The sequence below is a fragment of the Arthrobacter sp. NicSoilC5 genome (assembly GCF_019977395.1).
GTDB lineage: Bacteria > Actinomycetota > Actinomycetes > Actinomycetales > Micrococcaceae > Arthrobacter.
Genome location: NZ_AP024660.1, coordinates 1715202 through 1771501 on the forward strand (window position 1 = coordinate 1715202; position 56300 = coordinate 1771501).

56 protein-coding genes and 2 tRNA genes (2 of these 58 cut by a window edge) are annotated in these 56300 nt (G+C 67.3%); 26 read left to right on the top strand and 32 right to left on the bottom strand.

Going from position 1 to position 56300, the window contains the following annotated elements; genetic code table 11:
• On the bottom strand, positions 1-1042 hold the 5' portion of the coding sequence (locus LDO22_RS08000; RefSeq protein WP_224026673.1) for an ATP-binding protein. It extends 296 nt beyond the left edge of the window; the window shows 1042 of its 1338 coding nt (coding positions 1-1042); its start codon is at positions 1040-1042; its stop codon lies beyond the left edge, outside the window.
• A gap of 125 nt (positions 1043-1167) precedes the next feature.
• Here LDO22_RS08000 and LDO22_RS08005 point away from each other — a divergent pair, with 125 nt between their 5' ends.
• The 5 genes from LDO22_RS08005 to LDO22_RS08025 all read left to right on the top strand — a co-directional run bounded on the left by LDO22_RS08005 (position 1168) and on the right by LDO22_RS08025 (position 5242).
• Entirely contained in the window at positions 1168-2760 is a 1593-nt protein-coding gene (locus tag LDO22_RS08005) for a PspC domain-containing protein (RefSeq protein ID WP_224026674.1), read from the top strand.
• Position 2761: 1 nt separating this feature from the next.
• Positions 2762-3019 (top strand): hypothetical protein, encoded by a 258-nt coding sequence (locus tag LDO22_RS08010; RefSeq protein ID WP_224026675.1) that lies wholly within the window; start codon positions 2762-2764, stop codon positions 3017-3019.
• A 3-nt stretch (positions 3020-3022) separates the two neighbouring features.
• Positions 3023-3280 (top strand): PspC domain-containing protein, encoded by a 258-nt coding sequence (locus LDO22_RS08015; protein WP_159631346.1) that lies wholly within the window; start codon positions 3023-3025, stop codon positions 3278-3280.
• 192 nt (positions 3281-3472) lie between these two features.
• Positions 3473-4498, top strand: a complete 1026-nt coding sequence (locus tag LDO22_RS08020; RefSeq protein WP_159631345.1) for an ATP-dependent 6-phosphofructokinase — start codon at positions 3473-3475, stop codon at positions 4496-4498.
• Between the two features lie 27 nt (positions 4499-4525).
• Positions 4526-5242: a GNAT family N-acetyltransferase gene (locus LDO22_RS08025; protein ID WP_159631344.1), complete on the top strand. Its 717-nt coding sequence runs from the start codon at positions 4526-4528 to the stop codon at positions 5240-5242.
• Here LDO22_RS08025 and LDO22_RS08030 read toward each other — a convergent pair.
• The 6 genes from LDO22_RS08030 to LDO22_RS08055 form a co-directional block, all read right to left on the bottom strand.
• Positions 5204-6727 carry a DHA2 family efflux MFS transporter permease subunit gene (locus LDO22_RS08030; protein ID WP_224026676.1) on the bottom strand — a complete coding sequence of 508 codons (1524 nt, stop codon included), beginning with the start codon at positions 6725-6727 and terminating at the stop codon, positions 5204-5206. The two genes, LDO22_RS08025 and LDO22_RS08030, sit on opposite strands and share 39 nt — an antisense overlap.
• A gap of 51 nt (positions 6728-6778) precedes the next feature.
• A complete protein-coding gene (locus tag LDO22_RS08035) occupies positions 6779-7204 on the bottom strand; it encodes an ankyrin repeat domain-containing protein (protein WP_224026677.1) in 426 nt (141 codons plus the stop codon).
• Complete coding sequence (locus LDO22_RS08040; protein ID WP_224026678.1) at positions 7204-8286, bottom strand: glycine cleavage T C-terminal barrel domain-containing protein; 1083 nt, start codon at positions 8284-8286, stop codon at positions 7204-7206. The genes LDO22_RS08035 and LDO22_RS08040 overlap by 1 nt, the downstream gene beginning before the upstream one ends.
• Positions 8287-8308: 22 nt before the next feature.
• The gene (locus LDO22_RS08045; RefSeq protein WP_159631341.1) at positions 8309-9046 is read right to left on the bottom strand and encodes a flavodoxin family protein; all 738 of its coding nucleotides are present in this window, start codon (positions 9044-9046) and stop codon (positions 8309-8311) included.
• A 61-nt stretch (positions 9047-9107) separates the two neighbouring features.
• Complete coding sequence (locus tag LDO22_RS08050; protein WP_159631340.1) at positions 9108-9716, bottom strand: FABP family protein; 609 nt, start codon at positions 9714-9716, stop codon at positions 9108-9110.
• A 173-nt stretch (positions 9717-9889) separates the two neighbouring features.
• The gene (locus LDO22_RS08055) at positions 9890-10657 is read right to left on the bottom strand and encodes a permease (protein ID WP_224027194.1); all 768 of its coding nucleotides are present in this window, start codon (positions 10655-10657) and stop codon (positions 9890-9892) included.
• 340 nt (positions 10658-10997) lie between these two features.
• Between LDO22_RS08055 and LDO22_RS08060 the strand changes: the two genes are divergently transcribed.
• The 12 genes from LDO22_RS08060 to asd all read left to right on the top strand — a co-directional run bounded on the left by LDO22_RS08060 (position 10998) and on the right by asd (position 22999).
• Complete coding sequence (locus tag LDO22_RS08060) at positions 10998-11696, top strand: response regulator transcription factor (RefSeq protein ID WP_159631339.1); 699 nt, start codon at positions 10998-11000, stop codon at positions 11694-11696.
• A 33-nt stretch (positions 11697-11729) separates the two neighbouring features.
• Positions 11730-12698 (top strand): mycothiol synthase, encoded by a 969-nt coding sequence (gene mshD / locus LDO22_RS08065; RefSeq protein ID WP_224026679.1) that lies wholly within the window; start codon positions 11730-11732, stop codon positions 12696-12698.
• Between the two features lie 129 nt (positions 12699-12827).
• Positions 12828-15077, top strand: coding sequence for an RNA degradosome polyphosphate kinase (locus LDO22_RS08070; RefSeq protein ID WP_159631337.1), 2250 nt, complete (start codon positions 12828-12830; stop codon positions 15075-15077).
• A gap of 11 nt (positions 15078-15088) precedes the next feature.
• Complete coding sequence (locus LDO22_RS08075; protein WP_159631336.1) at positions 15089-16057, top strand: NUDIX hydrolase; 969 nt, start codon at positions 15089-15091, stop codon at positions 16055-16057.
• Positions 16058-16145: 88 nt separating this feature from the next.
• Entirely contained in the window at positions 16146-17777 is a 1632-nt protein-coding gene (locus LDO22_RS08080) for a hypothetical protein (protein WP_224026680.1), read from the top strand.
• Entirely contained in the window at positions 17755-18558 is an 804-nt protein-coding gene (locus LDO22_RS08085) for a thymidylate synthase (RefSeq protein WP_224026681.1), read from the top strand. The genes LDO22_RS08080 and LDO22_RS08085 overlap by 23 nt, the downstream gene beginning before the upstream one ends.
• Complete coding sequence (locus LDO22_RS08090; protein ID WP_224026682.1) at positions 18555-19139, top strand: dihydrofolate reductase; 585 nt, start codon at positions 18555-18557, stop codon at positions 19137-19139. The genes LDO22_RS08085 and LDO22_RS08090 overlap by 4 nt, the downstream gene beginning before the upstream one ends.
• 4 nt (positions 19140-19143) lie before the next feature.
• Positions 19144-19362 carry an NF038396 family protein gene (locus LDO22_RS08095; protein ID WP_141159734.1) on the top strand — a complete coding sequence of 73 codons (219 nt, stop codon included), beginning with the start codon at positions 19144-19146 and terminating at the stop codon, positions 19360-19362.
• A 113-nt stretch (positions 19363-19475) separates the two neighbouring features.
• On the top strand, positions 19476-20501 hold the full coding sequence (locus LDO22_RS08100; protein WP_224026683.1) for a hypothetical protein: 1026 nt from the start codon (positions 19476-19478) through the stop codon (positions 20499-20501).
• 20 nt (positions 20502-20521) lie between these two features.
• Positions 20522-21163, top strand: a complete 642-nt coding sequence (locus LDO22_RS08105) for a hypothetical protein (protein WP_224026684.1) — start codon at positions 20522-20524, stop codon at positions 21161-21163.
• Positions 21160-21570 (top strand): hypothetical protein, encoded by a 411-nt coding sequence (locus LDO22_RS08110; protein WP_159631328.1) that lies wholly within the window; start codon positions 21160-21162, stop codon positions 21568-21570. Before LDO22_RS08105 ends, LDO22_RS08110 begins: the two co-directional genes overlap by 4 nt.
• Positions 21571-21868: 298 nt before the next feature.
• A complete protein-coding gene (asd, locus tag LDO22_RS08115; protein WP_224026685.1) occupies positions 21869-22999 on the top strand; it encodes an aspartate-semialdehyde dehydrogenase in 1131 nt (376 codons plus the stop codon).
• A 57-nt stretch (positions 23000-23056) separates the two neighbouring features.
• Here the strand turns inward: asd and LDO22_RS08120 are convergent, their stop codons facing one another.
• The 6 genes from LDO22_RS08120 to LDO22_RS08145 all read right to left on the bottom strand — a co-directional run bounded on the left by LDO22_RS08120 (position 23057) and on the right by LDO22_RS08145 (position 28656).
• Complete coding sequence (locus LDO22_RS08120; RefSeq protein ID WP_224026686.1) at positions 23057-24034, bottom strand: type IV toxin-antitoxin system AbiEi family antitoxin domain-containing protein; 978 nt, start codon at positions 24032-24034, stop codon at positions 23057-23059.
• Positions 24035-24205: 171 nt separating this feature from the next.
• Entirely contained in the window at positions 24206-25309 is a 1104-nt protein-coding gene (locus LDO22_RS08125) for a winged helix DNA-binding domain-containing protein (protein WP_224026687.1), read from the bottom strand.
• Positions 25310-25347: 38 nt separating this feature from the next.
• On the bottom strand, positions 25348-26415 hold the full coding sequence (locus LDO22_RS08130; protein ID WP_224026688.1) for a UDP-N-acetylmuramate dehydrogenase: 1068 nt from the start codon (positions 26413-26415) through the stop codon (positions 25348-25350).
• 51 nt (positions 26416-26466) lie between these two features.
• On the bottom strand, positions 26467-27744 hold the full coding sequence (locus LDO22_RS08135; protein WP_224026689.1) for an MFS transporter: 1278 nt from the start codon (positions 27742-27744) through the stop codon (positions 26467-26469).
• A gap of 10 nt (positions 27745-27754) precedes the next feature.
• A complete protein-coding gene (locus tag LDO22_RS08140) occupies positions 27755-28192 on the bottom strand; it encodes a MaoC family dehydratase (protein ID WP_224026690.1) in 438 nt (145 codons plus the stop codon).
• A 2-nt stretch (positions 28193-28194) separates the two neighbouring features.
• Complete coding sequence (locus LDO22_RS08145; RefSeq protein ID WP_224026691.1) at positions 28195-28656, bottom strand: MaoC family dehydratase N-terminal domain-containing protein; 462 nt, start codon at positions 28654-28656, stop codon at positions 28195-28197.
• A 129-nt stretch (positions 28657-28785) separates the two neighbouring features.
• Here LDO22_RS08145 and LDO22_RS08150 point away from each other — a divergent pair, with 129 nt between their 5' ends.
• Both LDO22_RS08150 and LDO22_RS08155 read left to right on the top strand, forming a co-directional pair.
• Complete coding sequence (locus LDO22_RS08150; protein ID WP_159631312.1) at positions 28786-29166, top strand: metalloregulator ArsR/SmtB family transcription factor; 381 nt, start codon at positions 28786-28788, stop codon at positions 29164-29166.
• Complete coding sequence (locus LDO22_RS08155; RefSeq protein ID WP_224026692.1) at positions 29163-30851, top strand: SulP family inorganic anion transporter; 1689 nt, start codon at positions 29163-29165, stop codon at positions 30849-30851. The genes LDO22_RS08150 and LDO22_RS08155 overlap by 4 nt, the downstream gene beginning before the upstream one ends.
• Here LDO22_RS08155 and LDO22_RS08160 read toward each other — a convergent pair.
• The 5 genes from LDO22_RS08160 to LDO22_RS08180 all read right to left on the bottom strand — a co-directional run bounded on the left by LDO22_RS08160 (position 30841) and on the right by LDO22_RS08180 (position 35838).
• The gene (locus LDO22_RS08160) at positions 30841-31065 is read right to left on the bottom strand and encodes a DUF3188 domain-containing protein (protein ID WP_224026693.1); all 225 of its coding nucleotides are present in this window, start codon (positions 31063-31065) and stop codon (positions 30841-30843) included. The genes LDO22_RS08155 and LDO22_RS08160 overlap by 11 nt on opposite strands.
• A gap of 54 nt (positions 31066-31119) precedes the next feature.
• On the bottom strand, positions 31120-32061 hold the full coding sequence (locus LDO22_RS08165; RefSeq protein ID WP_224026694.1) for a DUF2797 domain-containing protein: 942 nt from the start codon (positions 32059-32061) through the stop codon (positions 31120-31122).
• Positions 32062-32087: 26 nt separating this feature from the next.
• Positions 32088-32951, bottom strand: coding sequence for a CoA ester lyase (locus LDO22_RS08170; protein WP_141942759.1), 864 nt, complete (start codon positions 32949-32951; stop codon positions 32088-32090).
• 168 nt (positions 32952-33119) lie between these two features.
• Positions 33120-34061 carry an aldo/keto reductase gene (locus tag LDO22_RS08175; RefSeq protein ID WP_224026695.1) on the bottom strand — a complete coding sequence of 314 codons (942 nt, stop codon included), beginning with the start codon at positions 34059-34061 and terminating at the stop codon, positions 33120-33122.
• 64 nt (positions 34062-34125) lie between these two features.
• Positions 34126-35838 carry a glycoside hydrolase family 13 protein gene (locus LDO22_RS08180; RefSeq protein ID WP_224026696.1) on the bottom strand — a complete coding sequence of 571 codons (1713 nt, stop codon included), beginning with the start codon at positions 35836-35838 and terminating at the stop codon, positions 34126-34128.
• Positions 35839-35934: 96 nt separating this feature from the next.
• On the opposite strand from LDO22_RS08180, the gene LDO22_RS08185 reads away from it, so the two are divergent.
• Entirely contained in the window at positions 35935-37146 is a 1212-nt protein-coding gene (locus LDO22_RS08185; RefSeq protein ID WP_224026697.1) for an ROK family protein, read from the top strand.
• On the opposite strand, the gene LDO22_RS08190 is transcribed toward LDO22_RS08185, so the two are convergent.
• The 4 genes from LDO22_RS08190 to LDO22_RS08205 form a co-directional block, all read right to left on the bottom strand.
• Positions 37133-38704: a Na+/H+ antiporter gene (locus LDO22_RS08190; RefSeq protein WP_224026698.1), complete on the bottom strand. Its 1572-nt coding sequence runs from the start codon at positions 38702-38704 to the stop codon at positions 37133-37135. The genes LDO22_RS08185 and LDO22_RS08190 overlap by 14 nt on opposite strands.
• Before the next feature lie 18 nt (positions 38705-38722).
• Positions 38723-39379: an SDR family oxidoreductase gene (locus LDO22_RS08195; protein WP_224026699.1), complete on the bottom strand. Its 657-nt coding sequence runs from the start codon at positions 39377-39379 to the stop codon at positions 38723-38725.
• A gap of 201 nt (positions 39380-39580) precedes the next feature.
• Complete coding sequence (locus LDO22_RS08200) at positions 39581-40135, bottom strand: dihydrofolate reductase family protein (protein WP_224026700.1); 555 nt, start codon at positions 40133-40135, stop codon at positions 39581-39583.
• 77 nt (positions 40136-40212) lie between these two features.
• Positions 40213-40872 carry a TetR/AcrR family transcriptional regulator gene (locus LDO22_RS08205; protein ID WP_159631292.1) on the bottom strand — a complete coding sequence of 220 codons (660 nt, stop codon included), beginning with the start codon at positions 40870-40872 and terminating at the stop codon, positions 40213-40215.
• Positions 40873-40964: 92 nt separating this feature from the next.
• Here LDO22_RS08205 and LDO22_RS08210 point away from each other — a divergent pair, with 92 nt between their 5' ends.
• On the top strand, positions 40965-41417 hold the full coding sequence (locus LDO22_RS08210; RefSeq protein WP_224026701.1) for a nuclear transport factor 2 family protein: 453 nt from the start codon (positions 40965-40967) through the stop codon (positions 41415-41417).
• Positions 41414-42313, top strand: coding sequence for an NAD(P)H-binding protein (locus LDO22_RS08215; protein ID WP_159631288.1), 900 nt, complete (start codon positions 41414-41416; stop codon positions 42311-42313). The genes LDO22_RS08210 and LDO22_RS08215 overlap by 4 nt, the downstream gene beginning before the upstream one ends.
• Positions 42314-42321: 8 nt before the next feature.
• On the opposite strand, the gene yidC is transcribed toward LDO22_RS08215, so the two are convergent.
• The 5 genes from yidC to LDO22_RS08240 form a co-directional block, all read right to left on the bottom strand.
• Positions 42322-43110 carry a membrane protein insertase YidC gene (gene yidC, locus LDO22_RS08220; protein ID WP_224026702.1) on the bottom strand — a complete coding sequence of 263 codons (789 nt, stop codon included), beginning with the start codon at positions 43108-43110 and terminating at the stop codon, positions 42322-42324.
• 91 nt (positions 43111-43201) lie between these two features.
• Positions 43202-43275: transfer RNA gene (locus LDO22_RS08225), tRNA-Met, on the bottom strand.
• A 60-nt stretch (positions 43276-43335) separates the two neighbouring features.
• Positions 43336-43407 (bottom strand) — tRNA-Thr (locus LDO22_RS08230).
• Between the two features lie 300 nt (positions 43408-43707).
• Positions 43708-45753 carry a DEAD/DEAH box helicase gene (locus tag LDO22_RS08235; RefSeq protein ID WP_224026703.1) on the bottom strand — a complete coding sequence of 682 codons (2046 nt, stop codon included), beginning with the start codon at positions 45751-45753 and terminating at the stop codon, positions 43708-43710.
• A gap of 407 nt (positions 45754-46160) precedes the next feature.
• Positions 46161-46814, bottom strand: a complete 654-nt coding sequence (locus tag LDO22_RS08240) for an MOSC domain-containing protein (RefSeq protein WP_224026704.1) — start codon at positions 46812-46814, stop codon at positions 46161-46163.
• Between the two features lie 180 nt (positions 46815-46994).
• On the opposite strand from LDO22_RS08240, the gene LDO22_RS08245 reads away from it, so the two are divergent.
• The 4 genes from LDO22_RS08245 to LDO22_RS08260 are packed head-to-tail and all read left to right on the top strand — an operon-like array spanning position 46995 to position 51548.
• Positions 46995-47603 (top strand): Tat pathway signal protein, encoded by a 609-nt coding sequence (locus LDO22_RS08245; RefSeq protein ID WP_224026705.1) that lies wholly within the window; start codon positions 46995-46997, stop codon positions 47601-47603.
• Between the two features lie 3 nt (positions 47604-47606).
• Positions 47607-48818 (top strand): glutathionylspermidine synthase family protein, encoded by a 1212-nt coding sequence (locus LDO22_RS08250; RefSeq protein ID WP_224026706.1) that lies wholly within the window; start codon positions 47607-47609, stop codon positions 48816-48818.
• Positions 48815-50308: an APC family permease gene (locus LDO22_RS08255; protein ID WP_224026707.1), complete on the top strand. Its 1494-nt coding sequence runs from the start codon at positions 48815-48817 to the stop codon at positions 50306-50308. The genes LDO22_RS08250 and LDO22_RS08255 overlap by 4 nt, the downstream gene beginning before the upstream one ends.
• A 40-nt stretch (positions 50309-50348) precedes the next feature.
• Positions 50349-51548, top strand: coding sequence for an acyl-CoA dehydrogenase family protein (locus LDO22_RS08260; RefSeq protein ID WP_224027195.1), 1200 nt, complete (start codon positions 50349-50351; stop codon positions 51546-51548).
• A gap of 77 nt (positions 51549-51625) precedes the next feature.
• Here LDO22_RS08260 and LDO22_RS08265 read toward each other — a convergent pair whose 3' ends face one another.
• The 5 genes in view from LDO22_RS08265 to LDO22_RS08285 are tightly spaced (at most 50 nt apart) and all read right to left on the bottom strand, a layout consistent with a single transcriptional unit that may run on beyond the window.
• Positions 51626-52396, bottom strand: a complete 771-nt coding sequence (locus LDO22_RS08265; RefSeq protein ID WP_224026708.1) for an SDR family oxidoreductase — start codon at positions 52394-52396, stop codon at positions 51626-51628.
• 25 nt (positions 52397-52421) lie between these two features.
• Positions 52422-53726 (bottom strand): MFS transporter, encoded by a 1305-nt coding sequence (locus LDO22_RS08270; RefSeq protein WP_224027196.1) that lies wholly within the window; start codon positions 53724-53726, stop codon positions 52422-52424.
• A 35-nt stretch (positions 53727-53761) separates the two neighbouring features.
• Positions 53762-54268 (bottom strand): helix-turn-helix domain-containing protein, encoded by a 507-nt coding sequence (locus LDO22_RS08275; RefSeq protein WP_159631269.1) that lies wholly within the window; start codon positions 54266-54268, stop codon positions 53762-53764.
• A 50-nt stretch (positions 54269-54318) separates the two neighbouring features.
• Positions 54319-55482 carry a cystathionine gamma-synthase gene (locus LDO22_RS08280; protein WP_159631267.1) on the bottom strand — a complete coding sequence of 388 codons (1164 nt, stop codon included), beginning with the start codon at positions 55480-55482 and terminating at the stop codon, positions 54319-54321.
• Between the two features lie 24 nt (positions 55483-55506).
• Positions 55507-56300: the 3' portion of a cystathionine beta-synthase gene (locus tag LDO22_RS08285; RefSeq protein WP_159631265.1), read on the bottom strand. The gene runs 592 nt beyond the window's last position; the window shows 794 of its 1386 coding nt (coding positions 593-1386); its start codon lies off the right edge, out of view; its stop codon occupies positions 55507-55509.

Genomic DNA, 56300 nt, shown 5'->3' on the forward strand with positions numbered 1-56300 from the left:
GCGCCTCGGTCATGACGGCGTCACCAACGGTGACCACTTCCACGGCATTGCCGAGCAGGTCCTCGACCTCGCCGGCAACAGCCTTGATCCGGTCCGAGAGCTGGCCGCTTTCGCGGCCTGGATCCTGGAACAGCCAGCCCCGCAACTCGCGTTCCTGGGCACGGGCCAGGCGGACGACGTCGTGCTCGTTGCCCGCCCGCCGCTGGATCAAGGCGAGGGTCTGCAGCACCGAATCATGGAGGTGGGCGGCAATCTCGGCACGTTCCGTTTCCCGGATCCGGCCCGCGCGCTCCGCTTCCAGGTCACGCCAGAACTTCAGGGCCCAGGGCAGCAGGACCAGCACCACGCCGCCCAGGACGGCCACCGAAGCGAGCAAGGCGAGCCAGGTCTGTTCCCAGGAACCCGAGCCGGACACCATCACCAGAACCCCGGCCACCACCAGCGCCAGACCGGCGGCGAGCCGGCCCCAGCCGCCGGCCTGGTCCGCCTTGGTCTTGTCCACCAGGCCTGCACGCCGGGTCTCGTCCAGCTGCATCCACGCGATCGAGGCACCGCCCAGGACCGCGGCAGCCGGGATCAGCGTTCCCAGGGACACGTCCACACCCAGCAGCTGGGCGATCATGATGCCGGCGACGAGCAGCAGTCCGCAGCCCAGCAGGATTTCCTTGCCGTACCGCATTCCGCGCGCCCGGAACCACGGGGGAACCGGAGCCCCGCCCTGGTCCTCCGGGACGGGACCTGGGGCACCCGCCGGGGATCCGGCGTCGGCAGCGGCCCCCTGGGCGGGCTGGCTCACCGCCGGGGCAATGGGCGACGCCGGGCGGCGGGCGTTGCGGCGGGCGGCCTCGTCCGCAGTGGGCACCATGATCCAGAGCCAGGCATAGAAGACCAGCCCCGCCCCTCCAGCGAAGGACGCCAGGACCATGCCCAGGCGGACGTTCTTCACCGGCCAGCCCAGGTGCGCGGCAAGGCCGGAGCACACCCCCGCGATCACACGGTCGCTGCTCCGTGCCAAGGGCGGCCGCGCCGGAAGGGTTGTCATGGGTCAATCCAAACACGGATCAGGGTTGCCCGGACCGCATTCGGCCGCTTCCCGGGGACAGCTCAGGGACGGTTCAGGGTTTCCCCCAGTAGAGCGCCAACCGGCCTGGACGGGAGGATCGAGGTATGAACCCGCACACCCCCTCCCCCGACGACGAACACCCTGCCGAACCCCTCCCCGACGGGCAGCCCGGCACGAACAGCGAGCGGCCCACCGAGCCCCTGCCGTCCTCCGTCTCCACGCCTCCGGAGCCCGCCCCGGTCCCGCCTGCGGACGACTCCCAGCGCTACGCGTTCCAGGGCACCCCCGCCCCGGCGCCGTCCACCGACTTCTTCGGCTGGATCCGCAGCAACGGCATCTACCGGGGCAACGACCGCTGGGTCGGCGGCGTCTGCAGCGGCATCGCCCACCGGCTGGGCGTTGATCCGATCATCATCCGCGGCGTTTTCATTGTCCTGACCCTCCTGGCCGGCATTGGGGTACTGCTGTACGGCCTGGCCTGGGCCTTCCTTCCGGAACCGGACGGCAGGATCCACGTCCAGGAAGCAGGGGCCGGCCGCTGGTCCAGCGGCATGACAGGTTCCCTGATCGCCACGGTCCTGGGCCTCACCGGCCTGGGGGGAGGCTTCTGGGGCTGGAGCCATAATGGCCTGAGCGGCCTCCTCTGGACCCTCTTCTGGGTGGGTGGCGCAATCTACCTGATCTACTACCTCTCCCAACGCAACAAGGCCCACCCCACCATGGCCGGGCACGGCACGGCGGCCCCGGGCGGGACCTACCCGATGGGCAGCACCGCCCACACCTCAACGTTCACCGCCGGCACGGCTCCCGGGCCTGCCCCGGCCGCAGCACCCACCTACGGCAGCGGCACCACCGGTTCAGCGCCCACCGGCTCCTACGGCAGCAGCGGCTACAGCCCCGCCGGGAGCGTCCCGGCCGCTGGCGGCGTTGGCGGCGCCGGAGTTGGGGCCGGCGGCGTTGGAACCGGCGGCGTTGGCAGCGCAGGCACCTCCCCGGGCGGCCCCGGCAGCGGCATACCCGGTGAAGCCGGATACCCCACCCCGTGGGTCCCGCCGCGGCCGCCAAAGCCCCGCCCATCCGGTCCCGGCGCCCCCGCAGTCGCCATCGCCACGGGATCTGCCCTGCTGGTGGGCGGCGGACTCAAGGCCCTGGACGCCGCGAACATCATCAACCTGGGCGGCTCCGGCAACGCCGTCGTGTGGGCCAGCGCGGCGGCCGTCCTCGGCCTGGGCATCCTGGTGGCGGGCTTCCGCGGCCGGACGTCCGGCATCCTGAGCCTCTTCGCGGTGATCGCGCTGGTCACCGGCGGCATCTACAACACCCTGGACGACGGCCGGATGCGGTTCCAGCAAGTTGACTGGAACCCGGCCAGCATCGAGGAAGCGCGCGGCGGCATCGACATCACCGCCGGCCGGGGAACCGTGGACCTCACGGGACTCTCCCCAACCGCCCCCCTGACGTCCGACGTCGTGGTTCCCCTGGACATCACCGCCAGCAACGTGACCGTGGTGATCCCGCAGAACCTGCCCGTTGACATCAAGGCGGACATGACCATGGGCAACCTGAACGAAGGAAGCGGCCAGCGCGGCGGCACCACCACCCGCGAAAGCAGCTACAACACGGACCGGCCAGGCAACCACCTGGTGGTGCAGATCGACGGCACCTTCAGCAACGTCACGATCCAGGAAGGCAACTGACATGGACAACAGCAACATTCCGACGACGGCGGGCCAGGAGACTGCCGGACCGGCACCGGCCAGGGTGGGAACGGTGGTGTGGGGGCTGATCGTCCTGGCACTGGCCGCGCTGATCATCGTGGCCCAGCTTGGCATCGTGACGCTCAACGGCACCTACGTCCTGATCGGCCTCATGATCGGCGCGGGCGTGGCCCTGGTGGTGGGTGGCCTGCTCTCAGCCCGGAAACGTGACAACGAACCAACTACAGGGAAGTCTTGAACCATGGATAAGTTCTTCAGCATTGTCAGGGGCTTCGGCCTGAAGCGCGGCCCCGAGCGGTGGCTTGGCGGGGTTTGTGGCGGCATCGCTGCCAAACTCAACGTGGACGTGGCGTACGTCCGCATCGCGTTCCTGCTCTTCGCCCTGCTTCCGGGCCCGGCATTCGTCTTCTACGTCCTGGCGTGGATCACCCTTCCGGACCAGCGCAACGAGATTCCGCTCCAGGCGTTCCTGGACCGCCGGTCGCTGAACCGGCCCTGACCGCCCAGGACCACGGCCCCGGCCCCGTGAATGATCACGGGGCCGGGGCCTTTTCCGTGTCCCCCGCGTGCGGGGCCGAGCCGGCCCCCATGTAACCGGTTTGTGTCGTACCCCACACACCCCACTACACTTCTAGGTGAGCTCAGCGTGGCGCTCTGCCTGTAAACCTTCTCCCCAGGATTTGAGCCGAACATGAAAATTGGAATCCTCACCAGCGGTGGCGACTGCCCCGGATTGAACGCAGTGATCCGAGGTGCAGTGCTCAAAGGCATTGCGGTCCACGGCCAGGAGTTCGTCGGATTCCGTGATGGCTGGCGGGGCGTGGTGGAAGGGGACATCATCGATATCCCCCGCACCATGGTCCGCGGCATCGCCAAACAGGGTGGCACCATTTTGGGCACCTCCCGCACCAACCCGTTCGAAAACGGCGGCGGCCCGGAGGCCATCAAGGCCCACATGGACCGGCTGGGCATCGACGCCATCATCGCCATCGGCGGTGAGGGAACCCTGGCCGCGGCCAAGCGGCTGACCGACGCCGGGCTCAAGATCGTAGGCGTCCCCAAGACCGTGGACAACGACCTCGACGCCACCGACTACACCTTCGGTTTCGATACCGCCGTCCAGATCGCCACCGAGGCCATCGACCGGCTCCGCACTACGGGTGAGTCCCACCACCGGTGCATGATCGCGGAAGTGATGGGCCGGCACGTGGGCTGGATTGCGCTGCACGCCGGAATGGCTGCCGGGGCGCACGCCATCCTGATCCCGGAGCAGAAGGTCAGCATCGAGCAGATCACCGAATGGGTCAATGAAGCCCACGCCCGCGGCCGTGCGCCCCTGGTGGTGGTGGCTGAAGGGTTCGTTCCGGAGCACATGGAGAGCCCGCACTCCGAGCGCGGCCTGGACACCTTCGGCCGTCCCCGCCTGGGCGGCATCGCGGACCAGCTCGCCCCCGAACTCGAAGCCCGGACCGGCATCGAAACCCGTGCCACCATCCTGGGGCACATCCAGCGCGGCGGCGTCCCCTCGGCCTTTGACCGGGTCCTGGCCACCCGGCTGGGCATGGCCGCCATCGACTCCGTGGTCGAAGGCTACTGGGGCACCATGGTGGCACTGAAGGGCACCGACATCCAGCATGTCGCCTTCGAGGAAGCCCTGGGCCAGCTCAAGACCGTCCCGCAAAACCGCTACGACGAAGCCGCGGTCCTGTTCGGCTAAGCCTGCAGGCCCCCCTAGGCTGGGACCATGACACTCGATCCCGGCTCAGCGGCCATCATCCAGTTGGCATGGGCACGCCGGCTGGGCCTTGACGACGACGCGTTCGGTGACGCCCTGGCATCGGGGGAACGGATTGTCCGGGCCGACGAATCGGCCCGGACTGTCGACTTTGTGCGGCTGTTCGGAAGTTCCGCCCTGGTGGGACCACGGAGCGTCATCGACGCCGCGGCGGACATTCCCGATGAGGAAATGGCCCAGCACGTCACCCTCCTGAAACTGACCAGGGAGCAGGGCGGCCACGGACTCGGTGCCGCAGCCCTGTTCTTCGCCGACGACCTGCCCCTCCAGCAGCCCTCCGAGGAACTGACCGTCTCGCACGGTAATCCGGAAGCGATCGAGCTGGAGGGAAGGTGCCCGCCGGACGACGTCAACGAGGTGGGTCTTTCCGACCTCGAGAACCGGTACACCATCGTCCATGAAATCGATGGCAGGCGCGTGCCCCTTGCCTGCGGCGCTTATGGCGAGTGGGAAGGCCTGCTGGCCAACATGGGGGTCCTGGTGGATCCTGAGTGGCGGCGGCATGGTCTTGGGGCCCTGGCCGGATCCATCGCCGCCCACGAGGCCCTTGCCGCAGGGCTGACGCTGCAGTGGCGTGCAGACGTCAGCAACACCGGCTGCCTTGCCCTCGCCCGGAAACTGGGCCTCTCAGCCGGCGGAATCCAGACCAGCGTCCACCTTCGCTGACGCAGGGCTCCCCGCGGCGCCCCAGTCCTGGGCCGGCTTCGGCTTGGCAAAGAACAGGGCAACGGCTGCGGCAACCAGCACCACTGCGGCGGGGAGGAGGATCGACTGGGCCATTGCCGTCGAAAACCCTGCGTGCAGGAACCCGGGAAGCGTACCGCCGCCCATGCCCATGCCCTCACCGGATGGGGCGCCGGGGCCGCGGGACGGGAGTTCGGCCGCCAGCCGGGACTGGATGAGGACGGCGATCGCAGCGCTGCCCAGCACGGCCCCGAACTGCCGGGTGGTGTTGTACACCCCGGAGCCTGCGCCGGCCTGGCGCGGCGGCAGGTTCCGGGTTGCGGTTGTGCTCAACGGTGCCCAGATGCCGGCGTTGGCAAAGCCCAGGACTGCGCTGGGAAGCAGGAACAGCAGGATGGGCGTGTCCGGCTGCATGAGCAGGCCATTCCAGACCAGGGCGACAGCCATCAGCGTCAGGCCGCCGGCGGCCAGATATTTCGGGTTGACCCGGTCCACGATCTTGCCCACCACCGGCGCCATGCCGCCTGAGATCAGCGCCATGGGCACCATCAGGAGTGCCGACTGGGTGGGCGTCAGACCGCGGACCAGCTGGTAGTAGAAGATCAGCGGCAGGCTGAAGGACGTGACGGTGAACCCCACCATCGTGATTCCAAGGTTGGCGAGGGAGAAGTTCCGGTCCCGGAACAGACCCAGCGGCAGGAGCGGCTCGCCTTTATTGAACCGCTGCCACGCCACGAACGCGGCCAGGACAACAAGGCCGGCAATAATGAGTCCCCAGACGCTGATGGGTCCGGTGATGGTGCCCCAGTTGTACGTCTCGCCTTCCTGGATGCCGAAGACCAGCAGGAAGAGCCCGACGGCGCTCAGCAGGACGCCGGGGATGTCGAACCGGTGCGGGTGCGTGCTCAGCGCCGGGACGTTGCGCATTGCCAGGATGAAGCCCACGACGCCGATGGGCACGTTGATGAAGAAGATCCACTCCCAGCCCAGGCCGTCCACCAGGACACCGCCCAGGATGGGCCCCACCAGGGTGGCCATGCCGGCCGTGGCACCCCAGATGGCCATGGCGGAACCGCGGCGGTCCGGCGGAAAGATGCGGGTGATGACCGCCATGGTCTGAGGCGTCATGACCGCTGCGCCTAGCCCCTGCACCACGCGGGCGGCGATAAGGGTTTCCACGTTTTGGGCCAGGCCGCACCAGAGGGAGGCCAGGGTGAACACCACCAGGCCGAGCAGGTACAGCTTCCGGGGGCCGAACCTGTCACCCAGCCGGCCCGTGATGAGCAGGGGAACGGCGTAGGCCAGCAGGTAGGCACTGGTCACCCAGATCACCGAGTTAATGTCGGCGTTCAGGCCCTCCATGATCCGGGGATTGGCCACCGAGACGATGGTGCTGTCGATCAGGATCATGAAGAACCCGATCACCAGGGACCACAGCGCCGGCCACGGCTTTTCTACGTTTTCCACTCTGTCATCCTTCTGGAGTTTTGTTTGGTGCCGGGCGGAAACCCGGAAAAGTCAGCCCAGCAGGTCCAGGATCTCCGAGCGGGCAAACATCTGCGCCGCTGCCCGTGCCGACGGCGCACCGGCGTCCGGATCCGCTCCGGCGCCCAGCAGAACCCGGGCCACGTCCGTGTAGCCCTTGAACGCCGCTCCTGCGAGCGGGGTTTGGCCCCTGTCGTTGGCGGTGTTGGCTTCCGCACCGTGCTGCAGGAGCAGCTCAACGGTGCCGGCGTGCCCGTGGTAGGCCGCGAGCATCAGAAGGGAATCGCCGGCGGAGTTCGTCATGGTGGCGGGCACCCCGGCGTCCAGGTAGGCACCCAGCAGCTCGTCGCTGCCGTCACGGGCAGCTTGGAAGAGCGTGTGCGCCAAAGCCAGCGCGTCGTCGTCGTGCCCCTCCGTTGCCTCCGCCCCGGCGTGGACGGGCGCGGTGTTCTCGGTCATCAGCGTGGCCCCCTCAGGAATCCGGTCTGGCGCCCCACGACCTGGCCGGCGTCGGGGGCGACGATGAGTTCCTGGACGGCCGGATACGGCTCGTCGCCGTCCAGGACCGTCAGTATTTCATCCGGGGCCACGGAACGCTTGATGACTGCCAGGGCGACGGGACCCATTTCGTAGTGCTGCGCCACCGAGGTCACGGTCCCCACTTTCCGCTCCCCGGCCATGACGGGACTCCCGGCAGCGGGCAGGGTGTGCTGCGAACCGTCCAGCTGCAGGAACACCAGCCTGCGCGGCGGGTGGCCAAGATTGTGGACGCGGGCGATGGTTTCCTGCCCCTTGTAGCAGCCCTTGGCCAGGTGCACGGCGGTGCGCAGCAGGTCCAGTTCGTGCGGGATGGTCTTGTCGTCCGTCTCGGCCCCGATCCTGGGGCGCCACGCTGCGACCCGGAGGGCCTCGGCGGCGAGCACGCCGGCCAACGCCCGCCCGGCGACGGCGTCCTCCAGCCCGGCGGCGGGGATAAGGTACTCGAACCAAGGGCGCTCAAGCCCGGGATGGTTCTCCTCTGAGACGGTGGCGTAGGAGTATCCGCCGGCGGAGACGTGCGGCCACGGATCCTGCCAGGCGAGGTGGCCGGACCATTCGGGCACGGCACGTGTGCTGCCCACAACGGCCCAGTCCGCCGAAACGTCGGCGATCTCCACCCGCAGCATGAACTTCATGCGGTTGAGGTACTCGGCAAGCGGGGCGGCTTCGGCTGCCTCCACGATCAGCCAGGTGCTCTCCCCGTCGTCGACCACCCTGGCGTCGAAGTCGATGCGGCCCTGGACGCTAAGGAGCAGCAGTTCGCTGGACTCGCCGGGTTTCAGGGCTGCCACCTGCTGTGAGGACAGGGTATTCAGCCAGCTGAGCCGGTCCGGCCCGGTGACGGTGACCACGCCGCGGTGGGAAAGGTCGACGACGGCGGTTCCGGCAGCAAGGGCGCGCTGCTCGCGCAGCGGCTCGCCGTAGTGGGCGGCGACCCCGGCGTCAGGGCCGGCGGCCACGACGGCCCCGGTGCGCGACAACAAAGGGCTGGGCGTAGTCATATGAAGTAGAAGTCCTTGGAGGTCAGCGGTATTCCGGGTTTTCGAAATCGAATCTTGTACCGGCAGCCCATTCGCCCGGCAGGTTTCCGTACGCGGGATAGCCCCCGGCGTCCTTCAGGATCCTGGCCAGGTGCAGGAGGTTCCACGTCATGAATGTGGTGTTCCGGTTGGTGAAGTCCGTCTCCGGGCCACCCGAGCCTTCATCCAGGTAGCTGGGCCCGGGGCCCACCGGCCCGATCCAACCGGCATCGGCCTGCGGCGGGATGCTGAAGCCGATGTGCTGAAGGCTGTACAGGACGTTCATGGCGCAGTGCTTGATGCCGTCTTCGTTTCCGGTGATCAGGCAGCCGCCGACTTTCGGGTAGAACGCCCATTGGCCCTTGCCGTTGAGCTCCCCGGAGTGGGCGTAGAGGCGTTCGATCAGCTTCTTGGTCTGGGAGGAGTTGTCCCCCAGCCAGATGGGTCCGGCCACCACAACAATGTCGGCTTCCTGGACCGCGGGGTAAAGCTCGGGCCATTCGTCGGTGGCCCAGCCGTACTGGGTCATGTCCGGGTAGACGCCGGTGGCGATATCGTGGTCCACCGTGCGGATCACCGTGGTGCTGACGCCCTGCTTTTCCATGATCCGGCGGCTGATGCGGATCAGTCCATCCGTGTTGGAGGTCTGGGGCGACTTCTTGAGCGTGCCGTTGAAAAAGACAGCCTTGAGGTCGCCGTAACCGGCCGGCGCTCCTGCTGCTTTCCTGGTGCCTTCTTCCACGGTGCCGCTCCCTTTTTCGCGGGTCAGGAGACCCTCTTTTTGGTCAGGAAACCCTCGTTGGTCAGGAAACCTTGTGCAGGAACGCGGAAGCGTGTGCCTCCAGGCCCTTCCCTGCCTCGCCGCCCGCGGCAACGTCCCACCGCCACAACAGGTTGCCGTCCACCAGCCCGAAAATGCGGGTGGCCGCACTGTAGTCCTTCGAGTGGCTGCCGCGCATCACCATGTCGGTGGTCAGCTGGATCTGGGGACCCTTGATCTGGCCGTAGTACAGCTCCGAGATTCCGCCGGGATGCGAGATGGACACGGAGATGTCGAAGCCGCCGTCCTTGTTGCGCAGTGCCTCAACCTCGTCGGCACTCTTCAGCACCGGCACGATGTCGGCGGGCACCAGGCCGGGACCGCCGTCGGCATCAAGCTGCTTGCGCTCCAGCGCCCAGAAACCCGTCTCGACGGTGAGCGGCCGCAGGCGCGTGCCTTCGTCGTCGGTCAACCAGCTTTCGGCACGGTACTGCAGGTACGGCAGGCCGTTGTGGGTGAAGGAAACGTGCTGCAGGAAGTGTTCGGAATCCTCGTCGCCGCTGCCCAGCCGGCCCCGGCCCTCCCACTCACCGATGAGCCAGGAAAGGGGGACGAGTTCGGGGGTCAGGTCTGTAGGAATCTCAATGGGCATTGGTCTTACCTCCAGATACGGCCGGTCCTTGAAAAGGGGTGGCTACTTCTGGCCCTTGAAGAGGCGGTAGACCACGAAGCCGGCGAACCAGGCCATGGACAGGCTCGCAATGCCGAGCAGGACAAGGAAGAAGATTTCAAAAGCAAGTACGGACATGGTGCCATCCTAACCCGTTAGTAGATGAGTAGTTTGTCTATGAAGTACGCGAGGGATCCGACGGCCGAAACAGGGGCAAGGCCCATGCCCAGCGCGGCCGGGATGTTCAGCGGGGCACCGCGGAGCGTTGCCAGCCGCCGGAAGCTGGCCAAGACCGCACCGACCACCACGCCGAAGACGGCGGCCGGCAGGACGGCGATGTCCGACAGGACCAGCCCGGCAAGCGGTCCGGCCAGTCCGGCAAGCACCACTCCCAGCGGGGCGACGATGCTGTCCGGCCAGCGGATAAGCCCTGCCAGCAGGGCCACTGCGGCGCTGATCGCCGCCACCAGCAGCATTTCCCGGACACCGTTGAACCGGGAGCCGGCAATCCAGCCCGCGCCGAGGCAGGACAAGAGGACACCTGCGCAGCATCCAAGGGTGGACTCCAGCCGCTGCGCCTGCCCGGTGCCGCGGATCAACTGCACCACGAAAACGGCCATCATTCCCAGGGCAACGAAGGCGGGTGTCCAGTCCAGGTACCCGGGGGCGGGCGCCAGGCCCGCCGCTACTGCGGCGCCTGCGCCCGGCAGGGCGATGACGGCGGCGAGGGTCTTTTTGGCGGGAATGCGCAGGAAGTGCGGCCAGCCGATGCCCACGGCCGCGGCGATCAGGATACCCACCACCACGAGCGCTTCCGGCGAGGCGTAGACCCCGGCGATAATCGCAATAAGGCCGGCTATCCCGACGACGCCAACGGTCCAGGAGCCAAGCGAACGGACGGGCGCCTGCAGTTCCGCCGTCATGCGGGGCCCGGCCTGTGCTTCGTCGGTGCACTCACTGCGCTGTTTTCCCATCCTGGCGATCGGCCGGAAGGCTGGTCAGCCCCCTCACGGCAGGGCGGGTCCGCCCTGGTCCAATCCTGCCTTATGTGAACTGGATATGTCGCAAAACGTGCTGGTCCACGTCGCGGATCTGTGGTCTGGAAGGGGCTGACGGGTATACTCAAGGTTCAGCTACGCTCCCTGCTGAGGTGGCTGGCCGGCGGCATGCTGACGGACCAAAACCTCCTGCAGGAAGCCAGTACCGGCCGGTGAGAATCCGGTTCAGTCGCCCAACGATGCGCGGACGGCCCTTGGAGGAACAATGTCGCACATCCTGTTACTGACCAACAGCACCGGTTCTTCGGTGGACATCCTGCCTGCCCTCGAGCTGCTGAACCACAGGGTCCATATCCTCCCCGCCGAGCCGACGGCCCTCCTCGAAACAGACCCCTGCGACATTGTCCTGCTGGACGCCCGCAAGGACCTGGTGGGCGCCCGCTCCCTCACCCAGCTCCTGAAAGCCACTGGCCTCAGCGCCCCGCTCGTGCTGATCCTCACTGAGGGTGGCATGGCTGCGGTGTCCTCCGCGTGGGCCGTTGACGACATCGTCCTCGATTCCGCCGGCCCCGCCGAGGTGGAGGCCCGCATCCGGCTGTCCGTTGCCCGGGCCGTACCCGAGCAGGAAGACACCCCGAGCGAAATCCGTGCCGCGGGCGTCGTCATCGATGAGGCAAGCTACACGGCCCGGGTCAACGGGGCGCCCCTGAACCTGACCTTCAAGGAGTTCGAACTCCTGAAGTACCTGGCCCAGCACCCCGGCCGCGTCTTCACCCGGCAGCAGCTGCTTACCGAGGTCTGGGGTTACGACTACTACGGCGGCACGCGCACCGTGGATGTCCACGTCCGGCGGCTGCGGGCCAAGCTCGGCGCAGACCACGAGAACCTGATCAGCACCGTCAGGAACGTGGGCTACCGCCTCACCCTGGTCCGGCAGCAGGAAGATGAACTCACCGAGGCTTGAGCCTGGACCGCCGCCGGCGTATAGCCTTGGCTCATGACTCCAGCGCATCCGCAGAAGTGGCCCGTCCATGTCGTCCGGGGCGGAGCTGACCAGCAACTGCTGAAAGACTGCCGCGACCTTTTGGCTGCGGCTGAGGAATCGGACGGCAACCCCTCCATTTCCGAGCAAACCCTGGTGACCATGCGGGCCGGGGATTCGGCCGAGCACACGCTGCTGACGCTGGCCCTCTACGCCCCGGACGAGGACTCCGACCCGGTGACCGGCCAGGATCTAGCGGGCTTCGCCGTCGTGGTTGAAGAGCAGGACGGAACCGGCATCCTGGAAATCGCCGTCCATCCCTCGTACCGGAACCAGGGTGTGGCGGACCGGCTGGTGGGTGCGCTGAAGGAGGTCCGGGGCTTTGACGGGCTTAAGGCGTGGTCCCACGGCAACCACGAGGCCGCTGCCGACCTTGCCGCCCGCTATGGGTACGCGCCGGTGCGCGAGTTGTGGAAGATGCGGATGACGACGGCGGGCGCGGACCTGCCCGACGCCGGCCTTCCGGACGGGGTGGCCATCCGCGCCTTCGTCCCCGGCAAGGATGAGGAGGCGTGGCTGGCCGCCAACCGGGCGGCGTTCGCCCACCACCCCGAGCAGGGCGGCCTCACCAGGGCCGACCTCGACGCGCGCATGGCCGAGGACTGGTTCGACCCGTCCGGCTTCCTCCTGGCGGAAGACCGGGACGGGCGCCTGCTGGGATACCACTGGACCAAGGTCCACCCCCGCCACGGTGAGCATCCTGCGATCGGCGAGGTTTACGTGGTGGGCGTGACGCCGGAGGCGCAGGGCATGGGCCTGGGCAAGGCGTTGACCATTGCCGGCATCAAACACCTCCGCGACGCAGGATTAAATGGCGTGATGCTTTACGTGGATGCTGACAACGCCCCGGCCGTTGCCCTGTACCGCCGGCTCGGCTTCACCCGCTGGGACATGGACGTCATGTACGGCCCGGCCGGCGGGTAGGCAGGCCGCAAACCAATCCCCGGCGCCGCGTAAAACAAAGGCCGTGGGACCGGTGAATGCTTGTAAGGTTGAAATGGAGCCGCGCGGGGCGGAAGCGCCGGCACTGGAGCGCCAGCTAAAGGAGAAGCCATGAACCCGGAACCGTCCGGAACAGCCACGTCCCAGGATGTTGCGGTGCCTGTCCGGGCCCGCTTCGGCTCCTCCGAGGTACCGGCATCACGGGCCACCCAGGACCGGATCGACATCCCTGAGTTCGCACCGAACCTGCAGCCGGAAGGCGACATCCGCCCTGACCGGTTCCTGGACCGCGAGCTGAGCTGGCTTGCCTTCAATTCCCGCGTGCTGGAACTGGCGGAAGACCCCACCCTCCACCTGCTGGAACGGGTGAGCTTCCTGTCCATCTTCGCCTCCAACCTGGACGAGTTCTTCATGGTCCGCGTGGCAGGCCTCAAGCGCCGCATCGCCACCGGACTCGCCGTCCCCTCCCCTGCCGGCCTGAGCCCGGTTGAGGTGCTGGAGCGGATCAGCGAGGAAGCCCACCGGCTCCAGCAGCGGCATTCGCAGGTCTTCGCGGAGCAGATCCGCCCCGCCCTGGCCTACGAGCACATCCACGTCATGCAGTGGGGGGAACTGGACGACGCCGCCCAGCAGCAGCTCAGCGTCATGTTCGCGGAAAAGGTCTTCCCCATCCTCACGCCCCTTGCCGTGGATCCGGCGCATCCGTTCCCCTATATCTCGGGCCTTTCACTGAACCTTGCCGTGGTGGTCCGGAACCCGGTCAGCGACAAGGAGCTCTTCGCCCGCGTCAAGGTCCCCGACCAGCTGCCGCGGCTGATCTCCATCGACGGCCCGCGCGCCGGTGCCGTGCCGGGCCGGGTGGCACGGTTCATCGCGCTTGAAGAAGTCATCGCCGTGCACCTGGACAAGCTGTTCCCCGGCATGGAGGTCCTGGAGCACCACACCTTCCGCGTGACGCGCAACGAGGACGTGGAGGTGGAGGAGGACGATGCCGAAAACCTCCTGCAGGCACTGGAGAAGGAACTCCTCCGCCGCCGGTTCGGCCCGCCCGTCCGGCTGGAAGTCACCAACGACATCAACCCCAATATCCGGGCACTGCTGATCCGTGAACTGGGGGTCGAAGAGTCCGAGGTGTACTCGGTGCCCGCACCGCTGGACATGCGGGGCCTGTCCGTCATTGCCGGGATCGACCGTGCGGACCTGCACTACCCCAAGCATGTCCCGCACACGTCGCGGTACCTGAACGAGTCCGAGACATCCAAGGCTGCCAACGTGTTCGCCGCCATGCGGCGCCGGGACATCCTGCTGCACCACCCGTACGATTCGTTCTCCACGTCAGTACAGGCGTTCCTGGAACAGGCCGCGGCGGACCCGAAGGTCCAGGCCATCAAGCAGACCCTGTACCGCACCTCCGGCGACTCCCCCATCGTGGACGCCCTGATCGACGCTGCCGAGGCCGGCAAGCAGGTCCTGGCCCTGGTGGAGATCAAGGCCAGGTTCGATGAGCAGGCCAACATCTCCTGGGCCCGCAAACTGGAACAGGCCGGCGTGCACGTGGTGTACGGCATCGTGGGCCTGAAAACCCACTGCAAGCTTTCGCTGGTGGTACGGCAGGAGGTGGACGGCCTTCGCCGCTACTGCCACATCGGCACCGGCAACTACCATCCGCGCACTGCACGGTACTACGAGGACCTGGGCCTGCTGACTGCCAACGACCAGGTGGGCGAGGACCTTTCCAAGCTGTTCAACCAGCTTTCCGGCTACGCGCCCAAGTCAACCTTCAAGCGCCTGCTGGTGGCACCCCGCTCCGTGCGCTCCGGGCTCATCGACCGGATTGAGACGGAGATCCGCAATGCCCGGGCAGGTGTGCCGGGCCATGTGCAGATCAAGGTGAACTCAATGGTGGACGAGGCCATCATCGACTCCCTGTACCGTGCATCCCAGGCGGGTGTGAAGGTGGACGTGGTGGTCCGCGGCATCTGCTCCCTGCGCCCCGGCGTTCCCGGCCTGAGCGACAACATCACGGTGCGTTCCATCCTGGGCCGGTTCCTTGAACACTCGCGGGTGTTCGCCTTTGCCAACGGCGGGGACCCCGTGGTGTACATCGGCTCCGCGGACATGATGCACCGTAACCTGGACCGACGGGTGGAGGCGCTGGTGCAGCTCAGCAGCCCGGACGACATCACCTACGTCCTTGACCTCCTGCGCCGCTACATGGACCCGGAAACCTCCAGCTGGCACCTCGACAACGAGGGCCGCTGGATCCGGCACCACCTCTCCGAGGACGGGAAGCCGCTTGAAGACGTCCAGTCCTGGCTGCTGGCGTCCCGTCCGCGGCAACGCAGCCTGAGCCGGCGATAAGGGCCGCCGCGTTGTCGAGCGATGCACTCGTAGCTGACCAGACTGACCACCCGGGGGAACCCATAGCTGTAACTGCTGCGGGCGCCATTCCCTGGCGCGCCGGCAGGGACGGCCTGGAGGTCCTGCTGATCCACCGGCCCCGCTATGACGACTGGTCATGGCCCAAGGGAAAGATCGACGCCGGCGAGACAATCCCCGAATGCGCCGTCCGTGAGGTGTGGGAGGAGATCGGCCTCAAGGCGCCCCTGGGGATACCGCTGCCGCCCATCCACTACCACGTGGCGTCCGGGCTCAAGGTGGTCCACTACTGGGCGGTCAGGGTCAACGGTGACAGCCTGGTTCCGGACGGCAAGGAAGTGGACAGCGTCATGTGGTGCGCCCCCGAAAAGGCCGCCCGCCTGCTGTCCAACCCGTCCGACGTCGGCCCGCTTGAATACCTGCGCGACGCGCATGAACGCGGGGAGCTGGACACCTGGCCCTTACTGGTGCTCCGCCATGCCAAGGCCAAGCCGCGCTCGTCCTGGAGCAAGGCCGAGGGCGAACGCCCGTTGGCGGCCACCGGATCCCGGCAGGCCCAGGCCGTGGGCCGGCTCCTGGAGGTATGGAAGCCCATGCGGGTGGTGACCAGCCCCTGGCTGCGCTGCGTCGCAACCGTGGCCCCGTATGCCCGGGCCACGGGCGCGAAAGTGAAGCTCGCGGAGGGCTTGACCGAGCACAAGCACCAGCGGAGTCCGAAGAAAACCGCCGCCGTCATCGAGTCCCTGGTCGATAAGCAACGGGCCGTGGTGGTCTGTACCCACCGGCCTGCCCTGCCCACAGTGCTCAAGCAGCTTGCCACCCACATGCCATCACACCTGGCGAAGCTGCTGCCCGCCCATGAGCCGTTCCTGTCACCGGGCGAGGTGGTGGTCTGCCATGTGGCCAACAGCGGTAAAAAACGGGTTGTAGCGGTGGAACAGTTCAAGCCCTTTGACGACTAAGGAAACCCGCGCCGCTTGACCCGGGGCCGGTATCCCCCTTGACTTGGGTGAACGATGCACAGTTCTGGGGGATAACGTGCCGGCTGCCATGACCGCTGTTCTTTCTGATGCTCCACCCGTTGCCGTCCTCTGGCCGTTCCTGCTCGCCGGCGGCGCGTACCTCCTGCTCCGATCCCTGATCCGTGGCGCCCGGGGCCCGGATTTCACCGCAGCAGCATCCCGGCACGCGTTTTGCATCGGAGTGATCGGCTGGCTGGGAAGTTCGCTGCTGCCGGCTGCCAACGCAGGCATCCTGCCATTACCTGGATCATCGACGGTTCCCGTGGACATTGCCCCGGCCCTCGCGTGGCCGGTTCTCGGCTGCCTGGCCGCACACGTGCTGGGGCAGCTCAGCTACCCCAAGGCCCGCGTCCAGCCGGGGAAGCTGACCGGAAAGGTGTCCCGCGTCCGCGATCTCCTTCCCCGTCCCCTCGCCTGGACGGTCACGGTGATCTTCGGCCTCTCCGTTGCCCAGGTCGTGTGGACGTCCACTCTGCCCGGTTTCGCACCACGCCCTTACTGGTCACGCCCGGATGGTGGGGGCGGCTACGCCACCTTTGGCGGAGAAGGCCGGATCCCTGGCGTGCAGCTGGCGATGTACCTGGGCGGCGCGTTGTTCGCCCTGGTTTTGGGAACCCTCGCCGTACTGCTGCTGATCAGCCGCCGCAGGCCGGTGGACGGGCTTGCCTTCGGACTCGACGCCCTGCTGCGGACCATCACCATGAACCGTCTCCTTCGTACGGTTGCGACCGTTGCGTCCGGGTTGGCGGCCATCGCGGGAAACCACGCAGCCCGGACGGATCCGGCCACCGGACCCGCGAACTGGTTCAACCCGGCCGGGGCACTGAATCTGGGCGTCCTGCTGCTGATGTTGTTCTGGTCTCCACCCAGGCTGACGGGCGCACAGCCAAGGCGCGGGCGCGCCGCCAACCGGGAAGAACCGGTCATGCGGTTATCGGTGTCGATCGGCGCCGTGATGGGACTTGCGGCGTTTGTTCCTGTACCCGCGGCAATCTTGGTCCCGGGCGCGGTTACCGGGCATCCGGCGCTATTGGTGGCCGTATCCGCCGCGGCTGTCCTGGCCGTTGTTTCACTCGGCGAACTGCTGGTGCACCGGAATTACGGGGCCACGGACGAGCCTCGGCACTGGCCCCGCCAACCGGTTCCACCCGGCCTGGCCTGCACGCTGGTTGCGGCTGCAACTGTTCTCATGGCTGCCGTCTTCCTTGTTGCGTGGCGGCAGGTTGAGCTGGGAGTGGAGCAGTCATGGCCGGTGACTGCTTGGGCCAGTGCCGGGGTTCTGCCCGTCTCGGGCCTTCCCCTGCTGCTGGCCCGCCGGCGCAGCAGCGTTCGAGGCACTGTCCCCGGACTCGACGCCGCCCTCCGCGCCATCACCGTGCACCGGGTGGTCCGGACGCTGGCCGCGTTCTTCGCGGTTCAAGCCGGTGTTTTGCTGATAGGCGCCGGCCCGAAGCTGCACAGCGCATCGCCCCTGGGCCCGGAGCCCTGGGACTTCGCCTGGCAGGCCGCGCCCGGCGTCGGGGCTGTCCTGGCAGCGGCGGGCGTGGTGGTCGCCGTGATTCCTGTCGGCGGAACAGCCCAGCGCGGTACCTCCGGACCACCGCCGGCCCAAGATCTTCAGCCAGTAGACTTGAGGCGTGAGCATCCCAACGCCTTATGAAGACCTCCTGCGCGATGTCCTGGCCACCGGCACCCATAAATCGGACCGCACGGGCACCGGAACCACCAGCGTTTTCGGGCGGCAGATCCGCTTTGACCTCTCCGAAAGCTTTCCGCTGATCACGACCAAGCGGGTCCATTTCAAGTCAGTGGCGGTGGAGCTCCTGTGGTTCCTGCGCGGCGAGACCAACATCAAGTGGATGACGGACCAGGGCGTCACCATCTGGAACGAGTGGGCGGATGAGGACGGCGACCTGGGCCCGGTCTACGGCGTGCAGTGGCGAAGCTGGCCCACCCCGGACGGCGGCCACATCGACCAGATCGCCGAACTGATCGAGAACCTGAAATCGAATCCGGACTCCCGCCGGCACATCGTGTCAGCGTGGAACGTTTCCGAACTCAACGACATGGCGCTCCCGCCCTGCCACGCGTTCTTCCAGTTCTACGTGGCCAACGGCAAGCTCTCGTGCCAGCTCTACCAGCGCTCCGCTGACATGTTCCTGGGCGTCCCCTTCAACATCGCCTCCTATGCGCTGCTCACCTGCATGGTCGCCCAGCAGGTGGGCCTCGAGCCCGGCGAATTCGTGTGGACCGGCGGTGACGTGCACATCTACGAGAACCACATGGACCAGGTCCTCAAGCAGCTGGAACGCGAGCCCTACGAGTACCCGCAGCTGAAGATCACCCGCAAGCCGGCCTCGATCTTCGACTACACCTTGGAGGACTTCGACGTGGTGGGCTACCAGCACCACCCCACGATCAAGGCGCCGATCGCCGTATGAGCACCGAAAACTTCACTGATCCCCAGTCCTTCACGGAGGAGCTGGCTGCCTCGATCACCGGCGTCGGCCTGGTCTGGGCGCAGACCTCCGACGGCGTCATCGGCAAGGACGGGGACATGCCCTGGCACCTGCCCGAGGACCTCAAACACTTCACCCGCCTCACCAACGGGCATCCGGTCATCATGGGCCGGAAAACCTGGCTGTCCTTCCCGGACAAGTACCGCCCGCTGCCCGGGCGCACGAACATTGTCATCACCCGGCAGAAAAGCTGGGCCAACACGCCCGAGGCGGAGGGCGCCGTCGTGGTTCCCTCCCTTGATGACGCACTCCTTGAGTCGCAGTTTGTCGACGGCGGCGAGACCGTCTGGATCCTGGGCGGCGGTGAGGTCTTCCGCCAGTCCACCGAGCTCGCCAACGTCGCGGTGGTTACCACCATCGATGTGGAGGCCGACGGCGACACATTCGCCCCGGAGCTCGGCGCCAGCTGGGAGGCCACCGCCTCCGTCCCGCCGGACGGCTGGCTGACGGCCGCCAACGGCACACGCTACCGATTCACCAAATGGTCACGGACCGAGGGCTAGGAACATGCTGAAGAAACCGGAAACCCTGTTCGTCCTGGGCTACATGCTGCTGCCCCTGCTGGCGCTGCTGTCCGCGATCGTGGGACTGACCATGATCCTGGGAGGCAACAAGATCGCCGGAGCCATCGTGCTGGTGGTGGTCACACAGGTGTTCACCTTCGGGGCGTTCTTCGCGCTGCGCGCGCGGAAGGCAGCCGTACTGGAGCAGTCAGACCAGGGCTAACGCTCACTGCAGCGGCATGGGGAGGACACCCCATCGCGGGCGGCCCGGGCGCGGCCTAGGCTGGGGCATGCAGCACTCTGGGGGCTGTTGAATGATATTGGGGGGAAATCCTGGTGGCAGGAACTTTATGGGGCGCCGACGTCGAGCAACTGCGGGCCCTCGCGCAGCAGTTCAACAAGACGGCGGATCTGCTGCAGCAGCAGTCGACGCAGCTGAGCAGTCAGATCAACAACAACCCGGCCTGGAAGGGCGCGGATGCCCAGCGGTTCCGCTCGGACTGGAACACCAGCCACCGGACCCTTCTCCAGCAGACCGTCTCGCGGCTGCAGCAGGAATCGAAAGTACTGCTCAAGAACGCTGATGAGCAGGAGAAGGCGAGCGGCGGGGCACCCGGCTCCGCGGGCGGCCCGGGCTTCGGCGGATCTGTCGGGCCAGGTTCCGGATCTCCCGCGGATCCTTGGGGGCCCGATTGGCTGGCCAAGGGTTCGCCATTCCGGGACGGGTGGGGTCTTCGCGGCCAGATCAAGGCGGGCTTGGATCTGCCGAAAAGCGTTTTTGGTTTGGGCACGATGGCCGCCAAAGGCCTGGACAGCTTTACTGATGCTGAACTCTGGGCCAAGCTTCCGGGCAGGAGCATCACTTACAATTTGCTGGATTCCGGGACAGATATCCTCGGACTCAAGAATCTTCAGAAATATATCCCGGCACTCAACCAATTCGGCGGTGTCTTTAAAGAGAGTCCATGGTTGTTCAAGGGTCAGGGTGCAATTCTCGAAGGCCTTGGAAAAGGCGGGCTCGGCCGGGGCCTGGGGTGGGCCGGCGTGGGCCTGAACGCTTTCGACACGGCGGGGTATATCGCGGCAGGCAAACCGGAGGAGGCCTTGTGGTCGGGCGCCAAGACGGCACTCGGCGTGGCCTGCTTCCTTCCGCCGCCTGCTGGAACCATCTGCACGGTGGTCAGTGCCGGAATCGCGATTTACGAGATCCCTGCCGTCAAGGAGTTCGTGAACAACGCGGCCAGCAACGTCGCGGATACTATGGCCAGCGCCGTGAAGGATCCTGGCCGGTTCGTCGAAGACACCGGCAAGAATCTGGCCGACCTCGGCAAGAGCGCCGCCAGCTTCCTCGGCTTCGGATAACTCAACTAAAGGACAAATTCGTGACAGCCAGCACTGAATCCATCAACCCGCCGGACACGGCGGTTGGCTTCGGCTTTGCCGAAATCGCATACCTGATCAGGAGGTTCGATACCGACGCCGCGAGGAAGTCCGCCCAGGTACTCCGACTGGAAGAGGAAGTCCAGTCGGACCCCATCTGCGTCGCGGGAGGATCTTCGCTTCTGGCCCGTGGCTTTGCCAGCGTCGATGACGACCTTGAATTGGAAGGGCCCGCGGTACCCACCGCGTACGCCTTGTCCAGGGCGGGCCGCTGGACGGAAATCAGCCTGGTCGACGGCGAGAAAACGGACACTGTGGTACACGTGGATTCCGACAAAGTATCTGTGCTGATGCAGCCCAGGACCCTGGGCACCTGGTTCGTCTTTGCCCAGGACCCCTCTATCGACGGCGCAGACGCCCAACTCTCCCTCATCAAGGAACATCGGCGGACTCATCCCGAAGGGACCGCCTTTGTCCGGGTCAAGTCGATCTCTGGGGAAGACCACCTGCTCATTCGACCGGAAGGCCTCGGCTGGGCGGTTGGCAAGGTTATCGATCCCACCCGGGATGTCGAGGAAATCACGGGCCTGGACACATACGGCCTGCTTACCCGTATTCGGGAAACCCGCGGAGAAACCACATGAGCAGCGAAGACCCACGACCGGTTCCTCCGGTCAAGCGCAAAGGCTACTACAAGCGCCAAATCCAACTGGAGGCCGAGAGGCAGGGACTCACGCCCGAGGAATACGGGGTCTATAAAGGCTCAACGGGCAGCGTGATCAAACCCGTCAATTCAGCAGGCGGACTGCTCTTTCTTGCCATCTTGATCTCCCTGTTCTCTGGCATTGTGGTGGGTGCGGCAATCATCGTCCTTACCGGTGACGGGGTCACCAACTGGGTGCAATTCGTCATCGCCTGTGTGATTGTGCTTTTCCTGGTGCCCACCTCATGGGCTTACTACTTCAAGGAACGCAAAGCGGCACGGCTGCGGAAGGCGGCTGGAAAAACACTTGAACCTCCCACCCGACGCTCAAGCAGGCCGGACTGGTAGCAGAATTGGGTCTCCGACGGTGCCGGTGAAGCACCGCCTGGCCGGGAACGGTGAGATCGTCAGCTACACGGACGAAGAGTACGGGGTCAGGAAGGATGACGGCCCTGTTCGGCCTGATGGTTTACGGCACGGTCCGGATACTTCCGGGAGCGCAAGGCGGAGAGGCTCCGCAAAGCCAGGAACCTCCCGCGGCCCGTTGGATAGCGCCTTACCCAGCCGGCCGACGTCGTAGGCTGATGGCGGCACGCAGTGACGTAACCGACTGCGCCCTTCCGGATGCGAAGTCTAAACTGGACCAATGACTACAGCAGCTACCCCTTCCGTCGGCCTGGTCGGATGGCGCGGCATGGTCGGTTCCGTCCTCATGCAGCGCATGCAGGACGAGGGCGACTTCGCCAACATCAACCCGGTGTTCTTCTCCACCTCCAACGCGGGAGGTGCCGCCCCGTCGTTCGCCGACGGTGCCGGCAAGCTCGAGAACGCGTTCGACCTCGACACCCTGGCCAAGCTGCCCATTATCGTCACCGCCCAGGGCGGGGACTACACCAAGCAGGTCCACGGGGACCTGCGCAGCCGCGGCTGGGACGGCCTCTGGATCGACGCCGCCTCCACCCTGCGCATGAACGACGACTCGATCATCGTGCTGGACCCCATCAACCGCGATGTCATCGACAAGGGCCTGGTCAACGGCACCAAGGACTTCATCGGCGGCAACTGCACCGTGTCCTGCATGCTCATGGGCCTCGGCGGCCTGTTCAAGAACGGCCTGGTGGAGTGGGGAACCTCCATGACCTACCAGGCAGCGTCCGGCGGCGGTGCCCGGCACATGCGTGAGCTGCTCAGCCAGTTCGGCACGCTCAACGCCGAGGTCAGCACGGAACTGGACGACCCGGCGTCGGCCATCCTGGATATTGACCGCAAGGTCCTGGCCCACCAGCGCACCGACATCGACGCGACCCAGTTCGGCGTTCCCTTGGCCGGCTCCCTGATCCCCTGGATCGACGCAGACCTCGGCAACGGCCAGTCCAAGGAAGAGTGGAAGGCCGGGGTGGAAACCAACAAGATCCTGGGCACCTCCGAGGAAAACCACGTGATCATGGACGGGCTCTGCGTTCGCATCGGCGCCATGCGCTCCCACTCCCAGGCCCTGACTTTGAAGCTCCGCGAGGACCTGTCCGTGGCCGAGATCGAAAAGCTCCTGGACGAGGACAACCAGTGGGCCAAGGTGGTTCCCAACACCAAGGAGGCCTCCATGGCCGAGCTGACCCCCGTGGCCGCCTCCGGCACCCTGGACATCCCGGTGGGCCGCGTCCGCAAGATGGAAATGGGCCCGCAGTACATCAGCGCCTTCACCGTGGGCGACCAGCTCCTCTGGGGCGCCGCCGAGCCGCTGCGCCGCATGCTCAACATCGCCACCGGCAACCTGTAGCTTCCAGCTGCCTCACTAGCGGCCCTCGCCCGCATAACCGTTGCTGCCCGGCACCGGTTATGCGGGAAAGGGCCGCTTTTGCGTTCCGGAATGGCGCGCCAGGAATGCGTACAGCCGTTGCCGCAGCTCTCCTGGCCGGTTCAGCTGCTGCCAATTGATCCGGAAGACTGCCCAACCCAGCTCCTGCAATGCGTTCTCCCGGCGCCGCTCCGCGATCAGCACATCCGCCGCCGGCTTGTAGTCCGTGTACTTGGCGACGCCGTCGAACTCGATAATCACCCGGGCGTCGGGGTCCGCGAAATCCGCCCGGAAAATGCCCTCGCGGGTGGTGATCCCAACCTGCGGTTCGAACATGCGCAGGCCAAGAGAATGCAGCATCAGCCTGGTCCGGGTCTCCCCCGGGGACTCGGACCGGGCATCCAGAACAGCCAGCAGGTCCCAGGCGCGCCTGCCGCCGCGGACCACTGGACTGTCGTTCAGCAGCTGCCGCATGGCCTCGATGGACGCACCCTTGCGCAGCGCGTGGTCACCGATCACAGCGGCCTTTTCCAAGGGCAGGATACGTGCGCAGTCCAGCACGGTCCGCTCGGCACTGGTGGTAAGGACTTCCCGCCCGTCGGGCGTCCACAGTGAAGCTTTCTCAGCTTCCGCGAGCGGCAGCCTGTGAGTCCGGACGTCCCTTCCTGCGCTGGCCTTCGAGTTGGCGTACTGGGTTGTCACGTGCACGGCGGGCCCGCCTTCCCAGACAAAAAGCCCCCGCAACAATGCCGCGCTCACGTGGCTGTACCGGGACCGGCCGTGGGTGGACTCGAAGTGGGCCATCAGCCGGGCCTGGTCCCGGTCCCATTCTTTGAGCCCATGCCAGTTTCTGCTCCGGACGTAGGCTCCCCGCCGCAACCGGAGCACGGTACCGCTCTTCACGGCCGCAGTCAGCACACGGTCGTCCAGCCCGGCAGCCGCCAATTGGCGGGTTGACGCCACCACCTGCTTGGGCCAGCGATGGTCGACGTGGGCCTGCAAATCACCGGAATTCATTGTCCAAGGTTCGACGGCGGACACCGGCATCGGAAGCACGGGACGCCGCTATGTGGATGGCCCGCGGTACGAGCGGCCCTTACCCGCACAACCGTTGCTGCCCGGGGCCGGTTATGCGGGGCGGGACCGGTTAAGCGGCCAAGGACCGGTTATGTGAGGGCTGGAAGCACGTCAGGTGGCCAGGAACGTCGTGTAGCGCCGGCCGGCCTTGGCCAGGGCTGCCTGCGCCGCCGGACCAAGCGGCCGGGCTTCGTCGAAGAGTTCAGGTACGACGGCGGCACCCGGCCCGGTGCCCTTCAGCGCCCAGGTGCCAACAACCTTCCCCGCGGCAACCACCGTCTTCTTGAAGACTCCGTTCCCGCCGGGCACGATCAGGTCGGAGTGCTCCGGCGCCAGGACGAGGCTGCGGTCTGTGTAGCCCAGGACAAACTCATCAAAACCCGGCAGCAGGTGGACGGACCGGCCGCCGGGCACTCCGGAGTCCAGCAGCGCCGCCACCTCCGGGGACAGCCAATAGCTGGTCCCCGCGAACTCCAGCTCCACCAACTCGCGCCGGACGTGTTCAAACGCCGTGCGTACCTCGGTCAGCGGCAGCTGCGTCCACCAGGCGAAATCGCGGAGGGTGGCTGGCCCGTGGCTGCGGAAATAACGGAGCAGGAACTCGGCCAGGGCCGCCTCACGCTCAAGGCTCCGGGATGCCGGTATCCATTCGTCGAACGCAGCGATCAGCTGCTGGTTGCCGGCCAAGGGCCCCAAAACCAGCCAGCCGTGCCGGCAGAGCGAACCCAGGAGATGAATCCCGCGCTGGCCCAGCGTCGGCTGGCCTCCGTCGTCGAACACCCTGAACAGAGCGGTGCGGCTGACGGGGCCCTCCGCCGAGATGTGTTCCAGCGCGAGGTCGCGGGCCTTCTCCACGTCTGCCCACATAATCTCCAGCTGCCGGTGACGGCCCGCGATGCTCCTGGTGAGCCTCTCGGCCGTGAGGTCCAGCATCCAGCGCAGGTCCTCCGGAGCCACGAGGTGCAACGTCCCGCGCATCGGCCAGGACCGCACCACTGTGCCGGCATGGATGGCCGCCCGGACATCGGTGATTCCCGCCCCGGGCACGCGGACACCCACCGCCCAGAGTGCCGCGGGCAGGTCCTGGGCCTGCATGGCGGTCATCCAACGGACCAGCCCGGGCACGGAGGTGGCCTCAATCCCGGCGAGCCGCTGGGACACCAGCCGGAGCCTGCCGACCATCCTGCCGTCGCGCAGGGCACCAAATGCAGCCATGCGCCCATCCTAGGCCGGGCGCGGCCCTGCGGGGACGGCTAGAGTTCGAGGCCGATGAGCAGCGGCTCCGGGTGCAGCGAAATGCCGAAGTGGCGTTCGACGCCGGCCCGCACCTCCCGCGCGACAGCCACCATGTCGGCGGCGCTGGCGGAGCCACGGTTGGTGATGGCCAGGGTGTGCTTGGTGGAAAGCGACGCCCGGCCTCCGGCCACGCCGTCGTCTTCCAGGCCGAAGCCCTTCCCGAAGCCTGCTTGGTCAATCAGCCATGCGGCGGAGAGCTTCACCATCCCGTCCTGCCCGGCAGGATACCGCGGAGCGTTTTCCGGCAGTTTGTCCGCGACGTCAGCCGCCACGATCGGGTTGGTGAAGAAGGAGCCGGTGGAGTAGGTGTCCCGGTCCGCGGCGTCCCACACCATTCCCTTGGAGGCACGAAGGCGCAGGACTTCGCGGCGGACGTCGTTCGCGTAGGCGCGCTGGCCCACTTCCACACCCAGGGCCCGGGCCAGCTCGGCATAACGGATGGGCGCGCTCATCCGGCCCAGCGGCAACTGGAACTCGACGGTAAGGACCACATACCGGGGCGAGCCATTGACGGTGGTCTGCTTGAGGATGGAGTCCCGGTAGCCGAACTTCAACTCCGAGTTGGTGAAGGTCTGCACGGCGTTCCGCTCGCGGTCCCAGGTACGGACGGCGGCGATGGTCTGGGAAACGTCGGCACCGTAGGCACCCACGTTCTGGACCGGCGTGGCCCCCGTTGAGCCGGGGATCCCGGACAACGCCTCGATACCGGACCAGGCGTGGCGTACCGCGTGCTCCACCAGCCTGTCCCAGTTGTGGCCGGCCTGCACTACAACGGCCACTCCCCCGCATGAGTCCTCGGCGTTGACCGTGAACCCCTCGGAGGCGATCCTGATGACGGTCCCGGGGAACCCGTCGTCGGACACCAGGAGGTTGGACCCGCCGCTGACGATCAGGACTTGTTCCCCGGCGGCATCCGCCGAGCGGACCGCGTCGATGATCTCAGCCTCGGTGCGGGCCTCGATGTACTTGCCGGCAGGGCCTCCGACGGCGGAGGTGGTCAAGGAGGAAAGAAGCGTGGAAGTCACCTGTCCACGTTACTTGAAGATACTGCGGGGGCGCAGTGACGCGCAGTACCTTCAGGCCAGCTTCCGGGCCACCGGGGAGAGGACAAAGCTCACCGCGAGCATCACCATCACGGCCAGCAGCGAATGCAGGATGCCCACGTGCTCGGCCAGCAGCCCCAGCAGCGGCGGCCCGCACAGGAATGCGGCATAGCCGATGGTGGACACCACGGACACCCGGGCGGCAGCCATCGCGGGGTCGTCGGCTGCGGCGGACATGCCCACCGGGAAGCCCAGGGATGCTCCCAGGCCCCACAGTGCGAGCCCCACGTAGGCAAGCCACGGCACCGGCGCAAAGACGAAAATGCCCAGGCCCAGCACAGCCATGGCAGCGCAGCACCGCATCACGGGGACCCTGCCAAACTTGTCCAGCAGCACCGTGCCGGCAAAGCGCCCGATGGTCATGAACGTGACAAAGAGTCCGTAACCGGCGGCGCCGGCAGCGTCGCTCTGCCCGTGCCCGTCGGCCAGGGCCAGCGCCACCCAGTCCCCCGCGGCGCCTTCGGCCAGGGCCAGGCCGAGGACCAGGACGCCCAGGAGCAGGGTCCGCCGGTCCCGCCACGCCTGTGCGATCTTCCGCTTGTTGTCCAGCGGCGCGTCACCGGAGGCGGTTGCGGGAGCGATGACCGGAATTGGCCCGGTGCTGGGATCCTCGAAGGTGTCCGGGGAGTAGCTGCGCTCCCCCGCTACCGGGGTGATGTCGGCACGGAACCACGACGCCGCCGTCGCCACCGAAACAGCCACCACCGTCCCTGCCGCCGCGAGGTGCCAGAACACGGGCAGCGACACTGCCGCGGCGAGGGCACCCAGCCCCGCGCCTGCCACCGTTCCCAGGCTGAAGGCACCGTGGAGCCGCGGCATGATGTGCCGGCCCACCGCGCGTTCCACCGCGGCGCCTTCAACGTTGGATGCCGTGTTCCAGCTTCCGGTGCCCAGGCCAATGATGGCCAGGCCGATGGCGGTTGCCACCGGGCTTGCCAGCACGGTTGTGCCAAAACCCGCCGTCAGCAGGCCTGCGCCCACCATGATGCTGCCTGTCCGGATGGTCCGCTTGGAGCCCAGCCGCAGCACGATCAGCCCGGACGCAGACACGGAGGCGAAGGACCCCAGCGTCATGCACAGCAGGATGACGCCGATGTTGCCCGGGGTGAGGTCCAGGGTGTCCCGGATAGCGGGCAGCCGGGACACCCAGGAGGCAAAGGCAAGGCCGCTGGCGCCGTAGGCCACCACGACGGCGTTCCGCCAGGCAGTGACCTGCCCGGCCGTTGCGGTGGTTCCTGCAGGAGTGGTCAAAAGGTGCAGCTCAAGACAGCTTGACGAGGGCCTGGGCCTTCATCAGGACTTTTTGCCCGGCGGAGACAACGGTGAGGTCGACGCGCGCGGTGCCCGCATCGGCGTCGAGCTTTCCGATGGTGCCGCTGACCTCGATGGTGGCCCCGGGCTGGTCGGTTCCGGTGGTGTCGGTCACCAGGACCGGCTTGGTGAAGCGGGTCTGGAAGTCAACGACGGCGGCCGGGTCGCCCGCCCAGTCCGTCACCAGCTGGACGGCGGAGCCCATGGTGAACATGCCGTGGGCGATGACGCCGGGCAGTTCCACGCCGTTGGCGAAGGCCTCGTTCCAGTGGATGGGGTTGAAGTCGCCGGACGCCCCGGCGTACCTGACCAGGTCGGTGCGTGTGACCTCGATGGTGCGGCTGCCGATTTCCTGGCCGGCGCTGAGTTCGTTGAAGGTGGGGCTCATGGTTACTGTCCCTCTCCGCGGACCAGGATGGATGACGTGGTGGTGGTGACGGGTTCCCGCGAATCACCGGAACCGAGGGCGAAGATCTCCGAGCGGGTGGTGATCATGGCGCCGCCGCCCATGGCACGGACGCCGTCAACATGCAGTTCGGCAACGAGCCGGTCACCGGCGACGATGGGCCGGTGGTGGGTGAAGCGCTGGTCTGCATGGACCACGCGGGAGAAGTCGATGCCTGCTTCCGGGTCCTCGATGAGCTGTGCGTCGGCACGCTGGGCGATGATGATGGCGAAGGTGGGCGGTGCCACCAGATCGGCGTGGCCCAGGGCCCTGGCTGCGTCCACGTCAAAGTGCGCGGGATGGGTCGCCTTCACGGCGCGGGCGAACTCACGGATTTTCTCGCGGCCGACGTCATACACCTCTGCGGCAGGGTAGCTACGGCCCTGCAGGTCCGGATTGATAGTCATGGATTCCAGCCTATCGTTGCCACGCCCTTCAAAAGACGCCCGCTGCACTGGTATGATGATTTCATCATTCCATCAATTCGCTGTTTCCGGGGTGCCGGGCAGCCATCGCGCACAGGAGCGCCACCTTTGATGCTGTCTTCCGCCCAAGCCCCGCTCTACGAGATCAAAGCGAACCTTTTCAAGGGCCTGGCCCACCCGGCCAGGATACGGATCCTTGAGCTGCTGGCCGCGGCGCCGCAGGAGTCTGCCCCGGTGAGCTACCTCCTGGCAGAGACCGGGCTGGAGGCCTCGCACCTCTCCCAGCACCTGGCCACCTTGCGGAAGCACAAGGTGGTGACCTCCGCACGCAGCGCCAATGCGGTGACGTACCAGCTCGCCCACCCAGGAGTCTCGCAGCTGCTGGCCATCGCCCGGACCTTCCTCGTAGACAGCCTGGCCGGCTCCAATGAGCAGCTGCGGCTGGCACAGCAACTGCCGGCGGAACACCTGGCCGGCGGGTCAGCCAAGTGACCGCCGACCCGGTCACCGCCCGGGGCACGGCCGCGGGGAGCATCACCCGGTTCCTGCCCTCCCGGAAGGATTACGCCGGGCTTGCCGGCACCTGGCGTACCGACCTGCTGGCAGGAATCACCGTGGGCATTGTGGCGTTGCCGCTGGCCCTGGCGTTCGGCGTCAGCTCCGGGGTGGGTGCCGAAGCGGGCCTCATCACGGCGATCGTGGCCGGGCTGGTGGCGGCCGTCATGGGCGGCTCCCCGGTACAGGTGTCCGGGCCCACGGGAGCCATGGTGGTGGTGCTGGCCCCCGTGGTGGCGGTCCACGGCATCGGCAGCGTCGCCCTTTTGTCCCTGATGGCAGGGCTGCTGGTCTGCGCGCTCGGCTTCAGTGGCCTGGGCCGGGCCGTGGCCTTCATCCCCTGGCCCGTCGTGGAAGGCTTCACGCTGGGCATTGCCGCCATCATCTTCCTCCAGCAGGTTCCGCTGGCCACCGGCACGTCCGGCACCCCGGGGCACAACACCCTCCTTGCCGCAGTGGAGGCGGCAGCGGGCGCTGCCGCCGCGACCGTGGTGCTGACGCTCGCGCTCGTGGCGGGAGTCGCCGTCGTGATGGTCCTGGTGCAGAAGCTGTTCCGCGCCCTGCCGGCCAGCCTGCTGGCGGTACTCCTGGCGACCGCCGCCGCCGAAATCCTGCAGCTGGACGTCCCCCGGATTGGTGCACTCCCGCATTCCCTTCCGGCACCGTCCCTCCCCGCCCTGGACCCTGCTTCCCTTGGCAACCTGGCAATGCCCGCCGCCGTGGCTGTCGCCTTCCTGGCTGCCATCGAGTCACTGCTCTCGGCGCGCGTGGCCGCCGGGATGGCCGGGCCGGACGGCAGGCCCACCGGCCCCTACAGCCCCGACCGTGAGCTGATGGGACAGGGCCTGGCTTCCATCGCGGCCGGCCTGTTCGGCGGGATGCCGGCCACCGGAGCCATCGCACGGACCGCGGTCAACGTGCGGTCCGGCGCCAGGACCCGCCTGGCCGCAGCGGTGCACGCCATCGTGCTGCTGGGCATCACCTACCTGGCCTCGGGAATGGTCAGCCGCATCCCGCTGGCAGCATTGGGCGGGGTCCTGATGGTCACGGCAGTACGGATGGTCTCGCGGCGCACCATCACCGCCATCCTGCGTTCCACCCGGGCAGACGCCGCGGTCTTCGTGCTCACGGCCGTCATCACGGTGGCATTCGACCTCATCGTTGCCATCCAGATAGGGCTGGCCGCGGCCGCCCTCTTCGCACTGCGGAAATTCGCTTCACTGAGCGGGGTCCAACGCGAGGAGATTCCCGGTCCGCGGTTGGAAGGAGACGAACACATCGCAGTTTTCCGGCTGGATGGAGCGATGTTCTTTGGTGCCGCCGAGCGCATCCTCCAGGAGATCAGCCAGGTCAAGGACGTGCAGGTGGCCATCATCAGGTTGTCCCAGTTGCGGATGCTGGACGCGACCGGCGCCCACGCCCTGGTGGAGGTCATTTCCGCGCTGGAGCTGCGCGGCATCACCGTTTTGCTCAAGGGTGTGCGGCCTGACCACCTTGACCTGGTGACCAACGTGGGCGTGATCCGTTCCCTGCGGCACCACAAGCACCTGTTCGACCGGCTCCCGGATGCCGTGGAACATGCCCGCAGCCACGTGCTGCGGAACGCGGCGGCTAGCGCCTGAGGTTTTTGCGGATCGCCTGGCCGCGCACCACGATGCCCACGACGTGGAGGACCAGCCCGAGCCCGATGAGGGGCAGGGAAGCCATGGCCAGTGCCTGGTTGCCGCTGGTGTTGCCCACCAGATTCAGGATGATGCCGACGGCGATCAGTCCCATCGCGCTGAAGACCAGGACTTTGTAGCGGGTGGGCGCGGTGGCCCAGAATTCGTTCAGCACCGTCCAAGTCTACCGAGTGCCCGGCCACCCCGGCGGGCGGGCCGGGCCCCGGTATCAGAACAATGCTTCCTGCACTGCCGGCACCTCTGAGGCATACTCCCCCAGCACGACGGTCCGGGCAGCCAGCTGGGACAGGTTCACCACGAATTCGGCGTCCGTTCCGTCCAGCCGGGCCAGCGCGTTGGCCCCGCCCAGGGCTGCGATGCTGAAACCGTGCCGCCCCTGGTCCAGGGCATGCGGATAGGCGTGGCGGGACGCGCTTCCGTACAGGGCATCAGCATGCGCGGGACGCAGCCACTGCTCCTCCACGGCCTGAAAGCCGTCGACGGCGGTGCGCGCCAGCAGGGCCCGTACGTCACCGGCGGCGCGGGAATTGGCTTCGTCCACCGCGCCGGCCGGCAGCGGCCGGAGCAGCGCCTCCGCCTTCGCGGCCGAGCGCACCTGCTGGGTCAGGCCGACGCCGGCCGTCACCAGGTCCTCGAGGACCCGTACCACCCGGCCATCCTCCGCCCTGGCAACATACCTCGCCACTGCGGCCCCCTGCTCCGCCAGCCGGTTCCACTTCCGCGGGCCGGAGGCCGTTCCCACCTTGGTGGCGCCTCCCGCGAACGTGGCCACGTAGAGCCAGTGTTCCTGCATCAGGTAGTCCCGCAGGCCGGGGGTCACCCTGCCGCCACGGTGGAAGTCGTGCATCAGGCGGGACTCGTCAAGTACGAAGCACCGCTCGCACTGCTTGCCCCGAAGGGCCGGGGCGGCGGAGCCGCACAGGATGTGGCGGCGGGAGCCCGCTGACTGGACCTGGACGTGGCCCAGGCAGAACCGGCCGGGTTCCACCACCTTGAAGCCGAGCCGGCTGCCCGCCCTGAGGCTGAGCTCCCGGAAGTCCCCCTCGGGTGACTGGAGGCGCAGGACCGGGCCGCCGGCGTCGTCCGCTGGGGTTGAGGCAGGCGGGCCATCCCAAAAGACCCCGTGGACCAGATAGCGGGTATCGGTCACGGGGTCTCCTGAAGTGATGGGTGGCGCTACAGCGCGGGCTGCACCCCAAAGGCTACCGCGAGCTTCATGATCTTTTCGGCGCGGCCCAGGCGGGGCAGGTCGGAGCCGTCACGGATGACGCGCCCGTTGGCTTCGAAGTCGTTCATGAAGTCGGTGGCCCAGGCGACGTCCGACGGCGTGGGGCTGATGACCTCGTTGATCACCGGGGTCTGGTCGATGGCCAGGCAAAGCTTGCCGGTCATGCCCATCATCACGGTGATGCCGGTCTGCTCGCGCAGGATGGGGTGGTTGGTGCCGACGGTGGGGCCGTCGATGGGGCCCGGCAGGTTGCCGACGCGGCTGGCGACGACGAGCTTGGCGCGCGGGTAGGCCATGGCCTCCGGGGTGGCAGCCATGCCCGTGTCGCGGCGGAAGTCACCGGAGCCGAAGGCCAGGCGGAACGCGCCCTGGGCCTTGGCGATGTGGTTGGCTTCCTCGATGCCGAGCGCGGATTCCACCAGCGGGATCACGGGCGTCTTGCCGTCCATGCGGTGGTAGCTCTCGGTCACCTGGTCAGCGGATTCGGTCTTGGCGAGCATGACGCCCAGCAGGCCGGGCGTGCCGCGCAGGCCGGCCAAGTCATCGGCCCAGAACGGGCTGGTGGCGTCATTGATCCGGACCCAGGCCTTACCACCGGCGGTCAGCCAGTCGATGACGTTGTTGCGGGCCTGGTCCTTCTGCGACGGGTCCACCGCGTCTTCAATATCCAAGATGATCGAATCGGCCCGGGATACGGCCGACTGGTCGAAGAGCTCCGGCTTCATGGCATTGACCAGCAACCAGGAACGGGCGATCTCTGCAGGGATATTGCGTTCCGGCCTAACGGTTTCGGCGGCGATGGTAGACGTCATGCTTTCTACAGTATCCGGCCTGCAAGCGGCACGGCGAAGAAAACGGCCGGCTTGTGAGGATCAATACGAACTAAACGGGTTATGACCGGGCCCTAACGGGAAGCAGGTAGCAGTAAGTGTCGTTATGAGGTTCCATAACGACACTTACTGCTACCCAGTTGGGCGGCGTCAGGGGATATTGCTGCCCCGCGCGGTGACCCACAGCTTGTACCAGTCGGCACGGGTCAGCGCCCCGGCCACGCGGGCGGCGTCCGCGCATGCCCGGATCCGACCCGGATTGACCGTGCCAACGACCGGTGCGATCCCGGCCGGATGCTTCATCAGCCATCCCAGGAGGACGGCCTCGCCGGAGGCGCCGTATTGGTCCGCAAGCTGCGCCACGAGTTCTGCCGTGGCGGCCCCGGCTGACGTGGGGCTCCCGGGTTCGGCACCGGTGTAGGCGCCGCGGGCCAGCGAGCCGTACGCCTGCAGGGTGATGTTGTTGCGGGTGCAGTATTCCAGCGTGCCGTGCGGAAAACTGTAGTCCAGGTGTTCCGGGTGGTTGACCAGGACCTGGCTTTCCAGCCACGCCCGCTTGAGCAGGCTCATCTCCAGCTGGTTGGCCACCACAGGGGTCTCCAGCCGGTCCTGCAGCACCTCGATCTGGGCAGCGGACATGTTGGACACGCCCAGTTGCCGGACCTTGCCTTCGGCCATGAGCTGTCCGACGGCGGCTGCCACCTCCGCCGGGTCCGCCAGGGGGTCCGGTCGGTGCAGCAGGAGGATGTCCACGTAGTCGGTCCGCAGCCGGCCGAGGCTGCCGTTGACCCGTTCCAGGATGGCCTCCCGGCTCAGGTCGTAGTGGGTCTGCAGGCCACGCTCGTTCAGCCGGATGCCGCACTTGGTCTGCAGCCGGATGCGCTCCCGCAGGCCCGGGGCCGCGGCCAGCACCTCACCGAAAACGGCCTCGGACTTGCCGCTACGGTAGATGTCGGCGTGGTCGAACAAGGTGATGCCCGCGTCCAGGGCGGCCTGGACGGCAGCAGCGGCCTGGTCCACATGGTCAGCCCCATGCGGCTCGTCAGACCAGCTGCCGCCCAGTCCCATGCACCCGTAGATGACTTCCTGCATCAGCCCCGGTCCCCCGTCCGGACTCCCTGCTTTGGCAGTCCCCGGGTGCCCGCGGGCTCCGGGATCAGCGCAGCCATGCGGTGGTGTTGGCCGGCAGCTTGCCGTCCTCCAGCGGGGCACTGCTGACCAGGACCGCACCGGCGGGAAGGTCGACGGCGGTGTTCCCGAAGTTGGTCACGGACTGCCACCCGTTGGGGCGCTTGAAGTGCAGGACGTCCGGGTTGCCGTTCTCCACCCACTCAAGGTCCTCGTCGGTCAGCAGTTCGCGGCGCAATTTGAGTGCCTTGCGGTAAAGCTCCAGCGTGGAGCCCTCGGTCCCGTCCTGGGCCTCGACGGCGTACGTGCTGAACCAGTCCGGCTGCGGCAGGTGGGAACCGCCATCGCCGAAGCCGAAGGACGTGCCTTCCACCTTCCACGGCAGCGGCACGCGGCAGCCGTCACGGCCGATTTCCACGCCCTTGTTGCGGAAGAAGGACGGGTCCTGGCGTTCCGATTCGGGAATCTCGGCCACTTCCTGCAGGCCCAGTTCCTCACCCTGGTAGAGGTAGGCGGATCCGGGGACTGCCAGCATCAGCAAGGTGGCGGCGCGGGCGCGGCGCTCACCCAGTTCAACGTCCAGCTGGTCCTTGGGGCCGCCGGCGAGCAGCCAGTCCTTGCCGTCCTGGCCCTTGGCACCGGCCTTCGCCTTGGCCACCTGCGGCAGGCCGTAGCGGGTGGCGTGGCGCACCACGTCGTGGTTGGAGAACACCCAGGTGGAGGAGGCACCGGTGGCCGCCGCCTCGGCAAGGTTCCGGGTGATGATTTCCTTGTACTCGGCGGCGTCGAAGTCGGCCTGCAGGAGGTCGAAGTTGAACGCCTGGCCCAGGCCCTGCGGGCTGGCGTAGCGGGCCCGGCGGGTGGCGTGGACCCATGCTTCAGCGACGGCGGTGCGCGGCGGGTTGTACTCGTTGAACACCTCGCGCCATTCGGCGTAGATTTCGTGGACTTCGTCGCGGTCCCAGAACGGGTGCGTTCCGTCGTCGAATCCGTCCACGCCGGTGTTGGCGGCGCTCAGTTCTAGCTTGGACAGCAGCGGCTCGGTGAGGTCCTTGGTGAGGGCGTGCGCCACGTCAACGCGGAAGCCGTCCACGCCCCGGTCCGACCAGAAGCGCAGCGTCTTGAGGAAGTCATCCCGGATTTCCCGGTTGGACCAGTTCAGGTCCGGCTGCTCCTTGGCGAAGATGTGCATGTACCACTGGCCGGGGGTGCCGTCGGGTTCGGTGATGCGCTCCCAGGCCGGTCCGCCGAACACGGAGTCCCAGTCCGACGGCGGAAACTCGCCGTTGGGGCCCTTGCCGTCCCGGAAGATGTAGCGGTCGCGGGCCGGGGAGCCCTTCGGGGACGCCAGCGCTTCCTGGAACCACTTGTGGCGGTCGGAGGAATGGTTGGGGACGATGTCCGCGATCAGCTTGATCCCGGCGTCGTGCAGTGCCTTGGCCATCTCGTCGAAGTCAGCCAGCGTGCCCAACTTGGGGTCGACGTCGCGGTAATCATCGACGTCGTACCCGCCGTCGGCGAGCGCGGACGGGTAGAACGGGCTGAGCCACACGGCGTCGATACCCAGCGTCTTCAGGTAGGGGACCTTGGCGGTGATGCCCTTCAGGTCGCCGATGCCGTCGCCGTTGGAGTCGGCGAAGCTGCGGGGGTAGATCTGGTAGACGGAGGCCTGGCGCCACCAGTTGGGGTCGGCCAGACGGTCAGAGTCGGACAGGGTTGCCAGAGTGGCGGTGGTGGACAAGGACTGACCCTTTTCTTCAGTGCGGCTATATTTATATTGAGTCTAAATTTACTTACTCAAGTATTATCTGGTGCTTTGGACAGGAAGGTCAACAGGATGCCTGAACCGGTTCCCGCTACTCCCCAACTGCTGCGGCGGGTCAGTGCCGGCGCGGTCCTGGAGTTCATGCGCGCCTCAGGGGCTGTCACCGTCACCGACGTCATGGCAGCGACGGGCCTGACCCGCGCCACCACCATCGCCGTCTGCGAGGACCTGGTCCGGCGGGGCTGGCTCCTGGAACTGGAAAACCAGCGCGAGTTCGGCGGGTACCGGAAGGGCCGCCCGGCCCGGCGCTTCGAGCTCAATGAGCGGGCCGGCGTGGTGCTGGGCATGGACATTGGATACTCAAAGGTCACGGTGGTGGTCTCCGATCTCCGGGGTACGACCATGGCCCGGTCCAGCCGCCCCTTCCAGGCCGGCGAGGTCGGCTCCCGGGAGCGGATCGCCTTCATTGACGGCGTCGCCATGGCCGCACTGCGCTCCGCCGCGACGGATCCCGGGCAGGTGCTGGCCGTGTGTGCCGGTGTGGCAGCACCAGTGGACCGGCACGGGGAGGTGGTGGCCACGCAGGAGTTCTGGGGACTGTTCGACCTGGGACTGCCGCCGGCACTCAAAGCAGCCCGTGGATGGACCGTCCTGCTGGAAAACGACGCCAACCTCGCTGCCCTGGGTGACCGGTGGCAGGGGGCCGCCGCCGGCATCGACGACGTCGTGGTGATTTTGGCCAGTGAACGGCTGGGCTCCGGCATCGTGGAGGGCGGCCGGCTGGTGCATGGAACCCGGGGCAGCGCCGGGGAGCTCGCCTACCTGAACCTGGTAGAAGGCGTAGGCGATACATACGGCATCGCCCATCTGGCCCGCACGTGGGCCGCCGAAGCGCTGGCCACCGCCGCACCGACGGCCCTCCGGGCCTTCCAGCCCGGGCGTGTGGAGGCCGAACAGGTCTTCGCAGCAGCAGCCCAAGGCGATGCGGTGGCGTTGGGGATCCTGGACCGGCTGGCGGACAGGATGGCGCGCGTTATTGGCACCGTGGCCACCATGCTCAACCCGGAACTGGTGGTGATCGGCGGCGGCGTGGCGGATTCCGCCCACGTGCTCCTGGCCCCGATCAGCGAGCGCCTGGCCGGGTACACAGCCACCCCCGCCCGCGTGGCAGTATCCCCGCTGGGCGATTCGATCGTGACCGTAGGCGCGGTGCGCCGCGCCCTGGACTACGTGGAGGGGAATTCCCTGGACCTGGTGCTGGCTGCGGCCGCTACTCCGGCATGACCATGGTGCGCAGGTCCAGCTGACGGAGCACCCGGTCCGCCACCTCGGGGTCCATGTCCGGCTCGTTCCGCGCCGCCACCACTTCCTGCCGCGCCGCGTCCAGCGCGATGGTCTGGACGGCGATGGCCAGTTCGCGTCCCCGCTGGCGCTTTTCGGCCAGCGGTTCGTTCCGCAGGCTGCCGTCCGTCAGTTCCGCGTGCAGGCGGCGCATCCGGTCCTTGACCAGCGTTACCTTTTCCGGCGGCAGGTCCGTCATCAGGTCGTGCTGCTTCAAGGCGGCGACGGCCGCGGCCTGGGCGCGTGCGGCGAGCAGCCGGACAGCGTCGCGTTCCGCCGTTCCATCCTCGGAGGCCTTGAGGACACGCATCAGCCACGGCAGGGTCAGGCCCGGGAGGACCAGCGTGGCCAGCAGCACCGCGCAGGCAATGACCAGCAGATAGTCCCGCCCCGGGAACGGCGTGCCGTCCGCCAGGGTCAGAGGAAGCGCCAAGGCCAATGCCAGGGTGGCCAGGCCGCGCATGCCGCACCAGGTCAGGATGAGGACTTCCTTCAGGGACGTGGGCTGCAGGACGTTCTTCCGTTTCCGGGCACCCAGTGCCAGGACGGCCAGCCACAGGAACCGGACAGCGAAAACCAGGACGCAGACCACCGCGGCCACTCCGATCATGCCGAAGATCTCCGCCCCCTCATCGCGGATGACATGCCTGATTTCCAGCCCCACCAGGCCGAATGCCAGCCCGGTAACCAGCAACTCCACCACATCCCAGAAGGCGTTCCGGGTGACACGCTCCGCCGCGTCCTGCGGGCGGGCATGGCGCTGCATTTCAAGGGCCGTGACCACCACGGCGATAACGCCGGAGGCGTGCACCTCCTCGGCGAGGATGTAGGCGGCGAAAGGCACCACCAGGGTCACCGCGCTCCTGGCCACCATGGACGTGACCAGCCGGGTGACCAGCGCGATCAGCCAGCCCATGGCAATGCCCACCAGCACGGCGAGCGCCGCGCCCATCAGGAACTGCAGGACGACGTCGGGCCCCACCTTGGTGCCGCCCACGGCTGCTGCCACGGCTGCCTGGAAGATGACGATGGCCGCGGCGTCGTTGAACAACCCCTCGCTCTGGAGGACGGTGATGAGGCGGCGCGGCATGTGCACCCGGCCTGCAACGGATTCCACCGCCACAGGGTCCGGCGGCGCCACCATGGCACCAAGGGCGATGGCCGCGGGGACCCCGATGCCGGGAATCATCAGCCACGCCGCTCCGGCCACCACCGCCGTGCTGATCACCACCAGGGCCACGGCCAGCATGATCAGCGTCCGCCACCGGACACGGAACACCGCCCACGAACTCCGCTGGGCGGTGGCGAACAGGAGCGGCGGAAGGAAGATGGGCAGGATCAGGTCCGGTTCAATCTCCAGGTCCGGGAAGCCGGGAATGAACGTCAGCGCCGCCGCCAGGAGGAGCATCAGGACCGGGTATGGCAGCCGGAGCCTGTCCCCCAGGCCCACGGCCACCACCGTGGCCAGCAGCAGTCCAATGATGAGTGCGAGCTGGTCCATAAGCCTCTTCGCCGCCGGCTATGCGCGGGGTTCCAGGGCTGCCGCCACGGGAAGGGTGCCGTCGCGGAATTCGATGGTCCGGCCGGCAGTCTGGGGAAGGTCCAGCACGGCCGCTGCCACGATGGCCGTATTGGCACGGGAGGTGTCCCGGTCCCCTTCCGGTGAGGGGTCGACGTCGATCAGACCGGTTCCGGGCTTGTCCGTCAGCGCGCCGGGCCCAAGGATGGTCCACGCCAGGCCGGTGCCGCGCAGGTACTCGTCCGCTGCAGCCTTGGCTTCCGCGTAGGCAAAGAAGCTGTTGTCCTCCGGCACCCCGTGATCCTTGCCGGCACCGAAGTAGGAGACCATGATGTACCGGTCCACGCCGGCCTGGGCCGCGGCATCCATGGAGCGGATGGCGGCGTCCCGGTCCACCGCGTAGGTGCGTTCGGGATTGCCGCCGCCGGCCCCGGCCGACCAGACCACGGCGTCATGCCCGGCAAGGGCATCGGCGAGGGCGCCCGTCGTCGAATTTTCCACGTCCAGGACCAACGGCGTGGCCCCGGTGCCGGCGACGTCGTCTGTGTGCTCGGGATTCCGGATGAACGAGGTGACGGAATGGCCTTCGCCGGTGAGAAGGGCGGACAGGAGGAGGGCCACTTTGCCGTGGCCGCCGATGATGGCGATGCGTGTCATGCACCCATTCTGCCTGCACGGCGCCTTCACGCAGAGCCATTTGGCGTTGAACAGGGCCTTTATGCACTGTTGGGAATTTCCGCCTTTTCCTGTTTCGACTACTTCCCCAGGCAAGTGCGCTGTCTGGATAGCTGAAGCGTTCGTTCTGGTTGATGTGTTCACCCTCTTCGCGGTGCAGCCACGGGCCGGGACGGCAGCGGTTCAGCGGGCACGGTAATGCAGGTACACCACCCCGTTGCCGAACCGGTGGTCCTCCAGTAACTCCAGCCGTGCCTGCAGCCCGTCCGGCAGGAAGCGCAGGCCGCCGCCGACGGCCACCGGATTAATGAACAGCCGGCATTCGTCCACCAGCCCGGCTTTGAGGGCGTGTGCCGCGAGGGTGGGGCCGCCGATGCTGATGTCCCGGCCGCTGTCCTTCTTCAGGTCCCGCACGGTTTCCGGGAGGAACTGCCGCTCGAGGCGGGTCTTCGAAGTACTGGGCGTGTCCAGTGTGGTCGAGTAAACCACCTTGTCCGCCGCCTGCCAGATGCGGGCGTAGTCCTGGATGACCGGCGGCTCATCCCGGGTGTCCATGGTTTCCCAGACCGACATCACCTCATACATCCGCCGCCCCAGGAGGTACGTGCCGACGTCCCGTTCCATGTCATTGATGAAGGCGTGGACTTCCTCATCCGGAGCGGACCAGTTGAAGTTGCCGTCCCTGTCTGCCGTGTAGCCGTCGATGGACAAGATTGCGGAGTAGATCAGCTGCGCCATGGGCCCATTCTGCCGGGCCAACCCTTCGCGGAACAGGCCTGCCGCGAGGTTTGCGGCCGGCAGGCGCCCTGGCCGGGTCAGAGCAGGTTCGCTGCCAGGGTCCTGGCGATGAACGTGCCGTAGCGGTCGGCGGACCATCCCCGCTTGATCACCAAGGTCTCGTAAAGTTCGGCGGCGGTGGAGGTGAACATGACGTCGGCAGCTTCGGCCGTGGTAAGTCCGGGCTTGAGGAGCCCCCTGCCCACCAGCTGCCGCGCATTGTGCAGCATCCGGCGGTAACGGGCCTCGTCCACATCCCGCAGCAGTGCGGCCATGGAAGCGTCCCCGCTGGCCGCCGCGTCCCTGATGAGGAGGTAGACCGGGGCGCCGATGGGACTGATCTCCGTGGTGAACCGGCCGAACCGCTCCATCAGCCGTGCCGGATCCGTTTCCGTCGCCTGGGCCAGATCAGACCTCTGCTCCGCCGGCGGACCGCCCGCACCGAGGAGGCTTTCCTCGTAGATGGCGCGGACCAGCCCCGCCTTGCTGCCGAAGTTCTTGTAGACCGACTCGGCGGATACGCCGGCAGCGCGCGCAATCTCCGCAATGGTGGTCGCACCAAATCCTTGCGCAAGGAACAGTTCCCGGGCGTGCGCACGGACGCTGTGCAGCGACTCCGCGGCCAGCTGCCGGCGCCGCCGGGCGTCATAACTCCGCTTGGCGGGGCGTTTGCCGGAGGCATTGACTGGGCTCTGCATGCGGTCATAAACTCCAATCAATACAGTTCACTGTATTGAAATTAATCTAACAGGTCACAGCCTCGCCCCGCGAGGCACCAAGGAGCATTTCCATGGACACGCCAAACGGCGTGGACCGCCTCCCCGACGGCCCTGTTCGCCGAATGTTTTCCGCGACACAGCGGCGCGACCTCGATGCCATGGTGGCCGAGTTCGCCGACGACTACGTCAACATCACCCCCAACCACCCCGCCCGCAGCTTCACCGGAAGCTCACAGGTGCGGAAGAACTGGTCCGCACTGTTCGCGGGGATCCCGGACATGACCGTCACAGTGCTGGACTCGTCAACCGGTACCGGCGGAAACGTATGGGTCGAATGGGGGTCACATGGCAGCCGCCTGGACGGCACCGCCGTCGAGCAGGCAGGCGTCGCCATCTTCAGCCTCCGCAACGACCGGATAGCGGCCGTGAGGTTCTACCTGGAGCCTGTCGAAAGGGACACGGCGGACGTGAATGCCGCCGTCCAGGCCGTCACCGGAGCAGGAACGGAAGGAGCAAGGCCATGATCCTCCTGGTCGGAGCCACGGGTGACCTGGGCGGCCGGGTGGCACGGCTGCTGCGTGAATCAGGGCAGGATGTCCGCTGCCTGGTCCGGCGCACCACCGACGATTCGCCACTCCGGGCGATCGGCGCGGAAGTTGCGCGCGGAGACCTCACCGAGCCTGCCACGCTGCCGCCCGCGTGCGAGGGCGTCCAAACCGTGGTTGCCACGGCGACGGCGATAAGCCGCCGGCTCGCGGGGACCAGTTCCGCCACCATTCGGGACGTCGACGAGGTGGGCATGGGCCACCTCATCGACGCTGCGGAGGCCGCCGGCGTGCAGCGCTTTGTCTACCTGTCCTTCCCCATCGGCAGCGCCAGCCTCCGGACCCCACTGGAACAGGCCAAGCTCGCCATTGAACGGCGGCTGGCGGGCTCCCCCATGCGGGCCGTGGTGGTCCGCTCCGACGGCTTGCAGGAAGTCCAGCTCAGCCGCGCCGCCCGGTTCGACCTCGCGGCGGGAAAGGCAGCCGTCATCGGCAAGGGCGACAACCGCCGCCGGCTGGTGTCCACCGGGGATATTGCCGCCCTCCTCGCCGCCGTGGCGCTGGAGCCCGATCCGCCGTTACAGATTGACGTGGGCGGACCTGAGCCGCTGAGCAAGAAAGAGATTATTGCACTGGCAGGGGAACTGGCCCACCACCCGATGAAGGTGCAGCGCATGCCACGCCCCGTGGCGCGGGTGGCCACGCTCATGCTGCGGCGCAGGAACGACGCCATGGCTTCCGCACTGGGCGCCGGGTTGTCCTCGGACATCGAGGTGGCCACCTGGGATGACACGCCCCTCCGCCGGCGCGGGATCGACCCGAAGTCCGTCAGCGACTTCCTCAAGGAGCAGGCGCAGGCGTTGTCCGGCCGCTGACGGCGCGCTCAGGGCCCGCGCGACACCAGGGATTGCTGGCCCAGGGTCCACAGATTGGAGACCGTCCAGTAGACCAGGACGCCGATGGGGAAAAAGATCCCGCCCACGCCGAAGATCAAGGGCAGGACATACAGGAGGATCCGCTGCTGGCGCATCAGCGGGCTGTCAAGGTCCTGCCCGGCCATGGTCCGTGCCGCCACCAGCTTCTGGGTGAGGAACTGGCAGGCAATCATCACCAGGATCATGGCGACGGCGAGCACCGCAACGGCGGTGGGGTCACCGCCGCCGTGCAGCAGCGAGGCGGACAGCGGAGCTCCAAGAATGCTGGAGGAATCGAACTGGACCACCTGGTCCCTGCCCAGCGCGCCAATGCCCTGGTCCTGCCGCGCGGCACTGGTGATCCCGGACAGCACCTGGAAGAGGGCCAGGAAGAATGGCGCCTGGATCAGCAGCGGCAGGCATGCCGAGAACGGGTTGGTGCCATGCTTCCTGTACAGGGCCATCTGTTCCTGGGCCAGGGCCTGCCGCGAGGCCTGGTCCGTCCGGCCCTTGTACTTGTCCTGGAGCTCCTTCAGGTCCGGTTGCAGGAGCCGCATCCGGCGCTGGGCCCGGACCTGGGCCAGGAATACCGGAACCAGCGCGGCGCGGATCACCAGCACCAGCCCGACGATGGACAGCGTCCAGGTCCACCCGTCCCCCGGCGGCATTCCCGCCGCGCCGAGGCCGTCGTGGAAAGCCACCATGATGACGGACACCAGCCACCGGAACGGCTCCATCACCGCCGCCAGAAAGTCCACCGATTCCCCCGTCCGCAGTTGCTGCCAAGCTACTGCGGATCCCGGGTACAGGAAAGCCCCCGGGATCATTCGATCCAGGGGGCTTAGCCTGTAGCGGTGGGGAGGCTCGATCTCCCGACCTCACGATTATGAGTCGTGCGCTCTAACCAACTGAGCTACACCGCCACGAATGAGAAAAACCTGCGTCAAGCCGGTCAAACCGCCTTGACGCAGGCCCTCATTCAGAGCCCCCCACCGGAATCGATCCGGTGACCTCGTTCTTACCAAGAACGCGCTCTACCACTGAGCTAGGGGGGCAACGAGTAAATACTCTACCGGAAGATTTACGCACCAACAAATCGGCGTCCGGCCCCTCCCTGGACGGGGGATTGCACCTGTTGCCGGCACCGCGCACCCCGCATATTCCGCGGAATTCCGGGGCTAAAGGGGCATGGACAGCGGAGCGGCCGACGCCGGGAAGGGCCTTCCAGAGGCCCGTTGAGTACATTCCGCGGCGGGAATGTGTCCAGCCCCACATTCGGCTTCGACTTAAATGCCGATGGGCCGGCTCGAAAGCCGGCCCATCGCCATCGTCAATCCCTCAACGCGCGGAAGTGTTTACCATTTGCCCTTGCGGTTGAACTCGCGGTGGCCGCTGTCGCCGCCGCTGCGGGGCTTGCGGGAGCCGTCGCCGTGGCCGGCGAAGCGGGAATCACCGCGGTCGCTGAAGGACCGCTCTGAACGCTCGCTGTACGAACGGCCGCCGCGGTCAGCGGAGGTCCGCTCGCCGTCGTTCTTGCGGAATTCCTTCTTGAACCCGCCGTTGCCCTTGAAGTTGCCGCCGCGGTTGCCCTGGTAGGCGCCACGGTCGCCGGAGGGCTTGCGGCCGTTGTCCAGTTCGAGGTGGATCAGCTCGCCGCCGATCCGGGTGCGGGACAGGGCGCGCAGCTGCTCGGGGCTCAAGTCCGCGGGCAGCTCCACAAGGGAGTGGTCCGAACGGATGTCGATGCCGCCGATCTGCGCGGAGGAGATGCCGCCCTCGTTGGCGATGGCGCCCACAATCGAGCCGGGCATGACCCGCTGGCGGCGGCCCACCGCGATGCGGTAGGTGGCGTTGCCCTCGGTCAGTGCACGGGTCGGCCCGCGCGAACCGAACCCGTCCTTGGAGCGTTCGCGCTTCTGGAACTCGGGTGCGGCGGGCAGTTCCTTGACCAGCAGCGGCTGCCCGCCCTGGGCCATGACGGCCAGTGCCGCAGCGATTTCTGCTGCCGGCACCTTGTGCTCCTCCTCGTAGGAGGCGATCAGGTCGCGGAACATCGAGACGTCCTCGGATTCGAGGGTCTCGGTGATGCGCTCGGCGAACTTGCCAAGGCGCAGCGTGTTCACGGTCTCGGCGGTCGGCAGGTGCATCTGCTCCACCGGCTGGCGGGTGGCCTTTTCGATGGCGCGCAGCAGGTACTTCTCCCGCGGCGTCATGAACAGGATCGCGTCACCGTTGCGGCCCGCGCGGCCGGTACGGCCGATCCGGTGCACGTAGGACTCGGTGTCGTGCGGGATGTCGTAGTTGACCACGTGGCTGATGCGCTCCACGTCCAGGCCGCGGGCAGCAACGTCGGTGGCCACCAGGATGTCGATGCGGCCTTCCTTCAGCGCGTCAACAGTGCGTTCACGCTGCTGCTGCGGGATGTCGCCGTTGATGGCGGCAGCCTGGAAGCCGCGGGACTTCAGCTTGTCAGCCAGGTCCTCGGTGGCCATCTTGGTGCGCACGAAGGCGATGACGCCGTCGAACTCCTCCACCTCAAGGATGCGGGTCAGCGCGTCCAGCTTGTGCGGGCCCATGACCTGCAGGTAGCGCTGGCGGATGTTGGTGCCCGTGGAAGTCTTGGTCTTGACCGAGATCTCGGCGGGGTCGTTCAGGTACTGCTTGGACATCCGGCGGATCTGGCTGGGCATGGTGGCCGAGAACAGGGCAACCTGGCGGTCCTCGGGGGTCTGCTGGAAGATCTGCTCCACGTCTTCGGCGAAGCCCATGCGCAGCATCTCGTCGGCCTCGTCCAGCACCAGGTACTGCAGTTCGGACAGGTCCAGGGAACCCTTGGAGATGTGGTCGATCACGCGGCCGGGGGTACCCACGACCACCTGGGCGCCGCGGCGCAGGCCGGCCAGCTGGGGACCGTAGGCGGAGCCGCCGTAGACGGGCAGCACGGTGAAGTCATCGATGTGCTTGGCGTAGGAGGTGAAGGCCTCGGCAACCTGGAGGGCCAGCTCGCGGGTGGGGGCCAGGACCAGGGCCTGGGTCTTGCGGGAAGGGCCGTTGAGGTCGTGGAGCTCTGCCAGGCGGGACAGTGCCGGCACTGCGAATGCTGCAGTCTTGCCGGTACCGGTCTGCGCCAGGCCCACCACGTCGCGGCCTTCAAGCAGCAGCGGGATGGTGGCTGCCTGGATGGGGGACGGCTTTTCGTACCCGACATCCTGCAGGGCGGCCAGGACGCGGCCATCGATGCCGAGGTCGGCGAACTTGACGGTGTTTTCGTCAGCGTCGGCGGCGGGGACGGGGGCGTCCGTTGCGGGAGCCTCGGCGGCGGGAGCGGTTACGGGAGCCTCAGCGGCAGCCACGGGGGCGTCCTCGACAACAGCGGTGGTTTCGTTCTGATTTTCGGGCATAGAGAGATATTCCTCATCCATAGGGGGCCAGGCGGCACTACCCGAGGTGAGCGGAGCCGCAGTACACGTGCCGATGATGCCGGGCAAACGTTGACCGGCCGGTCACAGAAGTCCGGCGCTTTCGCAATCCCGTGGCAGGACTTCGCGCTGCATCTCTTGGCTGCTATCCCAGCAGTCTGTACAGCGTTTTCTTTAGCCGGCTCTCCCTATGAAAATGCCCGCATCGCTTGCGCGGGCCCCAACACTTGCCAGTCCTGCCTCAAGAATTGGGCAGGAAAAAGGGATTTCCGGAGTGGGGGATGTTTCAAGTGTAGGGCACGGACGCCGCGGACCGGAAATCGAACGGCCGACGACGGCGGGTGAGCTTGCGCACACAGCCCGCCGCATCGCCGTGGGGCCGGGCGGCGCTACCGTCCCAGCCGCCGCAGGAGTACCTCGAACTTGGTGTGGTACTCGTCCTGGAGCCGGATCTCGCCGTCGGCCTCTGCTCCGCGGAGGGCTGCAATGATGTCCGCGTCCGGCTCACTGAACCACTGGCCAATGGTGACGCCGTGGCGCGGGACGAACGTGCGCTCGATGGTGTCGCCAGCCTGGATGCTGCCGGTGCGGAGGACGCGCAGGTAGGTACCCACCCGTCCTTCGTCGGTGAAGCGCTTCACCCACTGTGGTTCCTTCATGCGCCGCTGGAACGTGGCGCAGGGCGTGCGCGGGGAGGTGACTTCCAGTTCGACGCCGGAGCCCACCATCCAGCGCTCCCCGATGACCGCGTGGGTGGCCTCGATGCCGGACACCCGCAAATTCTCGCCGAAGAAGCCCGGGGGTACCTCCCGCCCCAGGGCCTCGGCCCAGTAGTCGGCGTCGGCCTGGGAATAGGCGTAGACGGCCTGGTCCTCCCCGCCGTGGTGGGCCCTGTTGGCCTGGATATCCCCGCGCAGGCCCAGCTTGTGCACCTTGACCGGACCATTCGCCGGGCGCTTGTCGATGGCTGTGACGCCCACGCTGCCCGCATCCCCCAGGAGCTGGTGGACGCGGCAGACGGCAAGGACAGAACCTGATTCCATGGCATCAGTCTAGGGTTTCCGCGGGACGCGCCTGCAGGTCCGAACCATGGGCACTTCTCCCCCGTTGCCGCAGTGCGTTCCTGCTCGCAGGCGGCACCGGCAGGGACTACGCTGATTCGAGACTTGCATTGGGGGTGCAGCGCTGTGCCCACATCGCGTGACGAATTTGAGGGGGACGCCGTGGACTCGAACCAGAAAGACCCAAAAGAGGAGCCGGAGACCGGGCCTGCACCTGACGGCAGCACTGGCGCCGGCAGCACCGCCAAGCCACCGCCCTGGCAGGTCCCCAAGCCGGACCTGCGTCCCGAACTGCTCAACGAACCCGTCACCCCCGTGGATCCGTTTGCACGCGAGCGGGAGAAGCAGCTCAACCAGGCCGCTGCCCGCAAGAAGCGCTCACAGCGGCGCACCGTGGTGGTGGGCCTCGGCGTGACCGCGCTCCTGGCCGGCACCATCACGGCGGTGGTGGCCAGCAATGAGGACGACCCCGAGTACGCACAGGTCTGTTTCAACGACGAAACCGGCGAGCGCGTGGCGGACACCAACTGCGACAGTTCCGCCGGCCGCGGTGGCGGCATCTACGCCTGGTACTTCTACTCCCGCGGGGCGAGCGTTCCGCCCATCGGCCAGAACAGGTCCACCGCACCCAACTTCACCCGCAGCATCCCCACTGGCGCCAAGGCATCCACGGGTTACAGCAGCAAGGGCGGCACGGTCAGCCGTGGCGGGTTCGGTTCAAGCGCCAAGAGCGGTTCAAGCGGCGGCGGCGGCAAGGTCTCGGGAGGCTGAGGGATGAAACGGTTGTTGTCTGAGCCCCGGCCGGGCTGGAAGCAGAAGATCGAAGAGCAGGGCCTGGTCTTTTCCACCACCACCATGGATGACGGGCGCAGGATCGAGTACTGGAACGAATCGGCGTACTACGAGTTCACCATGGACGAGGTGGAAACCCTCGAGCTCGCCGCCGAGGACATGCACCGGATGTGCCTGGAGGCGGCGAAGTTCCTGGCCACCGGCGCCATGGGCAGCATCGGCATCGGACCCCAGGCCCTGGAGCTGGCAGCGGAATCCCTGCAGGCCGGCGACGTGGACGTGTACGGCCGGTTCGACTTCATCTACGACGGCCAGGGCGGTCCCGCCAAGATGCTCGAATACAACGCGGACACCCCCACCGGGCTCATCGAGGCCGCTGTGGCCCAATGGTTCTGGCTGCAGGACGTCCACCCGGAAAAGGACCAGTGGAACGGCATCCACGAGGCCCTGATCCGGCAGTGGAGGAAGTTCCAGTACCGCACGGGAATGAGCACGCTGCACGTGGCCCATTCGGAGGTTGAGGAATCCGGGGAGGACTGGATGACCGCCGCCTACATGCGCGACGTCGCCAGCCAGGCCGGATGGACCACCATCGGCATCAACATGTCCGATATCGGGTGGGACCCCAACCTGAACCGCTTCGTGGACCTGGACAACTTCATGATCAGCACCATCTTCAAGCTCTACCCCTGGGAGCTGATGATGAAGGAGGAGTTCGGCCCCCGCCTCCTGGAACGGTCCCACAACCCCCGCTGGGTTGAACCGGCCTGGAAAATGCTGCTCTCCAACAAGGCCCTGCTCGCCGCACTGTGGCACCTCTACCCCAACCATCCCAACCTGCTGCCGGCGTACCTCACGGACCCGGGGCCGTTGAAGGAATGGGTGGCCAAGCCCCTGCATGGCCGTGAGGGCGACAACATCCGCATCCACGCGGACGGCCTCAAGCTGGAGCAGCCCGGCGGGTACGGCCGGGAGGGCTGGTGCTACCAGCAGTACCACCCGCTCCCGGACTTCGACGGCAACCGTCCGGTCCTGGGCCTGTGGGTGGTGGACGGCGAGTCCGTGGGCTGCGGCATCCGCGAATCGGACGGGCCGGTCACGGACTACTTCTGCCGCTTTGTGCCCAACACCATTGACGCGCCGGCGCCGCTTTCGGCGGTGGCCGACTCCACCAAGGCAGGAATCACCTTATGAGCACGGACATTTCGACGGCGGGAAGCCAGGGCGGCGGGGCCGGCACCCCGGTGCCGGCCAAGGGTCTGCGGGCCGGGATCCTGGACCTGGGCGACTCCGTGATGCTGGGGCTGGCCTCTACCGCCCCGGTGTACTCGCTCGCTGCCACCCTGGGCCTGATTGTTGCCGTCAACGGCAACTACACTCCCCTGATCCTGCTGCTGGGCTTCATCCCCGTCCTCTTCATCGCCTACGCCTTCCGCGAGCTCAACAGCGCCATTCCTGACTGCGGCACCACGTTCACCTGGTCCCGGCAGGCCTTCGGCCCCTGGGCCGGCTGGCTGGGCGGCTGGGGGGTGGCGCTGGCCGGGATCGTGGTCCTGGCCAACCTGGCGCAGGTGGCGGGCCAGTACCTGTGGCTGCTGATGGGCGACGGGTCACTGGCACAGAACAAGCTGCTGGTCACCGGAACCGGCCTGCTGTTCATCGTGCTGATGACCCTGGTGAACTACCGCGGGATCAGGCTGGGCGAGCACGTCCAGCGCGTCCTCACGTATGTCCAGTACATTGCGCTGGGCATCTTTGCGCTGGCCATCGTCATGCGGATCGTCGGCGGGGCGCCCGAGGGCCAGGCCTTCGACTTCGAATGGTTCAATCCGGTGGGCGCTTTTGCCGACCCCGGCGCCGTGGTGCACGGCGCCCTCCTTGCCCTGTTCATCTACTGGGGCTGGGACACCTGCCTGGCGGTCAATGAGGAAACCGAGGACCCGTCCAAGACGCCGGGCCGGGGCGCGGTCATCTCCGCTTTCGTGCTGGTGGCCATCTACGTTTCGGTGGCGCTGCTGGTGATGATGTACGCCACCGTGGGGTCCGAGGGCATCGGCCTGGGCAATGAGGCCAACCAGGACGACGTGTTCCTGGCCATGAAGGATGTGGTCCTGGGGCCGTGGGGCTGGCTGATCGTCGTCGCGGTCCTCGCCTCCGTCCTGTCCTCCACGCAGACCACCATCCTGCCGACCGCCCGCGGCACCCTGTCCATGGGCGTGCACGGCGCCCTGCCGGCGAAGTTCGGCGAGGTGCACCCGCGCAACCAGACCCCTGGTTTTTCCACCAAGGTGATGGGTGCCGCCGCGGCCGCCTACTACGTGGCCATGAGCTTCCTCAGTGAAAATCTGCTGGCGGACTCCATCAGCGCCATCAGCCTTTTTATCGCGTTCTACTACGCCCTGACCGGCTTCGCCTGCTTCTGGTACTTTCGCGGAACGCTCAGGGACTCGGCCCGCAACCTCTGGTTCCGCGGCATCCTCCCGCTCGCGGGCGCGCTGCTGCTGACCGCCGCGTTCTTCATCTCGGCCGTCCAGATGTGGGACGCGGCGTACGGCGATACCCGGATCTTCGGCGTCGGCGGTGCCTTCGTGAGCGGTGTGGTGCTCCTGGCCCTCGGTGTGGTGCTCGCCGCCGTCTGCCGGTTCCTGCCCGCCACCCGCGGCTACTTCCTGGTAAAGAAATGACGGGTAAAAAATGACTGCTGAAGAGATGCCCCGTGAAGAGATGCGCGGTGAAGAACGTGAAGCCGTGACCGCGGGCCCGTCCGACATCCTGGACCTCGACTCCCTGCTGTCCGCGGAGGAACTGGAGCTCCGGCAGAAAGTCCGCGACTTCACCCACCAGCGGATCAAGCCGGAGATCGCCCGCTGGTACGAGGACGCCGTCTTCCCCCTGGAACTGGCGACGGAACTGGGTGAGCTGGGCGTCCTGGGGATGCACCTGGAGGGCTACGGCTGCCCGGGCCGGTCCGCCGTCGAGTACGGACTGGCATCCATGGAACTGGAAGCCGGGGACTCCGGCATCCGCACGTTCGTGTCCGTCCAGGGTTCGCTGGCCATGACCGCCATCCACACCTGGGGCTCCGAGGAGCAGAAGCAGGAGTGGCTGCCCCGCATGGCCGCCGGCGAGGTCATCGGGTGCTTCGCTTTGACCGAACCCACGGCAGGCTCGGACCCCGCCTCCATGGCCACCTCCGCGGTCCGGGACGGCAGCGGGGACGACGCCGGCTGGGTGCTCAACGGCACCAAGCGCTGGATCGGGCTGGCCTCCGTGGCCGGCGTCATGGTGGTGTGGGCCATGACGGACGACGGCGTGCACGGCTTCCTGGTGCCGGCCGGAACCCCCGGCGTGACGGCCACGCCCATCCGGCAGAAGCTGTCCATGCGCGCCTCCATCCAGTGCGACGTGGTGTTCGACGACGTCCGGCTGGGTCCCGAGGCCCTGCTCCCGGCTGCGCGCGGGCTCCGCGGCCCGTTCACCTGCCTTAACGAGGCCCGGTACGGGATCGCATGGGGTGCCATGGGCGCCGCCCGTGATTCTTATGAGGCAGCGCTGGAATACTCGCTGGGACGGCTGCAGTTCGGCAAGCCGCTGGCGGGCTACCAGCTCACGCAGCAGAAGCTGGTGGACATGCTGGTGGAGATCCAGAAGGGCACCCTGCTGGCGCTGCACCTGGGCCGGCTCAAGGACGCGGGGACTATCCGGCCCGAGCAGATCTCGCTGGGCAAGCTGAACAACGTCCGCGAGGCCATCAGGATCGCCCGCGAGGCCCGCTCCATCCTGGGCGGCAACGGCATCACCACCGACTACTCCCCCCTGCGGCACGCCGCGAACCTTGAATCCGTGCGGACGTATGAGGGCACCGACGAGGTGCATACCCTGGTCCTGGGCCGGCACATCACGGGCCTCGACGCCTTCCACTGACCCCTCCCCCAACTGGGTAGCGCGAAGTGCCGTTTTGACTCCTCAAAACGGCACCTCGCGCTACCCAGCTGGGGTGGTCAGGCGGAGAAGCCTCCGTCGGACTTGATCAGCTGCCCGGAGACCCAGCGTCCGGCTGGTGAGAGAAGGAAGGCCACGGTCCCGGCAACGTCCGCCGGGGTGCCCAGGCGGCCGCCCGGCTGCTGCGCCGTGAGCTCTTCACGCACTTCCTGGGTCATCCAGCCGGTGTCCACGGGACCGGGGTTCAGGACGTTCGCGGAGATGCCCTGTGGTCCCAGCTCGCGGGCTGCGGCAATCACGATCCTGTCCAGGGCGCCCTTGGAGGCGCCGTAGGGAAGGTTGAACGCTGTGTGGTCGCTGGTCAGCGCAACGATCGCGCCGCCGTCGTCCGTCGCCTGCCGCGCGAAGGCGGCTATCAGCTGCCAGCTGGCGCGGGTGTTGACGGCAAAGTGCCGGTCGAAGGATTCAATGGTGGTGTCCAACACTCCGGAGTCAACGGATTCCGCATGGCTGAGCACCAGGCCCTGCAGCGGACCGGCCAGCCGGGCGGCCTCCGCCACGAGCCGGTCCGGGACCCCGGGATCCTGCAGGTCGGCCGACAGGACGTGGAACTGGGCGCCGATGGCTTCCAGCTCCGCAGTCAGGCGGACCACGTCTTCGGGTTCGCTCCCCCACGGCATGCGGGCGTCGTAGTCGGCCCAGTAGGACAGGACCAGGTCCCAGCCGTCCGCCGCGAGCTGGCGGGCAATTCCCGCGCCGATGCCGGCCAGCCGGCCCACACCGGTGACCAGGGCAACAGGGCGGGCTGGGGCGGCTGAGAGGGGTTCCATCCGACCAGCCTAGCGGCGCCGCGTTTCAGGCCGCTGCGGGCTCCGCTTCCCGCGCGGTGTGGTGCCGGCGGATGGTGGCGCTGATGACGGCGGCGATGGTGCACATCGCGGCCGCGCCGAACCAGGCGTAGGTGTAGTGGCCGGTCGCGTCGCGGAGGGCCCCGGCGGCGATGGCGGCTGCTGCGGCGCCCAACTGGTGCGCTGCAAAGACCCATCCGAAGACCACGCTGCCGTCAGCTCCGAACGTTTCGCGGCAGATGGCTGCCGTGGGTGGAACGGTGGCCACCCAGTCCAGGCCGTAGATCACTACGAACACGATCATGCTCGGCTGGACCTCGGCGTTCAGCAGCAGCGGAAGCACCAGCAGGCCGATCCCGCGGAACTGGTAGTAGACGGCCAGCAGGACGCGGGGGTTGAACCGGTCCGTCAGCCAGCCCGAGGCGATGGTCCCGATGATGTCAAAGATCCCGACGACGGCCAGCAGGCCCGCGGCAGTGGTTTCAGGCATTCCGTGGTCGTGCGCGGAGGGGATGAAGTGGGTGCCGATCAGGCCGTTGGTGGTGGCGCCGCAGATGGCGAACCCCGCCGCGAGGGCCCAGAAGGTCCTGACCTTGCTGGCGCGCCGCAGCACCTGGAGGGCGCGGACGGCAGCGTTGGTGCGGGGTCCGCTGTCCTGGACCGGTGCAGCCTCTTGAGCCTCGTCGACCGGCACAGCACCATATGGCAGCACCCCGACGTCGGCAGGCGAGTTCTTGAGGAACTTCAGCACCAGCGGGACCACGGCCAAGGCGCCGGCAGCGATGAGCAGGGAGGCCTGCCGCCAGCCGGGATCCTGCGCGAGCATGGCGATGAAGGGCAGGAAGACCAGCTGGCCGGCCGCGCTGCCGGCAGTGAGGATGCCAATCACCAGTCCGCGGCTCTTGGTGAACCACGTGTTGGCGATAGTGGCGGCGAAGACGAGGGCCATGGAGCCGGTGCCAAGGCCGATGAGCAGGCCCCATGTCAGCAGGATCTGCCAGGACTGGTTCACCAGCACCGTCAGCGCGCTGCCCATGCCGATCAGGACCAGGGCCGTTGCCGTCACGGCCCGGATGCCGAACCGTTCCATCAGGGCTGCGGCGAACGGGGCGGTCAGGCCGAAGAGGACCAGGTTGATGCTGACTGCCGCCGACAGGACCGTGGTGGACCAGCCGAACTCCTGCTGGAGCGGGACCATCAGGACGCCGGGGGCAGCCCGGAAACCGGCGGCCCCCACCAGGGCAAGGAAGGCGACGGCGGCGACAATCCAGGCGGGGTGGAAGCGGCGGCGCGGTCCGCGCGGGGTCTGCAGCGTTGACGTGTCCGCCGTTTCCCCGGGCAGGGCGCTCACGCGGCCGTTCCTTTCCCGGAGGCGGTGGACAGCCGGATGGGCTGTTCGGACCGGGCGCGGCTGTGCCAGCTGGTGTTCGCCGCGGTGAGCCGTTCCCCGCATTCGGTGCAGGTGTCCGCCGAACTGGTGGCTTTTCCGCAGCCGGAATGAATGACGTAGAGATGCGCCTGGTCCGAGGGCGCCGGCAAGTGCTTCTCCGCCCAGATGGTCACCGCGTTCAGGACCGGGAGGGCGTCTTCACCTTTGGGCGTGAGGACGTACTCCTGGCGGGTGCGGCCGCCGTCGTCGTACGCCCTTTTCTCCAGCAGCCCGGACTCAACCAGGCCTGCCAGCCGCTTGGTGAGGACCGAGTCCGCCACCTCCAGCCGGCTCCTCATGGCGTCGAAGCGCCCGTTGCCGAAGAAGACCTCGCGCAGGACCAGGATGGACCAGGGGTCACCCAGGATGTCCAGGCCGCGGGCCATGCTGCAGGTGCGTTGGGACCAGTCGGATCGAAGAGGCATACCGGAACACTAGTTGACTTTCTTCAAGAAAGCCAGAGATTCGGCTGCCGTTACGGGATGTGGGAGAACGCCTGGTCGAGGTCTGCGATCAGGTCTTCCTTGTCCTCGATGCCGCAGGACAGGCGCAGCAGGTTCACCGGGACGGCCAGCTCGGTGCCCTTGACGGACGCGTGGGTCATCTCGGACGGGTAGTTCATCAGTGACTCGATCCCGCCCAGGGACTCCGCCAGCGTGAACACGGACGTTGACTCGGCCACCTTGCGGGCAGCGGCCTCACCGCCCTTGAACTGCACGGAGACCATGCCGCCGAACTTGCGCATCTGCTTTTTGGCGAGCTCGTGGCCCGGGTGCTCCGGCAGGCCCGGGTACAGGACGGCCTCAACCTCGGGGCGCTCCAGCAGCCACTCGGCCACGGCCTGGCCGTTCTCGCTATGCCGGTCCATCCGGACGCCGAGCGTCTTCAGGCCGCGGGTCGTCAGGAAGGCGTCCATGGGGCCCGACACGGCCCCCACCGCGAACTGGACGAAGCCGATCTTCTCCGCCAGTTCCTCGTCCTTGACCACGACGGCGCCACCCACCACGTCGGAGTGGCCGCCAATGTACTTGGTGGTGGAATGGACCACCACGTCGGCTCCCAGGGCGAGCGGGTTCTGCAGGTAGGGCGAGGCGAAGGTGTTGTCGACCACCAGGAGGGCCCCGGCGTCGTGCGCAATGTCGGCGAGCGCCACGATGTCGGTGATCTTCATCAGCGGGTTGGACGGCGTCTCCACCCAAACGAACCGGGTCTTGTGCGCAGCCACTGCGCGGCGGACCCTGTCCAGGTTGGCCATGTCCACCGGGGTGTTGCCGATCCCCCAGTCACCCAGGACACGGCTGATGAGCCGGTAGGTGCCGCCGTAGGCGTCGTTGCCCAGCACGATGTGGTCCCCGGGGCGGGTCAGTGCGCGGATCAGGGCGTCCTCCGCGGCGAGCCCGGAGCTGAAGCTGTAGGCGTGCGTGCCAAGCTCCAGTGCCGCGAGCTGTTCCTGGAGCGCGTCCCGGGTCGGGTTGCCGCCGCGCCCGTACTCATAGCCGCTGCGCAGGCCGCCGATGCCGTCCTGGGCGTACGTGGAGGAGAAATGCAGCGGCGGGACCACGGCGCCGGTGCGCGGCTCGAAGGCCTGGCCGGCGTGGACGGCGCGGGTGTTGAAACCCTGGTTTTCAGAGGCAGTCATGATGCTCCTTTTGGGTGACGCAGATCAGTTGCTGAGGTAGGCCAGCAGGTCGTGCCGGGTGAGGATGCCCACCGGCGCGCCCACGAACGTGACCATCAGGGTGTCCGTGTCAGAGAGCAGTTCCCTGGCAGCGGAGATGGTTTCCAATGAGCCGATCACGGGCAGCTTGGGGCCCATGTGTTCGGAGATCTTGTCCGTCAGCTTCGCTTCGCCGCGGAACAGTTTGGCGGTCAGGGTGCGTTCGTCCACGGCGCCGAGGACCTCGCCCATGACCACCGGCGGTTCCTGCGAGAGGACCGGGATGTGGCTGACGCCGAACTCGTTCATGATGTTGATGACGTCTCGGACCGATTCGTTGGGGTGGATGTGCACCAGGTCCGGCAGCTCGCCGTTCTTGGATTTGATGACTTCCCCCACGGAGGTTTCCTCGCCGCCGGAGAGGAACCCATAGGAGCGCATCCACTGGTCGTTGAAGATTTTGGCCAGGTAGCCGCGGCCGGAGTCGGGCAGGATGACCACGACGACGGCGCTCTCCGGCAGGTCCTTGGCCGCCTGGAGCGCGGCTACTACGGCCATGCCGGAGGAACCGCCCACCAGCAGGCCCTCCTCCCGCGCCAGGCGCCGGGTCATGGCAAACGAGTCGGCATCGGAGACGGCGATGACGTCGTCCGGGATGGTCTTGTCGTAGTTCGCCGGCCACATGTCCTCGCCGACGCCCTCCACGAAGTACGGGCGCCCGGTGCCGCCTGAGTAGACCGAGCCTTCGGGGTCCGCGCCGATGATCCGGACCACGCCGCCGTCGGACTCCGGCCTGTCAG

What these genes read in the sequence shown, in the direction of transcription:
- LDO22_RS08005 (WP_224026674.1), top strand. Translation starts at nt 1,168, where the DNA reads ATGAACCCGCACACCCCCTCCCCCGACGACGAACACCCTGCCGAACCC.
- LDO22_RS08010 (WP_224026675.1), top strand. Translation starts at nt 2,762, where the DNA reads ATGGACAACAGCAACATTCCGACGACGGCGGGCCAGGAGACTGCCGGA.
- LDO22_RS08015 (WP_159631346.1), top strand. Translation starts at nt 3,023, where the DNA reads ATGGATAAGTTCTTCAGCATTGTCAGGGGCTTCGGCCTGAAGCGCGGC.
- LDO22_RS08020 (WP_159631345.1), top strand. Translation starts at nt 3,473, where the DNA reads ATGAAAATTGGAATCCTCACCAGCGGTGGCGACTGCCCCGGATTGAAC.
- LDO22_RS08025 (WP_159631344.1), top strand. Translation starts at nt 4,526, where the DNA reads ATGACACTCGATCCCGGCTCAGCGGCCATCATCCAGTTGGCATGGGCA.
- LDO22_RS08035 (WP_224026677.1), bottom strand. Translation starts at nt 7,204, where the DNA reads ATGACCGAGAACACCGCGCCCGTCCACGCCGGGGCGGAGGCAACGGAG.
- LDO22_RS08040 (WP_224026678.1), bottom strand. Translation starts at nt 8,286, where the DNA reads ATGACTACGCCCAGCCCTTTGTTGTCGCGCACCGGGGCCGTCGTGGCC.
- LDO22_RS08050 (WP_159631340.1), bottom strand. Translation starts at nt 9,716, where the DNA reads ATGCCCATTGAGATTCCTACAGACCTGACCCCCGAACTCGTCCCCCTT.
- LDO22_RS08055 (WP_224027194.1), bottom strand. Translation starts at nt 10,657, where the DNA reads ATGACGGCGGAACTGCAGGCGCCCGTCCGTTCGCTTGGCTCCTGGACC.
- LDO22_RS08060 (WP_159631339.1), top strand. Translation starts at nt 10,998, where the DNA reads ATGTCGCACATCCTGTTACTGACCAACAGCACCGGTTCTTCGGTGGAC.
- mshD (WP_224026679.1), top strand. Translation starts at nt 11,730, where the DNA reads ATGACTCCAGCGCATCCGCAGAAGTGGCCCGTCCATGTCGTCCGGGGC.
- LDO22_RS08070 (WP_159631337.1), top strand. Translation starts at nt 12,828, where the DNA reads ATGAACCCGGAACCGTCCGGAACAGCCACGTCCCAGGATGTTGCGGTG.
- LDO22_RS08080 (WP_224026680.1), top strand. Translation starts at nt 16,146, where the DNA reads ATGACCGCTGTTCTTTCTGATGCTCCACCCGTTGCCGTCCTCTGGCCG.
- LDO22_RS08090 (WP_224026682.1), top strand. Translation starts at nt 18,555, where the DNA reads ATGAGCACCGAAAACTTCACTGATCCCCAGTCCTTCACGGAGGAGCTG.
- LDO22_RS08095 (WP_141159734.1), top strand. Translation starts at nt 19,144, where the DNA reads ATGCTGAAGAAACCGGAAACCCTGTTCGTCCTGGGCTACATGCTGCTG.
- LDO22_RS08110 (WP_159631328.1), top strand. Translation starts at nt 21,160, where the DNA reads ATGAGCAGCGAAGACCCACGACCGGTTCCTCCGGTCAAGCGCAAAGGC.
- asd (WP_224026685.1), top strand. Translation starts at nt 21,869, where the DNA reads ATGACTACAGCAGCTACCCCTTCCGTCGGCCTGGTCGGATGGCGCGGC.
- LDO22_RS08120 (WP_224026686.1), bottom strand. Translation starts at nt 24,034, where the DNA reads ATGAATTCCGGTGATTTGCAGGCCCACGTCGACCATCGCTGGCCCAAG.
- LDO22_RS08125 (WP_224026687.1), bottom strand. Translation starts at nt 25,309, where the DNA reads ATGGCTGCATTTGGTGCCCTGCGCGACGGCAGGATGGTCGGCAGGCTC.
- LDO22_RS08140 (WP_224026690.1), bottom strand. Translation starts at nt 28,192, where the DNA reads ATGAGCCCCACCTTCAACGAACTCAGCGCCGGCCAGGAAATCGGCAGC.
- LDO22_RS08145 (WP_224026691.1), bottom strand. Translation starts at nt 28,656, where the DNA reads ATGACTATCAATCCGGACCTGCAGGGCCGTAGCTACCCTGCCGCAGAG.
- LDO22_RS08150 (WP_159631312.1), top strand. Translation starts at nt 28,786, where the DNA reads ATGCTGTCTTCCGCCCAAGCCCCGCTCTACGAGATCAAAGCGAACCTT.
- LDO22_RS08170 (WP_141942759.1), bottom strand. Translation starts at nt 32,951, where the DNA reads ATGACGTCTACCATCGCCGCCGAAACCGTTAGGCCGGAACGCAATATC.
- LDO22_RS08175 (WP_224026695.1), bottom strand. Translation starts at nt 34,061, where the DNA reads ATGCAGGAAGTCATCTACGGGTGCATGGGACTGGGCGGCAGCTGGTCT.
- LDO22_RS08185 (WP_224026697.1), top strand. Translation starts at nt 35,935, where the DNA reads ATGCCTGAACCGGTTCCCGCTACTCCCCAACTGCTGCGGCGGGTCAGT.
- LDO22_RS08190 (WP_224026698.1), bottom strand. Translation starts at nt 38,704, where the DNA reads ATGGACCAGCTCGCACTCATCATTGGACTGCTGCTGGCCACGGTGGTG.
- LDO22_RS08195 (WP_224026699.1), bottom strand. Translation starts at nt 39,379, where the DNA reads ATGACACGCATCGCCATCATCGGCGGCCACGGCAAAGTGGCCCTCCTC.
- LDO22_RS08200 (WP_224026700.1), bottom strand. Translation starts at nt 40,135, where the DNA reads ATGGCGCAGCTGATCTACTCCGCAATCTTGTCCATCGACGGCTACACG.
- LDO22_RS08205 (WP_159631292.1), bottom strand. Translation starts at nt 40,872, where the DNA reads ATGCAGAGCCCAGTCAATGCCTCCGGCAAACGCCCCGCCAAGCGGAGT.
- LDO22_RS08210 (WP_224026701.1), top strand. Translation starts at nt 40,965, where the DNA reads ATGGACACGCCAAACGGCGTGGACCGCCTCCCCGACGGCCCTGTTCGC.
- LDO22_RS08215 (WP_159631288.1), top strand. Translation starts at nt 41,414, where the DNA reads ATGATCCTCCTGGTCGGAGCCACGGGTGACCTGGGCGGCCGGGTGGCA.
- LDO22_RS08235 (WP_224026703.1), bottom strand. Translation starts at nt 45,753, where the DNA reads ATGCCCGAAAATCAGAACGAAACCACCGCTGTTGTCGAGGACGCCCCC.
- LDO22_RS08240 (WP_224026704.1), bottom strand. Translation starts at nt 46,814, where the DNA reads ATGGAATCAGGTTCTGTCCTTGCCGTCTGCCGCGTCCACCAGCTCCTG.
- LDO22_RS08250 (WP_224026706.1), top strand. Translation starts at nt 47,607, where the DNA reads ATGAAACGGTTGTTGTCTGAGCCCCGGCCGGGCTGGAAGCAGAAGATC.
- LDO22_RS08255 (WP_224026707.1), top strand. Translation starts at nt 48,815, where the DNA reads ATGAGCACGGACATTTCGACGGCGGGAAGCCAGGGCGGCGGGGCCGGC.
- LDO22_RS08260 (WP_224027195.1), top strand. Translation starts at nt 50,349, where the DNA reads ATGCGCGGTGAAGAACGTGAAGCCGTGACCGCGGGCCCGTCCGACATC.
- LDO22_RS08265 (WP_224026708.1), bottom strand. Translation starts at nt 52,396, where the DNA reads ATGGAACCCCTCTCAGCCGCCCCAGCCCGCCCTGTTGCCCTGGTCACC.
- LDO22_RS08275 (WP_159631269.1), bottom strand. Translation starts at nt 54,268, where the DNA reads ATGCCTCTTCGATCCGACTGGTCCCAACGCACCTGCAGCATGGCCCGC.
- LDO22_RS08280 (WP_159631267.1), bottom strand. Translation starts at nt 55,482, where the DNA reads ATGACTGCCTCTGAAAACCAGGGTTTCAACACCCGCGCCGTCCACGCC.